52 protein-coding genes and 1 riboswitch (1 of these 53 only partly in view) are annotated in these 56,775 nt (G+C 73.2%); of the genes, 24 read left to right on the top strand and 28 right to left on the bottom strand.

Translation table 11 applies throughout. The features are described from left to right. From rpsO to AB4Z02_RS11330, 10 genes are all read right to left on the bottom strand, one after another. Positions 1-80: the 5' portion of a 30S ribosomal protein S15 gene (gene rpsO / locus AB4Z02_RS11375; RefSeq protein ID WP_056884706.1), read on the bottom strand. Its footprint begins 190 nt before the window's first position; 80 of the gene's 270 nt are visible here — the first part of the coding sequence; its start codon is at positions 78-80; its stop codon lies off the left edge, out of view. Positions 81-379: 299 nt separating this feature from the next. Further along, positions 380-1,282 carry a DUF559 domain-containing protein gene (locus AB4Z02_RS11370; protein ID WP_441971060.1) on the bottom strand — a complete coding sequence of 301 codons (903 nt, stop codon included), beginning with the start codon at positions 1,280-1,282 and terminating at the stop codon, positions 380-382. Between the two features lie 227 nt (positions 1,283-1,509). After that, positions 1,510-2,670 carry an acyltransferase family protein gene (locus AB4Z02_RS11365; protein WP_441971058.1) on the bottom strand — a complete coding sequence of 387 codons (1,161 nt, stop codon included), beginning with the start codon at positions 2,668-2,670 and terminating at the stop codon, positions 1,510-1,512. Continuing rightward, positions 2,646-3,206, bottom strand: coding sequence for a GNAT family N-acetyltransferase (locus AB4Z02_RS11360; protein ID WP_441971057.1), 561 nt, complete (start codon positions 3,204-3,206; stop codon positions 2,646-2,648). Before AB4Z02_RS11360 ends, AB4Z02_RS11365 begins: the two co-directional genes overlap by 25 nt. Before the next feature lie 23 nt (positions 3,207-3,229). Further along, positions 3,230-4,627: a dihydrolipoyl dehydrogenase gene (lpdA, locus tag AB4Z02_RS11355; RefSeq protein ID WP_056884709.1), complete on the bottom strand. Its 1,398-nt coding sequence runs from the start codon at positions 4,625-4,627 to the stop codon at positions 3,230-3,232. Positions 4,628-4,690: 63 nt separating this feature from the next. Next, positions 4,691-6,703 carry a penicillin-binding protein 2 gene (gene mrdA / locus AB4Z02_RS11350; protein WP_441971054.1) on the bottom strand — a complete coding sequence of 671 codons (2,013 nt, stop codon included), beginning with the start codon at positions 6,701-6,703 and terminating at the stop codon, positions 4,691-4,693. A gap of 74 nt (positions 6,704-6,777) precedes the next feature. Further along, the gene (locus tag AB4Z02_RS11345; protein WP_441971052.1) at positions 6,778-7,266 is read right to left on the bottom strand and encodes a rod shape-determining protein MreD; all 489 of its coding nucleotides are present in this window, start codon (positions 7,264-7,266) and stop codon (positions 6,778-6,780) included. Next, positions 7,263-8,147: a rod shape-determining protein MreC gene (gene mreC, locus AB4Z02_RS11340; RefSeq protein ID WP_441971051.1), complete on the bottom strand. Its 885-nt coding sequence runs from the start codon at positions 8,145-8,147 to the stop codon at positions 7,263-7,265. Before mreC ends, AB4Z02_RS11345 begins: the two co-directional genes overlap by 4 nt. A gap of 3 nt (positions 8,148-8,150) precedes the next feature. Next, entirely contained in the window at positions 8,151-9,194 is a 1,044-nt protein-coding gene (locus tag AB4Z02_RS11335) for a rod shape-determining protein (RefSeq protein WP_441971083.1), read from the bottom strand. Positions 9,195-9,276: 82 nt separating this feature from the next. Then, entirely contained in the window at positions 9,277-10,536 is a 1,260-nt protein-coding gene (locus AB4Z02_RS11330) for an MFS transporter (RefSeq protein ID WP_441971049.1), read from the bottom strand. Positions 10,537-10,604: 68 nt separating this feature from the next. Here AB4Z02_RS11330 and AB4Z02_RS11325 point away from each other — a divergent pair, with 68 nt between their 5' ends. Further along, positions 10,605-11,126, top strand: coding sequence for a MarR family winged helix-turn-helix transcriptional regulator (locus tag AB4Z02_RS11325; protein WP_345505174.1), 522 nt, complete (start codon positions 10,605-10,607; stop codon positions 11,124-11,126). Between the two features lie 32 nt (positions 11,127-11,158). On the opposite strand, the gene ndk is transcribed toward AB4Z02_RS11325, so the two are convergent. After that, positions 11,159-11,587, bottom strand: a complete 429-nt coding sequence (gene ndk / locus AB4Z02_RS11320; protein ID WP_056884715.1) for a nucleoside-diphosphate kinase — start codon at positions 11,585-11,587, stop codon at positions 11,159-11,161. Positions 11,588-11,630: 43 nt separating this feature from the next. Between ndk and AB4Z02_RS11315 the strand changes: the two genes are divergently transcribed. Further along, complete coding sequence (locus AB4Z02_RS11315) at positions 11,631-12,263, top strand: DUF998 domain-containing protein (protein WP_441971047.1); 633 nt, start codon at positions 11,631-11,633, stop codon at positions 12,261-12,263. Here the strand turns inward: AB4Z02_RS11315 and AB4Z02_RS11310 are convergent. Next, positions 12,260-12,658: a DUF4233 domain-containing protein gene (locus AB4Z02_RS11310; protein WP_056884717.1), complete on the bottom strand. Its 399-nt coding sequence runs from the start codon at positions 12,656-12,658 to the stop codon at positions 12,260-12,262. The two genes, AB4Z02_RS11315 and AB4Z02_RS11310, sit on opposite strands and share 4 nt — an antisense overlap. A gap of 175 nt (positions 12,659-12,833) precedes the next feature. On the opposite strand from AB4Z02_RS11310, the gene AB4Z02_RS11305 reads away from it, so the two are divergent. Continuing rightward, positions 12,834-12,968: a hypothetical protein gene (locus tag AB4Z02_RS11305; RefSeq protein WP_255353853.1), complete on the top strand. Its 135-nt coding sequence runs from the start codon at positions 12,834-12,836 to the stop codon at positions 12,966-12,968. Positions 12,969-13,050: 82 nt separating this feature from the next. Here AB4Z02_RS11305 and AB4Z02_RS11300 read toward each other — a convergent pair whose 3' ends face one another. After that, complete coding sequence (locus AB4Z02_RS11300) at positions 13,051-14,445, bottom strand: bifunctional folylpolyglutamate synthase/dihydrofolate synthase (protein ID WP_441971044.1); 1,395 nt, start codon at positions 14,443-14,445, stop codon at positions 13,051-13,053. A gap of 57 nt (positions 14,446-14,502) precedes the next feature. Here AB4Z02_RS11300 and AB4Z02_RS11295 point away from each other — a divergent pair, with 57 nt between their 5' ends. Continuing rightward, positions 14,503-14,832, top strand: a complete 330-nt coding sequence (locus AB4Z02_RS11295; RefSeq protein ID WP_441971043.1) for an ArsR/SmtB family transcription factor — start codon at positions 14,503-14,505, stop codon at positions 14,830-14,832. Beyond that, complete coding sequence (locus AB4Z02_RS11290) at positions 14,829-15,347, top strand: SRPBCC family protein (RefSeq protein WP_441971041.1); 519 nt, start codon at positions 14,829-14,831, stop codon at positions 15,345-15,347. Before AB4Z02_RS11295 ends, AB4Z02_RS11290 begins: the two co-directional genes overlap by 4 nt. Before the next feature lie 127 nt (positions 15,348-15,474). Here AB4Z02_RS11290 and ileS read toward each other — a convergent pair whose 3' ends face one another. Next, the gene (ileS, locus tag AB4Z02_RS11285) at positions 15,475-18,801 is read right to left on the bottom strand and encodes an isoleucine--tRNA ligase (RefSeq protein WP_441971082.1); all 3,327 of its coding nucleotides are present in this window, start codon (positions 18,799-18,801) and stop codon (positions 15,475-15,477) included. Positions 18,802-19,154: 353 nt separating this feature from the next. After that, positions 19,155-19,279, top strand: a riboswitch (cobalamin riboswitch). A gap of 112 nt (positions 19,280-19,391) precedes the next feature. Here ileS and AB4Z02_RS11280 point away from each other — a divergent pair. The 7 genes from AB4Z02_RS11280 to AB4Z02_RS11250 all read left to right on the top strand — a co-directional run bounded on the left by AB4Z02_RS11280 (position 19,392) and on the right by AB4Z02_RS11250 (position 27,642). Next, positions 19,392-21,086 (top strand): hypothetical protein, encoded by a 1,695-nt coding sequence (locus AB4Z02_RS11280; RefSeq protein ID WP_441971039.1) that lies wholly within the window; start codon positions 19,392-19,394, stop codon positions 21,084-21,086. After that, the gene (locus AB4Z02_RS11275) at positions 21,083-21,970 is read left to right on the top strand and encodes a hypothetical protein (protein WP_441971037.1); all 888 of its coding nucleotides are present in this window, start codon (positions 21,083-21,085) and stop codon (positions 21,968-21,970) included. The genes AB4Z02_RS11280 and AB4Z02_RS11275 overlap by 4 nt, the downstream gene beginning before the upstream one ends. Before the next feature lie 12 nt (positions 21,971-21,982). After that, positions 21,983-23,068, top strand: coding sequence for an energy-coupling factor transporter transmembrane component T (locus AB4Z02_RS11270; RefSeq protein ID WP_441971036.1), 1,086 nt, complete (start codon positions 21,983-21,985; stop codon positions 23,066-23,068). Beyond that, a complete protein-coding gene (locus AB4Z02_RS11265) occupies positions 23,065-24,816 on the top strand; it encodes an ABC transporter ATP-binding protein (protein WP_441971034.1) in 1,752 nt (583 codons plus the stop codon). The genes AB4Z02_RS11270 and AB4Z02_RS11265 overlap by 4 nt, the downstream gene beginning before the upstream one ends. Next, the gene (locus AB4Z02_RS11260) at positions 24,813-25,643 is read left to right on the top strand and encodes an ECF transporter S component (RefSeq protein WP_441971032.1); all 831 of its coding nucleotides are present in this window, start codon (positions 24,813-24,815) and stop codon (positions 25,641-25,643) included. The genes AB4Z02_RS11265 and AB4Z02_RS11260 overlap by 4 nt, the downstream gene beginning before the upstream one ends. Then, positions 25,640-26,995 carry an FAD-binding oxidoreductase gene (locus AB4Z02_RS11255; RefSeq protein WP_441971031.1) on the top strand — a complete coding sequence of 452 codons (1,356 nt, stop codon included), beginning with the start codon at positions 25,640-25,642 and terminating at the stop codon, positions 26,993-26,995. The genes AB4Z02_RS11260 and AB4Z02_RS11255 overlap by 4 nt, the downstream gene beginning before the upstream one ends. A gap of 107 nt (positions 26,996-27,102) precedes the next feature. Then, positions 27,103-27,642 (top strand): NUDIX hydrolase family protein, encoded by a 540-nt coding sequence (locus tag AB4Z02_RS11250; RefSeq protein ID WP_056884726.1) that lies wholly within the window; start codon positions 27,103-27,105, stop codon positions 27,640-27,642. A gap of 151 nt (positions 27,643-27,793) precedes the next feature. On the opposite strand, the gene AB4Z02_RS11245 is transcribed toward AB4Z02_RS11250, so the two are convergent. The 3 genes from AB4Z02_RS11245 to eccCa form a co-directional block, all read right to left on the bottom strand. After that, on the bottom strand, positions 27,794-28,243 hold the full coding sequence (locus tag AB4Z02_RS11245) for a hypothetical protein (RefSeq protein ID WP_441971029.1): 450 nt from the start codon (positions 28,241-28,243) through the stop codon (positions 27,794-27,796). Positions 28,244-28,314: 71 nt separating this feature from the next. Next, complete coding sequence (locus AB4Z02_RS11240) at positions 28,315-29,076, bottom strand: lysophospholipid acyltransferase family protein (RefSeq protein ID WP_441971027.1); 762 nt, start codon at positions 29,074-29,076, stop codon at positions 28,315-28,317. Positions 29,077-29,110: 34 nt separating this feature from the next. After that, the gene (eccCa, locus tag AB4Z02_RS11235) at positions 29,111-33,016 is read right to left on the bottom strand and encodes a type VII secretion protein EccCa (RefSeq protein ID WP_441971025.1); all 3,906 of its coding nucleotides are present in this window, start codon (positions 33,014-33,016) and stop codon (positions 29,111-29,113) included. Positions 33,017-33,283: 267 nt separating this feature from the next. Between eccCa and AB4Z02_RS11230 the strand changes: the two genes are divergently transcribed. Both AB4Z02_RS11230 and AB4Z02_RS11225 read left to right on the top strand, forming a co-directional pair. Continuing rightward, positions 33,284-34,819, top strand: a complete 1,536-nt coding sequence (locus AB4Z02_RS11230; protein WP_441971023.1) for a hypothetical protein — start codon at positions 33,284-33,286, stop codon at positions 34,817-34,819. A 7-nt stretch (positions 34,820-34,826) separates the two neighbouring features. Next, a complete protein-coding gene (locus tag AB4Z02_RS11225; protein ID WP_441971021.1) occupies positions 34,827-35,591 on the top strand; it encodes a hypothetical protein in 765 nt (254 codons plus the stop codon). Between the two features lie 34 nt (positions 35,592-35,625). Here AB4Z02_RS11225 and AB4Z02_RS11220 read toward each other — a convergent pair whose 3' ends face one another. The 8 genes from AB4Z02_RS11220 to AB4Z02_RS11185 form a co-directional block, all read right to left on the bottom strand. Continuing rightward, a complete protein-coding gene (locus AB4Z02_RS11220) occupies positions 35,626-36,084 on the bottom strand; it encodes a hypothetical protein (protein ID WP_441971019.1) in 459 nt (152 codons plus the stop codon). A gap of 4 nt (positions 36,085-36,088) precedes the next feature. Beyond that, positions 36,089-36,835: a hypothetical protein gene (locus AB4Z02_RS11215; protein ID WP_156400041.1), complete on the bottom strand. Its 747-nt coding sequence runs from the start codon at positions 36,833-36,835 to the stop codon at positions 36,089-36,091. Beyond that, positions 36,832-37,773 (bottom strand): hypothetical protein, encoded by a 942-nt coding sequence (locus AB4Z02_RS11210; RefSeq protein WP_441971017.1) that lies wholly within the window; start codon positions 37,771-37,773, stop codon positions 36,832-36,834. The genes AB4Z02_RS11215 and AB4Z02_RS11210 overlap by 4 nt, the downstream gene beginning before the upstream one ends. Positions 37,774-37,882: 109 nt before the next feature. Next, a complete protein-coding gene (locus tag AB4Z02_RS11205; RefSeq protein WP_441971015.1) occupies positions 37,883-39,352 on the bottom strand; it encodes a WXG100 family type VII secretion target in 1,470 nt (489 codons plus the stop codon). Then, positions 39,352-40,770, bottom strand: coding sequence for a S8 family peptidase (locus AB4Z02_RS11200; RefSeq protein WP_441971013.1), 1,419 nt, complete (start codon positions 40,768-40,770; stop codon positions 39,352-39,354). Before AB4Z02_RS11200 ends, AB4Z02_RS11205 begins: the two co-directional genes overlap by 1 nt. Positions 40,771-40,798: 28 nt before the next feature. Then, a complete protein-coding gene (locus AB4Z02_RS11195) occupies positions 40,799-41,425 on the bottom strand; it encodes a hypothetical protein (protein WP_441971012.1) in 627 nt (208 codons plus the stop codon). Positions 41,426-41,578: 153 nt separating this feature from the next. After that, complete coding sequence (locus AB4Z02_RS11190) at positions 41,579-41,857, bottom strand: WXG100 family type VII secretion target (protein ID WP_156400042.1); 279 nt, start codon at positions 41,855-41,857, stop codon at positions 41,579-41,581. Between the two features lie 3 nt (positions 41,858-41,860). Then, positions 41,861-42,160, bottom strand: a complete 300-nt coding sequence (locus tag AB4Z02_RS11185; RefSeq protein WP_156400043.1) for a WXG100 family type VII secretion target — start codon at positions 42,158-42,160, stop codon at positions 41,861-41,863. Between the two features lie 220 nt (positions 42,161-42,380). Between AB4Z02_RS11185 and eccD the strand changes: the two genes are divergently transcribed. The 5 genes from eccD (at position 42,381) to valS (ending at position 50,214) form a co-directional block, all read left to right on the top strand. After that, positions 42,381-43,727, top strand: coding sequence for a type VII secretion integral membrane protein EccD (gene eccD / locus AB4Z02_RS11180; protein ID WP_441971009.1), 1,347 nt, complete (start codon positions 42,381-42,383; stop codon positions 43,725-43,727). 141 nt (positions 43,728-43,868) lie between these two features. Then, entirely contained in the window at positions 43,869-44,795 is a 927-nt protein-coding gene (locus AB4Z02_RS11175) for a hypothetical protein (RefSeq protein WP_441971007.1), read from the top strand. A 125-nt stretch (positions 44,796-44,920) separates the two neighbouring features. Continuing rightward, positions 44,921-46,261 carry a type VII secretion protein EccB gene (eccB, locus tag AB4Z02_RS11170; RefSeq protein ID WP_056884740.1) on the top strand — a complete coding sequence of 447 codons (1,341 nt, stop codon included), beginning with the start codon at positions 44,921-44,923 and terminating at the stop codon, positions 46,259-46,261. Then, complete coding sequence (locus tag AB4Z02_RS11165; protein ID WP_441971005.1) at positions 46,258-47,499, top strand: S8 family serine peptidase; 1,242 nt, start codon at positions 46,258-46,260, stop codon at positions 47,497-47,499. Before eccB ends, AB4Z02_RS11165 begins: the two co-directional genes overlap by 4 nt. A gap of 63 nt (positions 47,500-47,562) precedes the next feature. Further along, on the top strand, positions 47,563-50,214 hold the full coding sequence (valS, locus tag AB4Z02_RS11160; RefSeq protein ID WP_441971003.1) for a valine--tRNA ligase: 2,652 nt from the start codon (positions 47,563-47,565) through the stop codon (positions 50,212-50,214). Here valS and AB4Z02_RS11155 read toward each other — a convergent pair. Genes AB4Z02_RS11155 through AB4Z02_RS11145 form a run of 3 tightly spaced genes read right to left on the bottom strand, consistent with a single transcriptional unit; the run spans position 50,145 to position 52,531 of the window. Further along, positions 50,145-50,846, bottom strand: a complete 702-nt coding sequence (locus AB4Z02_RS11155) for a hypothetical protein (RefSeq protein ID WP_441971001.1) — start codon at positions 50,844-50,846, stop codon at positions 50,145-50,147. The genes valS and AB4Z02_RS11155 overlap by 70 nt on opposite strands. A gap of 54 nt (positions 50,847-50,900) precedes the next feature. Continuing rightward, positions 50,901-51,500, bottom strand: coding sequence for a maleylpyruvate isomerase N-terminal domain-containing protein (locus AB4Z02_RS11150; protein WP_441971000.1), 600 nt, complete (start codon positions 51,498-51,500; stop codon positions 50,901-50,903). Further along, complete coding sequence (locus AB4Z02_RS11145) at positions 51,497-52,531, bottom strand: sigma-70 family RNA polymerase sigma factor (RefSeq protein ID WP_441970998.1); 1,035 nt, start codon at positions 52,529-52,531, stop codon at positions 51,497-51,499. The genes AB4Z02_RS11150 and AB4Z02_RS11145 overlap by 4 nt, the downstream gene beginning before the upstream one ends. Positions 52,532-52,742: 211 nt before the next feature. On the opposite strand from AB4Z02_RS11145, the gene AB4Z02_RS11140 reads away from it, so the two are divergent. The 5 genes from AB4Z02_RS11140 to AB4Z02_RS11120 all read left to right on the top strand — a co-directional run. Further along, positions 52,743-53,474 carry a DUF4129 domain-containing protein gene (locus tag AB4Z02_RS11140; protein WP_441970996.1) on the top strand — a complete coding sequence of 244 codons (732 nt, stop codon included), beginning with the start codon at positions 52,743-52,745 and terminating at the stop codon, positions 53,472-53,474. Continuing rightward, on the top strand, positions 53,471-53,971 hold the full coding sequence (locus AB4Z02_RS11135; protein WP_441970994.1) for a hypothetical protein: 501 nt from the start codon (positions 53,471-53,473) through the stop codon (positions 53,969-53,971). The genes AB4Z02_RS11140 and AB4Z02_RS11135 overlap by 4 nt, the downstream gene beginning before the upstream one ends. After that, complete coding sequence (locus tag AB4Z02_RS11130; protein WP_441970992.1) at positions 53,971-54,984, top strand: AAA family ATPase; 1,014 nt, start codon at positions 53,971-53,973, stop codon at positions 54,982-54,984. The genes AB4Z02_RS11135 and AB4Z02_RS11130 overlap by 1 nt, the downstream gene beginning before the upstream one ends. Next, entirely contained in the window at positions 54,981-56,393 is a 1,413-nt protein-coding gene (locus AB4Z02_RS11125) for a DUF58 domain-containing protein (RefSeq protein WP_441970990.1), read from the top strand. The genes AB4Z02_RS11130 and AB4Z02_RS11125 overlap by 4 nt, the downstream gene beginning before the upstream one ends. Beyond that, positions 56,390-56,775: hypothetical protein (locus AB4Z02_RS11120; RefSeq protein ID WP_441970988.1), on the top strand; the 386-nt coding region annotated here is incomplete at its 3' end. The genes AB4Z02_RS11125 and AB4Z02_RS11120, both read left to right, overlap by 4 nt.

Genomic DNA, 56,775 nt, shown 5'->3' with positions numbered 1-56,775 from the left:
ACCTCGGGAGAACCGGTGTCGCCCTCGTGCGTGGCGTAGTCGGACATGATCTTCTGCTTGACGTCGGTGCTCAACGGCATGGGTCGACACTGCTCCTTCATGGAATCGTTGCGCGGTGCCTCAGGGCTGGTTCACCTGGGCGCTCTGGATCCGCGGCCGGTCTACGGCGGTCCCAAGGCTACCAGCGGCCCGCTCCCCCGCCCTAATCGCGGTGCGTGGGCCTCCACCGCTGACGCTGTGACGCCTCACCACTTCTGCCGTGGCGCCACTCATGGCGACTTATCGGGCGGCGTCGCCACCACTTCTGCCGCGCTGCCACACCTTGTGGCGTATCGGGCGGCGCCGCCACCACTTCTGCCGCCTCGGCGCTCCCGGTGGGTCAGTACCCGGGGAAGTGCGCCCGCCACTCGTCGCTGGTGACCCGGGCTGTCGACCCCGCCGCGGCGAGCGCGGCCACCACCCGGTCCAGCGTCGTCGCGGGCTCGCGGTAGACACCCTTCGACAGGACCACGACCAACCGCCACCCGTCGCGGTCCAGGCCCTCGCGCCGCTCGACGTCACGCTCCCACTGCCGCTGCGACTCGGCGTGCTGACGCCCGTCGTACTCGACCGCGACCTTCAGCTCCGGGTAGGACAGGTCGAACCTGCGCAACCAGCGGCCGTCCTCGGCGTACTCGACATGGTTGACCACCGGTTCCGGCAGCCCGGCCAGCACCAGGAGCAGGCGGAGGCGGGTCTCCATCGGTGAGTCCACGCCCGTTCGCACGAGCGCTGCCGCCCGGCGCAGGACCGGCGTCTGGGCCCCGGTGGCGGACGCCGCGGCCGCGACCAGCGCAGCCGGGGTGGTCCGCGCGGCCTTGACCAGGCTGTCGCCCAGCACGACGAGGTCCACCAGACCGAGCTCGGGTCCGAGGTCGACGAACGTGTCCTCGGCGGTGGTCACGGGAACCCCGCGGATCCGGGCGTTGGAGAGTGGTCGCCCTACCCTGGCCTCGATGCCCGCAGCACGGACCCGGCTGCCCCTCGGCAGGACGAGGTGGACGTGGGGGCTCGACGGAACCACACCTCCGAGCAGCTCAGCGGCGGTGTGCCTCGCGACCAGGGCGCCGGCAGGCGCCGTGGTCAGGGCGGCCAGCGCACGGACCCGCGCGTCCAGCCCGACCTCCGGCGCGACGTACACATCGCGGTGCAGCCGCCGGAAGGCCCGAAGCCCCCACGCCGACACCCCCGCAGCCAGCGCATCGCTGCGGCGGAAGGGGACGGTGGGGTCGAACACGGCCATGAGCCCAGCGTGACCGACGCCGCGGGAGGGCGATCCGCGTCATCCACAGCCCCACTGGGTCTGCCGCCTCGACGGCTGTGGCGCCGGCTGTGGTGACTGTCGAGGACTACAGGCCACCACTGGAGGCTCGTTGCCAGTAGTGGTGGGGATCCGGGGCTTTCGGCCACCACTTCTGGCACCGCGACAGCTGTGGTGGCGCTGGCGCGGGCTGCCGTCGGGGGCGTGGGTCAGGCGCGCGCGTAGAGGCGGCGGCGGGCCGGGCGTTCGACGGCCACGTGCAGCAGCCACGCCGCGGCACCGAGGGCCGCCACGATGGCCGCGAGCGCCAGGGCCGCCGACCACCAGGCTCCGTCGCCCCACTCGCGCAGGCCGCGCACGAGCGGCTGGAGCAGGTAGTGCGTCATGTAGAGGCAGTAGGACGCCTCGCCGGCGGCGACCATCCACGAGGTGGAGAGCCACCGCGTCGCCCAGCCCGAGGATGCCGCGAGGGCCGCGACCGAGATACCGAGCACGGGAGCCATCCAGTAGTCGCCGGACGACGCCGCGGGCACCAGCGCGACCGCCACGAGGCCCAGCGGGAGGAGCGGCAGCAGCCGGCGCACCGAGAGCCCGCCCCGCACCCAGGCCAGGCAGAGGAAGGCGCCACCGAGGAACTCGCCCATGATCCGCACGAAGAACAGGTGCTCGAGGTTGCCGTTCGGCAGGGCGAACAGGGCGTAGGTGGTGAGCATCGCGGCATACGCCAGCGCGGCCAGCAGGACGAGCACCCGTGCGCGCCGGACCCGGCCGACGGCCAGGAACAGCAGCGGCGAGAGCAGGTAGGCGAACCACTCGGAGCTGATCGACCAGGCCGGGCCGTTGAAGCTGGGGCGGTCGTTCCACCAGTTGTGCACCATGAAGAGGTTCTGGACGTAGGCCTCGACCGTCCGTCGGTGTCCACCCTCCCCCACGCCGAGCGTGCCGGCGGCGACCGCCATCGCCAGGTCGACGTGCAGGGTGACGACGTGCACGGGCCAGACGCGGGCGAACCGGTTCTGCACGAAGGCACGGGTCGAGGGCCAGGAGAACGAGCGCAGCACGTCGGCGTAGTTGTAGGCCAGCACGAAGCCGCTGAGCGGGAAGAACAGGTCGACGCCGAGGTAGCCGGCGCCCAGCAGACGGTCGAACGGCGCGAGCCAAGGGGCCAGCGCCTCGAGGTCGGTGCGGTAGTGGAACAGCACGACCCACAGGGCAGCCAGGGCGCGCAGCCCGGTCAGCGCCGGGAGCGGAGGCCGTCTGCGGGGACGCGCCGCAGGGGTGGCGGCGCGGTCGGTCGCGGGAGCCCCACCGACAGTCTCGTCGACCGCCTCCGGGGTGGCCGGGCTCAGGACTGCCGTCCCGCGGGCCACTCCTCGGCCAGCAGCGCGTAGACCGCGAGGTCGGTCCACTCCCCCTTGAACCACGACGCCTTGACGAACATGGCCTCCCGCCGCATGCCGAGCCGCTCGCAGACCCGGGACGACGCGGTGTTCTCGGGCTCGAGCTCGGCCCAGACCCGGTGCACGCCGACCTCGCGAAAGGCGGCGTCGGTGATGGCGCGAGCAGCTTCGGTGGCGTAGCCCTGCCCGGCCACGTCTTGCGCGAACACCCACCCGATCTCGGCCTGCCGCCCGTCGGCACCGCCGAGGCCCTCGAGCAGGATCAGCACGTCGCCGATGACGCGGCCGTCGAGCTCGACCGCGAGGGTGAGGTTGGGTGACGTGGGGTCGATCCGGCCGTTGGTGGCCCGTTCGGCGACGAGGTCGGCCACCTGCTCGCGCGTCTTGGGGTCGCCCGGTATGTAGCGGACGACCGACTCCACCGACCGGTAGGCGAAGACGTCGTCCTCGTCGCCGGGGCGGAAGCTGCGCAGGGTCAGCCGCTCGGTCGTGATGGGCAGGCTCACGCGAGGCATGTGGACGGGCGTGCTCAGAGGTTGATCATGTGGCCGGCGATGCCCTCGATGGCCTCCTTGACGGCCTCGGACAGCGTCGGGTGGGCGAACACGTTGCGGGCGACCTCGTCGGCGGTGAGGTCCCACTGCTGCGCCAGCGTCAGCGCGGGAAGGAGCTCGGTGACCTCCGGGCCGATCAGGTGCGCGCCCAGGAGCTCGTTGTGCTTGGCGTCGGCGACGATCTTGACGAAGCCCACGCCCTCGGCCATGCCGCGTGCCTTGCCGTTGGCCGAGAAGGGGAACGACGCGGTCTTGACGTCGTAGCCGCGCTCCTTCGCCTGCTCCTCGGAGTACCCGAACGAGGCGATCTGCGGCTGGCAGAACGTCGCACGCGGGATCATGTCAAAGTTGATCTCCATGGTCTCGGCGCCGGCCATCGTCTCGGCTGCGACCACGCCCATGGCCTCGGCGGTGTGCGCCAGCATGAGCTTGCCGGTGACGTCGCCGATGGCGTAGACGTTCTCGACGTTCGTGCGGCCGCGCTCGTCGACGGCGATGGCGCCACGGTCGGTGGTCTTGACGCCCGTGCTCTCGAGTCCGTAGCCCTCGATCCTCGGGGCGAACCCGATGGCCTGCAGCACCTTGTCGGTCTCGAGGACGGTGGACTCTCCGCCGGCTGCCGGCGACACGGTCACCTTGACCTTCTCGCCGCTGTCGTCGATCGACTCGACCTTCGTCGAGAGCATGACCTTGACGCCGAGCTTCTTGTACTGCTTCAGCAGCTCCTTGGACACGTCGGCGTCCTCGGTCGGCACCATGCGGTCGAGGAACTCCACGATGGTCACGTCGACCCCGAAGTTCTTCATGACGTAGGCGAACTCGACGCCGATGGCGCCAGAGCCCGCGATGACGACCGACTCCGGGAGCTGGTCGGTGAGGATCTGCTCCTCGTAGGTGACCACGCGGTCGGACAGCGACGTCCCGGGGATGAGCCGGGTCGTGGCGCCGGTCGCGATGATGAGCCTGTCGAAGGTGACCGAGCGCTTCTCACCGGAGTTGAGCGCGACGTCCATCGACGTCGGGCCGGTGAGTGTGCCCCAGCCGTCGATCTCCTCGATCTTGTTCTTCTTCATGAGGAAGTGGACGCCCTTGGCGCTGGCCTCGGCGACCTTGCGGCTGCGCGAGTGGGTGACCCCGAAGTCCATCGTCGCGTCGCCGGAGATGCCAAAGGTGGCCTTCTCCTGCGTGATGATGTGGGCGATCTCGGCGTTGCGCAGCAGCGCCTTCGAGGGGATGCAGCCGACGTTGAGACACACACCGCCCCAGTACTTGGACTCGACCACCGCGGCCTTGAGACCGAGCTGCGAGGCGCGGATCGCCGCGACGTACCCACCAGGACCAGCACCGAGAACCACGAGATCGAAGTCAGCCATGGGTGGCAGCCTACTGAGTGCTGCGGCACGCTCCCACCTCGGCCGGGACGAGCAGCGCCCGTCCTACGGCGAGGACAGCGTCCGGAGCACGTCGTGGATCTCCCGTGCCGCGGGTGCTGCGGTCGTGGCGCCGGTCCCGCCCTGGGCGACGACGACCGCGACGGCGTAGCGGGGGTGGTCCGCCGGCGCGTAGGAGACGAACCACGAGGTGTCCTGCTTGCCGAACACCTCGCCCGTGCCGGTCTTGCCCGCCACCGGCCACTGCCGCAACGGGAACCCGCGGAAGGCCTCCTTGGCAGTGCCCTCCTCGACGACTCCCCGCAGGGCGTCGTGCAGGAACGTCATCGTGCCGGGAGGCAGCTGCACCTGGCTGCTGGACGGCGTGGGCAGGGGTTCGAGCGGTCCGCCCGGCGCCTCGAACCCGGCGGCGACCCGCGGCGTGACCAGCGTCCCGCCGTTGGCGATCGCGGCATACACGCGGGCCATCTGCAGCGGCGTGACGGTCGTGTCGCCCTGGCCGATGGCGAAGTTGGCGGCGTCGCCCGCCCGGAACTGGAACCCCGTCGCGCAGTTCTCCACCGCGAGCTGCTTCAGGTATGCCGCGCGGCTCGGGTCCTTCGACGCCACCTCCGGGTAGCCGGACCGGGCGCGGGCGCAGGTGTCCGCCCTCGTCGCCTCCCACGTCCGCAGCTTCCACGCCCGGTCGGGGATGCGGCCTGCCTGCTCGTCGGGCAGGTCCACCCCGGTGCGGGACCCGAGCCCGAAGGCGGTTGCCTCGCCGACGAACGGGTCGGCCGCGTCGGTCCTCGCCGACAGCCCGCCCTGGGCGAGCCACGAGCGGTAGGCGAAGTCGTAGAAGATCGTGTCGCAGGAGACCACGATCCCCTTGCGCAGGCTGATCCGGCCGTAGGCGCGGGACTCGAAGTTGGCGAACCGTCGCGTCCCGATCGTGTAGCTGGAGCTGCAGTCGTAGGTGCCGCGCAGCGGGTTCCCGGCAGCCACGGCCGCCGGCAGGCTGACGACCTTGAACGTCGACGCCGGCGGGTAGGCCCCCGCCGTGACGCGCGAGACCAGCGGCGTGCCCGCGGCGGGGTCGGTCAGCCCGGCCAGGTCGCGGCTGGAGATGCCGCCCGTCCAGACCCGGGGGTCGTATGCCGGGTAGCTGGCTGCCGCGACCACGGCGCCGGTGCGCACGTCGAGGACGACCGCGGCACCCGAGTCGGCGGCGAGGCCACGGCGGTGCGCGGCGTCCGCGGCGTCCCGCAGCGCCTTCTCCGCCCCCGCCTGGACCCGGGCGTCGAGGTTGGTCACGAGGTCCCGGCCGGGGACGGCGGGGGTGGCAGAGACGACCGAGGTCGCGACGCCGCGCGGGTCCACGGCCACGGTCTCGTGGCCGTGCACCCCGCGCAGCTGCGCGTCGTACTGCTCCTCCAGGCCTGCGCGGCCCACCAGGTCGAGGTCGCCCACCGCGCCGTGGGACCGGGCCACCTCCTCGGCGTCGGAGCGGCCGAGGTAACCCAGGAGGTGCGCTGCGTTGACCGTCGCCACGGCCGGGTAGTCACGCACCGGCTGCGCCGCGACCTCGATCCCCGGGAAGAGGTCGGGACGCTCGAGCAGCCCCAGCGCCAGCTTCGGGTCGGCTCCGGTGACGAGGGGCACGGGAACGTAGGCGGAGCCGCCCCAGCACACCGGAGCAGCCGGGGCGCCCGCGGTCCCACAGAGCTGGGTGCGCCCCCAGAGCTGCTCGACGGGCAGGTGCAGGGCGTCCGCCACGCGGGCCACCAGCGCGCGGCCGCCGTCGGGGGCGTCGGCGAGCACCTTGCGCGCCACCGTGACCACGGTCTCGGTCGCGTTGTCGACGAGTGGGGTGCCGTGGCGGTCGAGGATCCGGCCGCGGACCGCCGGCTCGCTCACGGTGCGGGTGTTCACGGTCGTGGCGGCACGCGCGTAGTCCTCGTGCTCGCCGACCTGGACCTGGCCGAGCCGCCCGAGGAGGGTGCCCATGAGGCTGAGGGCGACCAGCCCGAAGACCCACACCCGGCCGAGGTGCTGGTCCGGCCGGCGGACCGGTCCCACCCCTCCCACGCCGACGGGCCGGGGCCGGACCACGTGGGCACGCCGGTGCCAGGGTCTAGGGCGACCGGTGACCCTCACGCCGTCCGCCCGGAGGAGAGGCGCCGCTCGGCCCTGACGAGCAGCGGCACGACAAGGGCGCACAGGGTGGCGGTCAGCACGAACGAGCCGGCCACACCCGGCAGCGAGACCGGCGCCCCCGTGGCCACCGCGACCGCCACGCGGCACCCGGCGAGCAGGGCGGAGGCGGCTGCGCCGACGGCGGCCACCCACCCCCACGGCACCAGGCCCTCCCGGCGGCCGGCGCCGGCGAGCAGCCCGCACGCGGCATAGGCGAGGGCGCCGGCGCCGAGCACCGCCGCACCGGGCGGCACCAGGTCGACCACCCACCCGGCAGCAAGTCCCAGCAGCAGGCCACCGGTCGTGCCCGAGAGCAGCGCGCCGGCGACGACGACGGGGAGCACGAGGTCGGGCAGCAGGACCGAGGTCCGCGACCCGAGGGTGGCCAGGGCGAGGGCCGCCACGACGACGAGCAGCGCGCGCAGCACGACGGCCGGCGCGCTCATCCTGCGGTCCCCGCCCCGGCCCCGGCCCCTGCGACGCCGGTCGCGGTTCCGGTCGCGGGTGCACGCGGCGTGGTGCGGGCCGTCCCGACGAGGACCCCGACGACGTCGAGGGCGGCGAGGTCGGCTGCAGGGGTCACCGAGGCACCCGGGACGAGCTGGGCCGGGTCGGTGTCGACGTCGGCCACGGTGCCCACCCGCAACCCGGGCGGGAACGGTCCGCCGTCGAGGCCGCCCAGGGTGGTGACGGTGTCGCCACGGGTGAGGCGACCGCGCTGCACGGCGCTGAGGTCGAGCTGTCCGGCCGGGCGTCGGCGGCTGCCCTGCGCGCCGCTGCCAACGGACCCCAGGACGCCGGACGGTGCCACCCGGACGGCGACGGTCAGGTCGGCCGCGCCGAGGAGCAGCACGTCGGCGGTCCACGGCGACACCGACACCACGCGTCCCACGAGCCCGTCTGCGCTGACGACGGCCGTGTCTGCCCGGACGCCGTCGCGGGAGCCGGCGTCGATGGTGACCCGCTCGGGCCCTGCGGCGCCGACCCGTCCGACCGCGACGACCCGCGCGGCGACGAACTGCCGACCGCGGGTCTCGGGTGCTGCCACCAGCCGGGCGTACGCCGCGGCCCGGACACCCTGCGCGCGGTCCAGCTCTGCGTCGGTGGCTGCCTCGAGGGCCTCACCGGCCGCCGAGGGGGGCGCCGAGGCGCCGTGGGACAGCAGGCGTTCGAGCGGGCCGAGGACCGTACCCCCCACCGCTCGCACGGCGCCGGGCCCGGGCGCACCGGCCAGGTCGAGCGCACCGGCGAGCGCGGTCAGCAGCACCAGGGCGGTCGCGAGGCGACGGCGTGGACGGGGGTCGGGTCGCAGGGCGGGTCGGGGCATGGGTCAGAAGCGGCGCGAGTCGACCAGGACGCGCTCGAGGGTGGCGAACTCCTCCACGCAGCGCCCGGACCCGCGGACCACGGCCCGCAGGGGGTCGTCGGCGACGCGGACCGGCACGCCGAGCTCGTGGCGCAGTCGCACGTCGAGGCCGGGCAGCAGCGCCCCCCCACCGGTGAGCGTGACGCCACGGTCCAGGACGTCGCCGGCGAGCTCCGGCGGGCACACGTCGAGGGTGGCCCTGACCAGCTCGACGACCTGCAGCAGCGGACCCTCGATGGCCCGGCGCACCTCGCTGCTCGTGATGGTCACGGTCTTGGGGAGCCCGGTGACCAGGTCGCGGCCGCGGACCCGGGTGCTCGTCTCCTCGCGCAGCGGGAACGCCGACCCGGCATGCACCTTGATGTCCTCGGCGCTGCGCTCGCCCAGCAGCAGGGAGTACTCGCTCTTGACGTGGGCGATGATCGCCTCGTCGATCTCGTCACCGCCGACGCGCAGCGACCGCGAGGTGACGATGCCGCCGAGGCTGATGACCGCGACGTCGGTGGTGCCGCCGCCGATGTCGACGACCATGGAGGCGGCGGTGTCGTTGACCGGCAGGTCGGCGCCGATCGCGGCGGCCATGGGCTCCTCGATGACGTAGACCCGGCGGGCCCCCGCGCGCACTGCGGCGTCCTCGAGGGCGCGCCGCTCCACGCCGGTGACCTCGCTGGGTACGCACACGACCATGCGCGGCCGGAACAGCCGCGAGGGCCGCACCTGGTCGACGAAGTAGCGCAGCATCCGCTCGGTGACGTCGGCGTCGCTGATGACGCCGTCCTGCAGGGGCCGGACGGCCCGGACGTGGCCGGGGGTGCGCCCGAGCATCTCCTTCGCACGGGTGCCGGCCGCGAGCAGCGACGACGTCCCGGCCTCCAGGGCGACGACCGACGGCTCGTCGAGGACGACACCGCGGCCGCGCTCGTAGATCAGGGTGTTGGCGGTGCCGAGGTCGATCGCCAGGTCCCTGCCCAGCGACGTCCAGCTCCTCGTCGTGCCCACGGCCGCGATGCTACGCGGGGCGCGGCGCCCCACCCCGCAGCCGCGCCGGTGCGGGTACGGCGTGCCGGTGCGGGTACGGCGCGCAGCCGCGTCAGGCGACGAGCTGCGCGGTCTCGACCGGGCGAGGGGCCGCAGCGGGGGTCTTGAGCACCGCGCGCAGCCGCCAGGCCGCGAACACCGCGAGCAGGCTGATGGCCACGTGCACGCCGATGAACAGGCTGCCCAGGCCCGCGCCCAGGATCACGCCGGCGACCAGCGGTCCCACGGCGGAGAACCCGGTCTGCAGCGCGGTGAACATGCCCAGCGTCGTGCCGACGAGGCCGGACGGGGCCAGGCTGGCGGTGAGCGGGTTGAGCACCGGCGCATACATCGTCTCGCCCACGGCGAAGATGCCGAAGGTCGTCACGAACAGCACGGCGGCCAGCTCGGGAGCCATCGAGGCCGCTGCCAGCACCAGCCACGACAGGGTCCAGATGGCGCCGACGCCCATGAGCAGCGCGGCGCCGCTGCGGCGGGCGGTGAGGCGCACGACGAGCATCTGCAGGGCGATGATCACGACGCAGTTGACGGCCGCAGCCAGTCCGATCGTGGTCTCCTCGACGTGCAGCACGGTCAGGGCGTAGGCCGGCAGCCCGGACTCGAACTGGGCGTAGAAACCCAGCGCGAGGGTCACGGTGACCAGCGCCGTCCAGCGCAGGGCCGGGATCGACCAGACCGCACGCAGGGCAGCGCGCGGGCCGACGGAGCCGGTGCCGTCCGGCACCAGCGTGGGGTCGTCGTGCGTGCCCGGCTGACGGCCCCAGCGCGGCAATCCCGCCAGCACGAGCAGGGCGCCGGACAGCAGGAACCCACCCGCGGCGGTGACGAAGGCCGGCCACATGCCGTCGTGGCTGTCGAGGTCGACGACGTACCCGGCGGCGAAGGCGCCCACGGCCATGCCCAGGGCCTGGCCCGTGAACTGCCAGGCGAACACGCGGCGGCGGTCCTTGCCGCCGACCCAGCGCAGGACGAGCACCGACTGGGCCGGACCGGCAGCGGTGATGCCGAGCCCGAAGACGAACATGCCCGTGAGGAACGCGGTCGGGCCGTCCGCCCAGACCAGCGAGACCGCACCGGCGGCGGCCACGACCTTGGAGGCGACGGCGACGAGCACCGGCGAGAGGCGGTCGGCGAGGCGCCCGCCGATGGGGGCGGCCACCAGGGCGCCCACCGAGAACAGGCTCGACGCCGCGGCGGCGACGAGGGAGCCCCAGCCGCGCGTGCTCGCGGCATACGCGTACTGGTAGGGCAGGACGGTGCCCCAGCCGAGCATGGCCACGGCGGAGGCGAGGATCAACAGACGGGTGCGCATTGCTTCTTCAACAGTTCTTCGAGTTCGAATATTTCGATTTCGAAATATTAGCATGCGAGGATGCCGCCATGGCAGCGAGGAAGCGGCAGGCCCGCACGGTCCGGGAGCAGTACCAGGACGCGGTGGCCAGCTATGTGGCCGCAGGCGGCGACGAGTCGGTGCAGCGCGTCATCACGGCGGTCAACTCACTGAGCCACAAGCTCGACCAGTGGTACACGCGCCAGCTGGCCGACCTCGACCTCTCCCACGGCGAGTGGTCGGTCATCGCCTTCCTCGCGACGTCCGAGGGCGCCCCGGTCACCCCGACGCAGCTCGCGGACGCCGGCAACGTGGCGGCCTCGTCGATGACGCACCGGCTGGACAAGATGACCGAGCGCGGGCTGGTCCGACGCTCCCCCGACCCGGCCAACCGCACCCGGGTCCTGGTCGAGCTGACGAGGCAGGGCTGGGAGCTGTTCGAGGCTGCGGTGCGCGAGGCCAACGTCGTCGAGTCGGACGTGCTCGCCGGCCTCAAGCGCGAGGAGCGCGACCAGCTGGCCGCGCTCCTCGAGGTGGTGATCAGCGGCCTCGACGACGTCGAGACCGGGTAGGGCTTGTCGAGGGGGTCAGCCCCTCGAGGGGGTCAGAGGTTCGGGAACCAGATCGCGATCTCGCGGGCGGCCGACTCCGGGGAGTCCGAGCCGTGCACGATGTTCTCCTGCACCTTCTTGCCCCAGTCGCGGCCGAGGTCGCCGCGGATGGTGCCGGGCAGCGCGGCCGTCGGGTCGGTGGCCCCGGCCAGGGCGCGGAAGCCCTCGATGCAGCGGTGGCCCTCGATGACGACTGCCGTCACCTGGCCGCTGGACATGAAGTCGACGAGGGGCTCGTAGAACGGCTTGCCCTCGTGCTCGGCGTAGTGCTCGGCCAGCTGCTCGCGGGTGGGGGTGGTCACCGCGAGCGCGGCCAGCGTGTAGCCCTTGGCCTCGATGCGCCGGAGGACCTCACCGGAGAGGCCGCGGGCGAAACCGTCGGGCTTGACCAGGACCAGGGAACGTTCGATCTGCGTCGTCACGCGCGTCAGCCTACCCAGCCTCCGCAGGCACTACCGTCGCGGTGTGCGAGGCCGGAGCAGGGGGCGCGAGGACGGGGTGCCGTATGCCGCCTGGCTGGGCCAGCCGGGCTACCTCGCCGCCGAGGTGCTGCTCGCCCTGCTCGCCGGTGTCCACTACTCCCTGGCCGACGACACGATCAGCGCCCTGGGCACCGGTTGCGACTCCCCCACATCGACCGGTTGCTCGTCCGCCCCGTGGGCCATGAACCTCGTGTTCGTCGTCTTCGGCGCACTCCAGGCCGTCGGCGCCGTACCGCTGCTGCGCCAGGACGCCGCAAGGGCGAGGGTGGTCGGCTGGCTCTGGGTGGTCGCAGGCACCTTCTCGGTCGGCGTCGGGCTGGCGCCGGTCGACGCTCACCCGACCCTGCACTCGCTCGTGGCCCTGCCGGTGTTCGTGGCCCAGCCCCTCGCCGTACTGCTGCACGCGCGCTGGCTGACCACCGGGCGAGTCCGGGTCAGCGGTACGGCGCTCGGGGTGGCCGCCGTCGTCGGCGCCGTGGCGTTCGCGGTGCTGCTCGGCGCAGACAGCTGGTCGGGGACCGCCGAACGACTGGCCATCTGGCCGGCGAAGCTGTGGCTTCCCCTTGCCGCGCTCACCCAGCTCCGCAGCCGGCGCCGAACCTTCGGGCTCCCCTAACCCTCGGCCGCAGCGGCCTCACGCTGACGTCGCGCCTGCTCCTGCTCGACCCGGTGGCACACGACCAGCGAACCCACCCACAGCACGAGGAAGACGAACCCGACGACGACCATCGCGGGCACGACGAACCCGGCGGCGAAGGTCGCCACCTGGATGAGCCAGCCCAGCGTCACGCCCCACGGCCGCCGCATGAGCCCGGCGGCGACGAAGCACAGCACGGCGAGGCCGATGCCCACCCACAACCAGGCGGACCCGGTGGCGTCGCCCTGCGCATCCGCGATGCCACGCGCGACCAGGGCGCCGAGGAACACCACGATCCCCTGGCCCGCGAGCACCGTGGCGAGCATGCGCCAGGTGAACTTCCCGAGGCTGCCGTAGAGGACGACTCCCCTCACCGGCGGTTCCGTCCGTTGTCCCGGAACTTCGTCAGCAGCCAGAACGCCAGGGCGACCAGGGCCACCAGCAGGACCAGCTTGGCAAGAGGGGTCATGGGACGAGGGTATTCGGTGCCGGCGGGCGTAGTGTCGGTGCACGGAGCCACTCAGGCTTCCTAGCGCTGGGAGCACAGCCATGGCCGACAAGTCACCCCGACAACACCTGGCCAAGAAGGCGAGCAAGTCCATCAAGGAGAAGCGCGCCGAGAAGCACGCCAAGGCCGACGCCAAGACCCACCAGGGCGAAGTAGGGCAGATCGGCAAGAGGTAGCCGACCGGGGGGCGGGCTCCCCTCGGCGCCTGCCCCGGCCGGCATTGCCTCGGCCGGCAGGCCTCCCCGGTTTCGCTGCGCCTCAGGCGTCGGTGCTGCCGAGCAGCATCCGGACCTCCGCGGCCGTGGTCACCGACCCAGTGGCGACCACGCCGCCGCTCATGCCGCCCTCGTCGGCCAGACCGGCGGCGACGTCGAGCGCGTCGGGGAGGTCCTGGACGACGGTGACCCGGTCGTCGCCGAAGATGTCGCGAGCCAGCTCGCCGAGGTCGTCCGGACGCATAGCCCGCGGTGAGGTGGTGCGGGAGACGACGACGTGGTCGAAGACCGGCTCGAACGCCTCGAGCATCTGCGTGGCGTCCTTGTCCTTGAGGATGGCCACGACGCCGACGACCTTGGCGAAGGTGAACGAGTCCTCCAGCGCCTGGCGCAGGGCCAGGGCACCCGCCGGGTTGTGGGCCGAGTCCACGATGACCGTCGGCGAGCGGCGCACGATCTCCAGCCGCCCCGGGGACGCCGCGCGCGCCAGGCCGGCCCGCACGATGTCGGGGTCGAGCCGCTGCTCCCCGCCGCCGAGGAACGCCTCGACCGCAGTGAGGGCCAGCGTGGCGTTGTGGGCCTGGTGGGCGCCGTGCAGCGGGAGGAACAGGTCCTCGTAGTCGCCGCTGAGACCGCGCACCGAGATCTGCTGGCCGCCCACGGCGACCTCACGGCTGAGCAGCCCGAAGTCGTTGCCCTCGAACGTCATCCGCGCGCCGACCTCCTCGCCGCGCTCGAGCAGCACCTGGGCGACGTCCGGCTCCTGGGTGCCGATGACGGCGACCGCCTCGGACTTGATGATCCCCGACTTCTCGGTGGCGATGGCCACGACGTCGTTGCCGAGGAAGTGCTGGTGGTCGAGCGAGATCGGCGTCACCACGGCGACCGAGCCGTCCGCGACGTTGGTCGCGTCCCAGCTCCCACCGAGGCCCACCTCGACGACGGCGACGTCGACGGGGGCGTCGGCGAACGCGGCATACGCGACGGCCACGAGCACCTCGAAGTAGGTCATGCGCGGGCCGCCCTCGGCGACCGAGCGGGCGTCGACCATCTCGATGAACGGCAGCACCTCCTCGTAGGCGGCGATGAACCTCTCGGCGCTGATCGGCTCCCCCGCCAGGGCGATCCGCTCCCGGACGCTGTGCAGGTGCGGCGAGGTGAAGCGCCCGGTCCGCAGGCCCATCTCGGTGAGCAGGGTGTCGATGATGCGGGTCGTCGAGGTCTTGCCGTTGGTCCCCGTGAGGTGGATGACGGGGTAGGTGCGCTGGGGGTCCCCGAGCAGCTCCATCACGGCGGCGATCCGGTCGAGGCTCGGCTGCAGGTCGTGCTCGGGGGCGCGGGCGAGGATCGCCTCCTCGACCTCGCGCATGCCCTTGACGAGCTCGAGCTTGCGGGCGGCCTCGCGCTGGGCGGCATCAGGGGCAGGCATGTCCCCCATCATCCCCGCGTCGACCACCCGTTGACATGTGACCAAATAGTCACCTAATCTCGGCCCATGCAGGACGACCTGGTGTTCAAGGCCCTGGCCGACCCCACCCGGCGCCTGCTGCTCGACACCCTCCGCGAACGGGGCGGGCGCACCCTCGGTGAGCTCGAGGAGGTCGTGGTCGAGCACACGCCGATGACGCGGTTCGGCGTGAGCAAGCACCTGCGCCTCCTCGAGGAGGCCAACCTCGTCGTCACCCTGCGCCGCGGCAGGGAGAAGCTCCACCACCTCAACCCCGTCCCCATCCAGCAGGTCCACGACCGCTGGATCGACAAGTACACCGAGCGCCGGCTCACGGCGCTGACCACCCTGAAGAGCCAGCTCGAGGAGAAGCCATGACCGACCAGAGCACCACCACCACCGCCACCGCGACACCGGCCGCTACACCTGGGGCCGAGGGCACCACGCAGGTGTTTCGCATCTACATCCACGCCAAGCCGGAGCGCGTCTGGGAGGCGATCACGTCACCGGAGTTCTCCCGGCAGTACGGGTACGGCGGCGACGTGGAGTTCGACCTCACCCCGGGCGGCACGTTCCGCCACACCGCCTCCGACGACATGAAGCGCGTGGGCATGCCCGACGTCGTGGTCACCGGGCGCGTCCTCGAGTGCGACCCGCCGCGCAGGTTGGTCCAGACCTGGAACCCGGTCTGGAACGACGAGCCCGAGACGACCCTCACCTACGAGATCGAGCCGGCGTTCGACGGCACCACCCGGCTCACGCTGGTGCACGAGCTCACGGGCGCACCGTCGACCGCGCTCGAGGTCTCCGGCAACAGCGCTGCCGACCAGCACGGGGCAGGCGGCTGGCCGTGGGTCCTGTCCGGCCTCAAGTCCGCCCTCGAGCGCGCCTGAGCCGGCCGCCCAGCCCGCGACCTCCGGCCGGTCGTCGGTCTTTGAGCGGTTGACCCGGTGGGGGCTGGGCCAACCGCTCAAAGACTCACGGCGAACCCGGTCTCGCGCCGGGCCGTACCGCGTGGCTTCAGGCGAGCTTCATCACCTTGATCCGCACGGGCTCGCCGTCGCCGACCGTCGCCTGCGCGACGTCGGCCCGCTCGGGCAGCGCCTCCAGCTGCGGGGCGCTGCCGAACTGCGTGGCCAGCGTCTCCTCCACGATGAGCGCCTGGTGGGCGACCGTGGCCTCCCACACCGCCTGGCTACCGGTGACGGTGAGCGAGATGCGGTCGGTGACCTCGAACCCGGCGTCGCGCCGGGCCTGCTGGACGGCGCGGACGACATCACGGGCCAGGCCCTCCTGGGCCAGCTCGGGCGTCACCTCGGTGTCGAGCACGACGAACCCGCCGCCGGGCAGCATCGCCGTGGCCTGCGAGCCACCCCGGGCACCCGAGTCCACCACGGTCTCGAGGGTGTACTCGCCCTCGACCAGGTCGAGGCCGCCGGCCGTGACCGTGCCGTCCTCGGCCACCGACCAGTCGCCGGACTTGCTGCCCTTGATGGCCTGCTGCACGTCACGACCCAGGCGCGGGCCCGCCGCACGGGCGTTGACCGTGAGCCGCTGCGTGATGCCGAAGTCGGACTGGCTCGCCTCGCTGATGTCGCGCAGGGTCACCGTGCGCACGTTGACCTCGTCGGCCACGATCGCGCCGAAGTCCTTGAGGGACAACGCATCCGGGACGACCACCGTGAGGTCGGCGAGGGGCAGGCGCGTCCGCAGGCCACCGGCCTTGCGCAGCGACGACGCGACGGAGCAGACCTCGCGGGCCCGGTCCATGCCGGCGACGAGCGCCTCGTCGTGCGGCAGGTCCGAGGCGTCCGGCCAGTCGGTGAGGTGCACCGAGCGTCCACCGGTGAGGCCGCGCCAGATCTCCTCGGTGGTCAGCGGCAGCAGCGGCGCGGCGACGCGGCACACGACCTCCAGCGCGGTGTAGAGGGTGTCGAACGCCTGCTCGGCGCCCGCTCCCCCGCCGGTCCCCGTCTGCGCGCCGGCACCGGTGTCCCAGAACCGCTCGCGCGACCGCCGGACGTACCAGTTGGTGACGACGTCGAGGAAGCCGCGCGTGGTCTCGCAGGCGTTGGCGACCTCGTAGCCGTCGAGCTGGCCCTGCATCGTCTGCACGTACTGGCCGAGCTTGGCCAGCAGGTAGCGGTCGAGCGGGTCCGTCGAGGCGGTGGACCACTTCGCCTCATAGCCCTGCCTGCCGTCCGGGCCACGGAAGGCGTTGGCGTACAACGAGAAGAAGTACCAGGTGTTCCACAGCGGGATGAGCACCTGGCGCACCCCGTCGCGGATCCCCTGCTCGGTGACGACGAGGTTGCCGCCGCGCAGGATGGGGCTGCTCATGAGGAACCAGCGCATCGCGTCGGCCCCGTCGCGGTCGAAGACCTCGCGCACGTCGGGGTAGTTGCGCAGCGACTTGCTCATCTTCTGGCCGTCCGAGCCCAGGACGATGCCGTGGCTCACGCAGGACGAGAACGCCGGCCGGTCGAACAGCGCGGTCGCGAGGATGTGCAGCGTGTAGAACCAGCCACGGGTCTGGCCGATGTACTCGACGATGAAGTCGCCCGGGAAGTGGTGCTCGAACCAGTCGGCGTTCTCGAACGGGTAGTGCACCTGCGCGAACGACATCGAGCCGGAGTCGAACCACACGTCCAGGACGTCCTCGACACGGCGCATCGTCGACTGCCCGGTGGGGTCGTCAGGGTTGGGCCGGGTCAGCTCGTCGATGAAGGGGCGGTGCAGGTCCTTCACCTCGACCCCGAAGTCGCGCTCGAGCTCCTCGAACGACCCGTACACGTCGACGCGCGGGTACTCCGGGTTGTCGGACTTCCAGACCGGGATCGGGCTGCCCCAGAAGCGGTTTCGCGAGATCGACCAGTCGCGGGCGTTCTCCAGCCACTTGCCGAACTGGCCGTGCTTGACGTGCTCCGGCACCCAGGTGATCTGCTCGTTGAGCTCGAGCATGCGCGCCTTGATCTTGGTGACCTCGACGAACCAGCTCGAGACCGCCATGTAGATCAGCGGCTGCCGGCAGCGCCAGCAGTGCGGGTAGGAGTGGTCGTAGGTCTCGCGGCGCAGCAGCACCGTGCCCTCGGTGACCGCGCCCGTCTCGCCCTCGCCGCGGGTGCGGTTCTTGAGGTGCTCGATGACCATCGGGTTGGCGTCGAAGACCTGCACGCCCTCGTAGTCGGTGACGGGGTAGGTGAAGCAGCCGTCGGGGCCCACCGGGATGACGGGCTCGATACCGGCCGCGTCGGTGACGATCTTGTCCTCCTCACCGAAGGCGCCGGCGGTGTGGACCAGGCCGGTGCCGTCCTCGGTGGTGACGAACTCGGCCGGGAACACCCGGTGCGCCTTGGCGTGCCCGAGGTAGTAGTCGAACGGCGGCGTGAACGAGCGCCCGACGAGGTCGCTCCCCTTGAGCCGCTCGACGACCCGCGACTCCGGGTCCTTCTCGTCGGGGCCGAACAGGTCCTTGGCGTACGCCGCGAGCCTGGCCTCGCCGATGACGTAGCGCTGCGTCGTGCCGGTGACGTCGGACTCCACGACCACGTAGTCGATGTCGGGGCCGACCATGATCCCGAGGTTGGCCGGCAGGGTCCACGGCGTGGTCGTCCACACCAGCGCCAGCTCGCCGGTCTCCAGGCGCAGGCCGACGGTGACCGCCGGGTCCTGGCGGTTCTGGTAGACGTCGTCGTCCATGCGCAGCTCGTGGTTGGACAGCGGCGTCTGGTCGTTCCAGCAGTAGGGCAGCACGCGGAAGCCCTCGTAGACCAGGCCCTTGTCGTGCAGCTGCTTGAACGCCCAGATGACCGACTCCATGTAGTCGGGCTCGAGCGTCTTGTAGTCGTGGTCGAAGTCGACCCAGCGCGCCTGGCGGGTGACGTAGTCGCGCCAGTCGTCGGTGTACTTGAGCACCGAGCTGCGGCAGGCGGCGTTGAACTTCTCGATGCCCAGCTCGAGGATCTCGTCCTTGGTCTTGATGCCGAGCTGGCTCATCGCCTCGAGCTCGGCGGGCAGGCCGTGGGTGTCCCACCCGAACCGGCGCTCGACACGGCGCCCGCGCATGGTCTGGTAGCGCGGGATGAGGTCCTTGACGTAGCCGGTCAGCAGGTGGCCGTAGTGCGGCAGGCCGTTGGCGAACGGCGGCCCGTCGTAGAAGACGAACTCGTTGTCACCGTCCTCGCCGGCCGGGCGGTTCTCCACCGACGCGATGAAGGTGCCGTCCTCGTCCCAGTACCTGAGGATGCGCTCCTCGATCTCGGGGAACCTCGGGGAGGCGGCGACACCCTGGGCAGGGGTCGCGGCATCGGTGCCTGCGGTGGCGCTGGAGACCTTGGGGTAGGCCATGGTGTCGGCGGTCCTCACGTCGTGTCGTGCTGCTTCGCACGAGGACGACGGCGCCGGGCTCTCCCGGCGACACCGCGGTGCCACCTCGCTTGCCGCCGTCCGCGTGCCGGGGCACACGGCGTACGACCGCTCTTGCCGAAGGCGATGACGGGCCCACCCGTCCGGGTCTAGTGAGGACCGCCGCGAGGCGGTGGTCCCGTTCTTCCGGAGGCTCACCGGTGATGACCGGGTCGATGCCTGTCGCCACAGTCTAGCGGGCTGTGACGGACGACTCGTCCGGGTTTCCGGGCGGCCTGCGCCGCAGGTGTACAGTCGGCAGCGTCGCCCTCGGGTGACACCACGACGTGCCCCAGGGGAAGCCGGTCCGAATCCGGCGCTGACCCGCAACCGTGAGCCACCTTCGAGGTGGGAGCCGGAATGCCTGGGACGCGGAGCGGCTCCATTTCCGTCGAGGTACGCGGGGCGGAGCCCGGACACCGATGGGTCCGAGGCCGCCCCCTGTTGTCGCGCGAGCGACAGCGGGGGTTTTGTCTTTCCCCACCGGGTGCCGGTGCCACCGTCGCGACACCGCTCGCTCACCAAGAGGCACCATGCACCCGTCAGCCCGCAGCGCCCGTCCGGCCGCTGTCCTCGCCCTGGCCCTGGCAGCGGCCCTCGTCGCGCCAGGCGCGGCGACCGCCGCCACGACCGAACCCACCCCCGCAACCACCACCGGACCGGCCACGACCACGTCGCCGAGCTCGACCACCACCGCCGACCCGACGAGCACGACGTCGACCGGCGGCACCACCACCACCACCGGCGCGCCGACGACCACGGCTCCGACCGGCCCTGCGCCGACGACCACCGGCACCGCGAGCGGCTCGACCACCGGCTCGTCCAGCACGAGCACGTCGGCCAGCACCACCACCAGCACGGCGACGTCCCCGGCCGCGAGCACCGCCACGTCGGCGGCGGCCCGGGCGGCCTCCACCGCCACCGTCCCCTTCGACACCAGCAACGCCGCGAGCCAGGCTCGCCTGTCCGGCAGCACTGCCGAGCAGGCCGGGTATGCCGCCGGCTTCATGGTGCGCACGCTCGCCGCCCGCGGCGACCACTACAACTACCCCGGCGGCACCTACTTCGACGGTGGCAACACCGTCGACGCCGTCCTCGGCCTGGACGGTGCCAAGGTCGGGAAGGCCGAGGCCGACGCGGCCTTCGCCTACCTCGAGCAGAACGTCGGCGGCTACATCGGCACCGACTACTCCTCCCTGTACGCGGGTCCGACCGGCAAGGTGCTCCTCGCCGTCGTGGCCCACGGCGGCGACCCGCGCGACGTCGGGCCCAAGCACGTCGACCTCCTCGCCCAGCTCCAGTCCTCGCTCGGCGCGGCCGAGCCCGGCCGCTACTCCGACCTCCCGGCGACCGGCTGCGGGTACGACGTCTGCGACTACTCCAACACCACGGGCCAGGCGCTCGACATCATCGGCGTCGGCCGGGCCACCGGGTCCGCGCCGAAGGAGGCGGTCGACTACCTGCTGGCCCAGCAGTGCGCCGACGGTGGCTTCCGCGGCGACCTCGGGGCTGCCGGCGGCTCGTGCACCAGCGACGTCGACGCCACGGCCTTCGCGGTCCAGGCCGCCATCGGCCTGCGCGGGACCGTCGACCCGGCGGTCACCCGCGCCCTGACGTTCCTCGCCGGCAAGCAGGCTGCCAACGGCGGCTTCCTCAACGGTGACGGCCAGTACAACGCCAACACCGCGGGGGTGGCGGCGCAGGCCTTCGCCGCCGGTGGCCGCAACGCCGAGCTCGCGCGCGCCCAGGGGTTCCTGGCCTCCCTTCAGCTGGACTGCACGTTCGCCAGCGACCTGCGCGGCGGCATCGCCTTCACCGCCGCCGACCGCTCGACGCTCGCCTCAAAGCCCGGCGACACCGCGGCCCTCGACCGCGCGCTGCGGGCGACGCCGCAGGCCACCCTGGGGCTCGCCGGCGGCACCCTGCTGTCGGCCGGCTCGGACGGCGCGACCACCGTGGTCCCGGCACCGACCTGCCCGACCTCAGCGACGTCGACGACCTCGACCGCCACGGCGACGACGGGTGCGACGACGGGTGCGCCGACGGGCTCGGCCGCCGGCACGAACGCACCCGCAGCACCCGCCGGGGCGCCTGCCGCCTCGGCGACCCCGGGGGCCCTTGCCTTCACGGGGGCCGACGTGGCGATGACCGCCCTGGCCGGCCTGCTCCTTCTCCTCGTCGGTGCTGCAGCGCTGGTCCTGGCACGGCGCAAGGGCGTGCACGCGTGATCCGCACCCTGGGGCGCCTCGCTGCAGCCGCCGGGCTCGTCCTCGCCGGCGGCCTCACCCTCCCGGGTGGGGCGGCGGACGCGGCCGCCTGCTCGGGGTCAACCGGTGTCACCGTGGTCATCGACTACGGCTCGTCCTCCTCGACCCTCTGCGCCCCCGACTCCTCCAGCGCCATCAGGGCGCTGACCGGGGTCGCGAACGTCACCTACCCGCCGCAGTACCAGGGCACGGTGGTCTGCCAGATCAACTCGGTGCCCGCGCAGACCTGCAACCGCATGCCCCCGTCGAGCGCCTACTGGGCCTTCTTCCACGCCTCGCGCGGCGGCTCGTGGACCTACAGCAGCAGCGGCGTGGCGGAGTACGACCCGCCGTCGGGGTCCGTCGTCGGGTTCGCGTTCGGCTCCGGTGGGGCGCCGAGCACGGCCCCTCCTGCGGCAACGCCCGTCCCGAAGCCGAGCCCGAGGCCGAGCCCCAGCTCCACGCCGAAGCCGTCGTCGAGCACGCCGAGCACCCCGCGGGCCACGTCCCCGCGCGCCACGGGCACCGGCGGGGGTGGGACCGGGGGGTCGCACACCGGCACCGGCGCCCCGACACCCCGCAGCACCTCGGGGGCCACGACCCCGGGCGCCCCCGCCTCCACCGGCAAGGCCGCCACCACCGCCACGAAGGCGAAGCCGGGCGCGTCCACAACGACCACCACGGCGTCCACGGAGACCCCGGGGGGTGGCCAGGCCTCCCCTTCGTCCGACGAGCAGACCGCCCAGGCTGCCCAGGCGGCCGAGGACTCCGGCTCGCCCACGTCCTTGTTCGCGGGGCTCGGCCTCGTCGGCGTCGTCGGTGCCGGCGCGGCATACCTCACCCTCCGCCGCCGCGCCCACGGCTGACGCCGTCCGTCCATGGCCTCCCTCCTGCCCCGCGCCCTGCCACGCCACCTCCACCCGGTGGCGTGGTGGGTGTGGGCAGTGGGGCTGGCGGTGGCCTGCTCGGGCACGACCAACCCGCTGCTGCTGCTCCTCGCGGTGAGCGTGGCGGCACTGGTCGTCGCGGCCCGGCGCGGCTCCTCGCCGTGGGCACGAGCCTTCCGGCTCTACCTCTTCCTCGGGGCCTGGATCGTCGTGCTGCGGGTCGTGCTGCACGTGCTGGTCGGCTACAAGGTCGGCCAGACGCGCCTCTACTCGCTGCCCAGCATCGACCTGCCGGGCATCACCCTGCTCGGCCCGCTCTACCTCGAGGGCCTGCTCGCCGCGGCGGTCGAGGGCCTGCGCCTCGCCTCGCTCATCGCCTGCATCGGGGCGGCCAACGCGCTGGCCAACCCCAAGCGCCTGCTGCGCGCCCTGCCCGGAGCGCTGCACGAGATCGGCACCGCGGTCGTCATCTCGGTCGCTGTGGCGCCGCAGCTGGCCGACAGCGTGCAACGGGTCCGCCGGGCCCGCGTCCTGCGCGGTGAGGGCGGCAAGGGCCTGCGCTCCGTGGGCCGAGTGGCGCTGCCCGTCCTGCAGGACACCCTCGACCGGTCGCTCCTGCTGGCCTCGGCCATGGACTCGCGCGGGTACGGCCGCCGCCCCGAGCAGGCCGCGTCGGCACGGCGCCTCACCGGGGCACTGACCCTGACCGGGCTGCTCGGGGCCGCGGTCGGCACCTACGGGCTGCTCGACGCGACCACACCGCCGCTGGTCGGCCTGCCCGTGCTGGCTGTCGGCCTCCTGCTCTGCGGCGGTGGGCTCACGGTCGGCGGCCGGGCCGTCCGGCGCACCTCCTACCGCCCCGACCCGTGGGCCGGGCCCGAGTGGGTCGTCGCCGGCTCCGGCGTCCTCGCCGCGGCCGCCATGCTGGTCGTCGCGCACCGTGAGCCGTCCGCCGTCGTGCTGCCGCTGGGCCCCCTCGCCCCTCCCGCGCTGCCGCTGCTCGCCGTCGTGGGCCTGCTCGTCGCCGCGCTCCCGGCGTTCGCCGCGCCCACTCCCCCCGTCCGGGGGCAGCGGTGAGCCCGCACGCGGCCGTGGTCTTCGACGGGGTGACCATCCGGTACGCCGACAGCCCGGCTCCCGCCCTGCGCGCGGCGTCGTTCGTGGTCGAGGAGGGCGAGCTCGCCGTGGTCGCCGGGCGCACCGGGGCGGGGAAGTCCACGCTGCTGGGCGCCGTCAACGGCACCGTCCCCCACTTCACGGGGGGCCACCTCTCGGGCCGGGTCACCGTCGCCGGCCTGGACACCCGCACCCACCGTCCCCGTGACCTCGCGGACGTCGTGGGCGTGGTCCGGCAGGACCCGCTGGCCGGCTTCGTCACCGACACCGTCGAGGAGGAGCTGGCCTACACCCTGGAGCAGCTCGCGGTGGACCCGCCGGCGATGCGGCGCCGGGTCGAGGAGGTGCTCGACGTGCTGGGGATCGCCGACCTGCGCGACGCCCCGCTGTCCGACCTCTCCGGGGGCCAGCAGCAGCGCGTGGCCATCGGTTCGGTGCTCACCGCCGGCCCCCGCGTCCTGGTCCTCGACGAGCCCACCTCCGCCCTGGACCCCGCCGGCGCGGAAGAGGTGCTCGCCACGCTCTCGCGCCTGGTTCACGACCTCGGCCTCACCGTCGTGGTGTCCGAGCACCGGCTCGAACGCATCGTCGGCCTCGCCGACCACGTGCTGCTCGTGCACGACGACGGCACGGTGACCAACGGCGACCCCGCGTCGGTGCTGGCCGCCTCGCCCCTCGCGCCTCCGGTCGTCCACCTCGGCCGCCGGGTCGGCTGGGACCCCCTGCCCCTCACCGTCCGTGACGCGCGGCGTGCCGCCCACGACCTGCGCACCACCTTGGAGACCGTGCCCGTGCCGGACGGGGCGCACGCCCGAGCCCCCGCGCAGGACGTCCTGCTCGAAGGCTCGGGCGTCACCGTGCGCCACGGCGACGTGACCGCCGTCGACGGGGTCGACCTCGCGCTGACCGACGGCGAGGTGGTCGCCCTCATGGGACGCAACGGCTCCGGCAAGTCCTCGCTCCTGTGGGCCCTGCACGGCACCGGGACCCGCAGCGGCGGGTCCGTCGAGGTCCGGTCGGGCCGCGCAGGGTCTGGAAGCGCGGGGCCACACCCTGTCACCGTCGCCCCTGTCACCGTCGCCCCTGTCACCGTCGTCCCTGTCACCGTCGACCCGGCCCGGGAGTCCCCGGCCCAGCGCCGCCGCCACGTCGGGCTGGTGCCCCAGAGCGCCGGCGACCTGCTCTACCTGCCCACCGTCGAGGCGGAGTGCCGCCAGGCCGACCAGGAGGCCGGCGCGGCCGAGGGCACGGCACGCAGCCACCTCGACCGCCTGGCCCCGGGCGTGCCCGGCGACCGCCACCCCCGGGACCTGTCCGAGGGCCAGCGCCTCGCGCTCGTGGTCGCCGTCCAGCTCACCGCCGCCCCGGGGGTCCTCCTGCTGGACGAGCCCACCCGTGGCCTGGACTACCCCGCCAAGGACGCCCTGGCGCGCCTGCTGCGCCAGCTCGTCGAGGACGGGTCTGCGGTGCTGGTGGCGACCCACGACGTCGAGTTCGCCGCGGGGGTCGCCGACCGGGTCGTCGTCATGGCCGGCGGCCGGGTGGTCGCCGACGGCGCCGCCCGTGACGTGCTGTGCGACTCCCCCGCCTTCGCCCCCCAGGTGGCCAAGGTGCTCGCACCCCTGCGCCTGCTCACCGTCGCCGAGGTGGACCACGCCCTCGCCGCTGCCCGGCCCGAGCCGTCCGTGACCGCCGGCGGCGGCCGATGAGCTCCTCACGCCTGGGTGCCGTCGCCCTGCGCCCGCGGTCGACCATCGCCCTCCTGCTCGTCTCGGTGGCCGGGGTGATGGCGTTCCTGTGGCCCTTGTTCGCCGGCGCCGACTCCCGCCTGGGCCACAGCGCCGATGCTCCCCTCCTCTTCGCGCTCCTGCTGCCCCTCCTGCTCGCGGTCGTGCTCTTCGAGATCAGCGAGAGCGGCCTCGATGTCAAGGCCGTGGCGATGCTGGGGGTCCTGTCGGCCGTCGGCGCGGCCCTGCGGCCCCTCGGCGCCGGAACGGCCGGACTCGAGACCGTGTTCTTCCTGCTCGTGCTCGGCGGCCGCGTCTTCGGCCCCGGCTTCGGCTTCGTCCTCGGCTCGACGACCCTGTTCGCCTCCGCCCTCGTCACAGGGGGTGTCGGACCATGGCTGCCCTACCAGATGCTCGGCGCCTCCTGGGTGGGCCTCGGAGCCGGGCTGCTTCCGCGGGTGCGTGACCGGTGGGAGGTGCCGCTCCTCGCCGTGTACGGCGCCCTGGCCGGCCTGCTGTACGGCGTGGCCCTCAACTTCTCGTTCTGGCCGTTCTCGACCGGGCTCGGCAGCCACCTGTCGTTCGTGGCGGGCGCCGCCCCGTGGGACAACCTGCGCCGCTTCGCCCTGTTCTCCCTCGCCACGTCGGCCTGGTGGGACCTCGGGCGGGCCGTCACCAACGTCGTGCTCATCGCCGTCACGGGCCGCGCCGTGCTCGCGACCCTGCGCCGGGCGTCACGCAGGGCCGCGTTCGACGCGGAGGTGACCTTCGAGCCCGAGCCGGCACCGCGGCATACGCTGTCGGCGTGACCCTGCCACCCTCCCTGCTGGACCGAACCGTCACCGACCCCGACGTCAAGGCGACCTACGCCGTCGACGAGTCGGTGGGCGCGACGGCGCCGGACACCTTCGAGGTGGTCCGTGCCCGCGACCTCGCCGACGTGGTCGAGGTCCTCACCCACGCCCAGGCCACCGGCACACCGGTCGTGCCGCAGGGCGCGCGCAGCGGCCTCGCCGGCGGATCGGTCGCCCTGAGCGGCGGCATCGTGCTCAGCCTGGCCGGCCTCACCGCGGTGACCGACCTCGACCCCGTTGAGGGCACCGCCGTGGTCCAGCCAGGGGTGCTCAACGCCGACCTCAAGGCGGCGGCCGCTGCCGAGGGGCTGTTCTACCCGCCGGACCCCGCCTCGTCGGCGTTCTGCACCATCGGCGGCAACGTCGCCACCAACGCCGGTGGCCTGTGCTGTGTCAAGTACGGCGTCACCGCCGACTACGTGCGCGGCCTCGAGGTCGTCCTCGCCGGCGGTGAGGTGATCCGTACCGGGCGCCGGACCGCCAAGGGCGTGGCGGGCCTGGACCTCACCGGGCTGTTCGTGGGCTCGGAGGGCACGCTGGGCGTGGTCACCGAGGTCGTGGTGAAGCTCGTGCCCGCCCCGGACCCGGCCCTCACGGCACTCGCGACGTTCGGCACCCTGTCCTCGGCCAGCGACGCGATCGTCGCCCTGCGACGCGAGCGGCACCGGCCGAGCCTCCTCGAGCTCCTCGACGACGTGTCCATCGCGGCCGTGCAGTCGGTGTCCGACTTCGGCTTCCCGGGCGACTGCGCGGCCGTCCTCATCGTCCAGGCAGACCGGCCCGGGCACACCACCGAGGACATCGCCCGCTACGCCACGCTGCTCGAGGCGGCGGGCGCCACCGAGGTCGCCGTCGCCGACGACGCGCAGGAGAGCGACGCCCTCCTCGCAGGACGGCGCGCCCTGCACCACGGGCTCGTCGCCAAGGGCACCCACTTCATCGAGGACGTCTGCGTCCCGGTGCGCCGGCTCACCGAGCTCATCGCCGCGGGCCACGAGATCTCAGCGCGCACCGGCGTCGAGATCTCGATGTCGGGGCACGGCGGCGACGGCAACCTGCACCCGTCCTTCTTCTACGACCCCGCCGACGAGGCCAGCCGCCACCGCGCGGAGGAGGCCTTCGGGGAGCTCGTCGCGGTCACGCTCTCGATGGGCGGCACCATCACCGGCGAGCACGGGGTGGGTTCGCTCAAGTCCCGCTGGCTTCCCGACGAGGTGGGCGCCGCCTCCCTCGAGCGGCAGCGCGCGGTGAAGGCGCTCTTCGACCCCCGCGGCATCCTCAACCCCGGACGCGTGTACTGGTCCTGACGCGCCATCCGCGCCGGCGTCCCGTCAGGCGGGTCGACGGGGCGGGGCGTCTCGACAGGGCGGGGCGGCGACCCGCCGCACCCCACCGGACTGGTAGAAACGAGGACATGAGCCCCCTCGAACTCGACCGCAGTGAGTCCTGGCTGTCCCACGAGGAGCTCGACGCCGCCCGGCAGCGCGTGCCGATCCTCTACGTCGACGCCGTGCCGGTGCGCGTCGACGACCGGGGCGTCCTCACCGCGGTCGGCCTGCTGTTGCGCGCCTCCGAGGACGGCCAGATGAACCGCGAGCTCGTCTCGGGCCGGGTGCTGTACCACGAGCGGGTGCGGGACGCCCTGGTGCGGCACCTGGAGAAGGACCTCGGCCCGATGGCGCTGCCCCAGCTCCCCGCCAGCCCCCAGCCGTTCACCGTCGCCGAGTACTTCCCCACCCCGGGGGTCACGCCGTTCCACGACCCGCGCCAGCACGCGGTGTCCCTGGCGTTCGTCGTGCCCGTGCAGGGTGACTGCCGCCCGCAGCAGGACGCCCTCGACCTGGCCTGGCTCACGCCCCAGGAGGCCATGGCCCCCGGCCTGCTGGCCGAGATGGACAACGGGCACGGCGTCCTGCTGCGCCAGGCGCTGGCGCACCTCGGCCACCCCGTCTGACCGGGACGGCCGTCGGCGCACGGGCTCGTCCTCGGCCACCAGAGCTGGCGTCCCGCCAGTAGTGGTGGCGCAGAGGACCGGATCGCCACCACGCGTGGCGTCGTGCCAGTAGTGGTGGCGCCGAGTCGCGCCGCGGCGGTGACCGGGCGGGTCAGCTCTTCTTGATGCTGAGGCTGAGGTCCTGGTCGAGGACGAGCAGCTTGACGTCCGTGCCGTTGCCGGACGCGGTGATGGTGCCCGAACCCAGGCTGTCGCTCCACGACTTGGCACTGATCGTCCAGCCCGCACCCGGCAGGCCGGTGACGAGGCCGTCGTAGGCCTTCTTGCCGTCCGGCACGGTGTAGTCGGCGAGCGTGAGCGTGTCGCTGGTGGTGGCGGCACCCTGCTGCTGCGCGCCGTCCGGCAGCGGGAACCCGTCGGGCAGCTTCGCGGCCTCGCCCGCCGCGCTGCTGGAGCTCGAGCTTGACGGGCTCGCAGCGCCGCTCGACGCGGGCCGGCTGGCCTGTACCGTCGCGTCCGACGAGCCGGTGGAGCCTCCTGCGCAGGCCGCGAGTGCCGCGACGATGGTCACCCCGGCGGCAGCGGTCGTCAGTCGGTTCATGGTGTTTTCCCCCTTGGTGTCGGTATTGCCCGACTCACCCTAGGGGGTGCGCAGCGAGGCCGCGCGGGGGCTCATCGCGCCGGGCGACGCTGGCTGCGGACGCGCTTGGCGCGGTCGATGCGGTCGAGCTCGTCGGCCTCCTCGATGGTCGGGGCGGTGCCGCCGAGCCGCGCCGGCAGGAGGTGCTTCTCGGCCTCGGGCCACGCCGGGTACGCAGCCTGGTCGGCGTCCAGCTGCGCCTGCATGGCCGCCTTCATCCGCTCCGTCGCCGCGGCGGGGTCCTCGTCCGCGCCCACGGTGATGGGGGCGCCGACCGTGATGAACAGGGGGAACCCGTGCCGCCCCATGCGCTTGGGCTGGCCCTTGGTCCACACCCGCTGCGAGCCCCAGATCGTCGTCGGCAGCAACGGCACCACGGCCTCCTGGGCCATCCGCGCAGCCCCTGACTTGAACGCCTTGAGCTCGAAGGACCGCGAGATGGTCGCCTCGGGGAACACGCCCACGAGCTCGCCGCGACGCAGGGCCGACAGCGCCGTGGCGAAGGACTCGGTGCCGGCCTCACGGTCGACGGGGATGTGCTTCATGCCCGTCATCAGGGGTCCGGCCACCGGGTTGGACCAGATCGACTTCTTGGCCATGAACCGCACGAGGCGTCCGACCTCGACCCCCACCAGCCCGGCGTAGGTGAAGTCGAAGTAGCCGGTGTGGTTGATCGCCATGACGCCGCCACCGTGCCGCGGGACGTTCTCGAGGCCGTTGATCCGGATCTTGAGCCCCTGCGCGGCGAAGAGCCCGCGGGCGGCGCCGATCACGGTGCGGTAGACGGGTTCCATGCGCCCAGCCTAGGGGGCGGGCGCAGGGAACCCGTCACCCGTGGCGCGACGGCGTCCAGGCCAGCTGGACGACGTTGTTGCCGGTCTCGCGCGACACGAGGCGGCCGCGGCCGGGGACCGCCGGGACGGCCTTGATGTTGCCGATGAGCGGGCCCTCGTCGGGGCTGCCCGAGAGGAGGATGCCGGGGGTCGCGAGGTCACGCAGGGTCTGCATGACCTGCTCGTACGACGCCCGCGACGCACCACCGGAACGCCGGGTGAGAACGAGGTGCAGCCCCACGTCGCCGGCCTGCGCGAGCAGCGGGACGAGGGCCGCGAGCGGGCTGCCCGCCGACGTGACCACGAGGTCGTAGTCGTCGACGAGGACGAACACCTCGGCGCCGGTCCACCACGACCGGTTGCGCAGCTGCTCGGGCGTCACGTCCGGCCCCGGCAGACGGCTGCGCAGGTAGGTCGCGAGCTCGGCGATGTTCTGGGTCGCCTGCTCCTCGGTGGTGAAGTAGTCCCGCAGGTACTCGTCCGGGATCTCCCCGAGCAGGGACCGCCGGTAGTCGACGGCGAAGATCTGGGCCTGCTCCGGCGTGTAGAGGCGCATGACCTCGTGGGCGACCGTGCGCAGCATGCTGGTCTTGCCCGAGTCGCTGTCACCGAAGAGGTAGAGGTGCGGCTCCTCCACGACGTCGAGGCCGATGGGCGCGAGGTTGCTCTCGTCGATGCCGAGCAGGATCCGGCGGTCGCCCGGACCTGCCATCTCCCGGACCCGGTCGATGCGGATCTCGTCGGGCAGCAGCCGCAGCTTGGGACCGGACGGGCCCTGCCAGGCGGCGTTGACCCGGTCGACCATGTCGTCGACACCGGAGCCGAGGCTGCCGACGTCGCCGCTGCCGTCGATGCGCGGGATGGCGGACAGGAAGTGGTGCCGGGTCGCCTCGATGCCTCGGCCGGGGCGTCCCTTGGGCACGTTGGCGGCGACCTTGCGGTCGATCTCGGAGTCGCTCGGGTCGCCGAGGCGCAGCTCCAGCCGGGTGCCGAAGACGTCCTTGACGGCACTGCGGAAGTCCATCCAGCGGTTGGTGGTGGCCACGAGGTGCAGGCCGAACGTCAGGCCGCGGCCGGCGAGCTCCTGGATCTGCATCTCCAGCTCGTCGAACTCGGCGCGGATGGTCGGCCAGCCGTCGACGACGAGGAACACGTCGCCGTACCCGTCGTCGGCACGCCCCTCGGCGCGGCGGCGCCGGTAGGTCTCGATCGAGTCGATCCCCTCCGCACGGAAGTAGGCCTCGCGCTTGTCGACGATCCCGCGCAGCTCGGCGAGCGTGCGGCGCACGACGTCGGGCTCGTTGCGGCTGGCGACACCCGCGACGTGCGCGAGCTTGACCATCGGCGAGAACGTGCCACCACCGAAGTCCAGGACGTAGAACTGGGTCTCGAGCGGGGTGGTCGTGAGGGCGAGCGAGGTGACCAGGGTGCGGGCCAGCGTGCTCTTGCCGCTGCGCGGGCCGCCGACGATCGCGACGTGCCCGGCCGCTCCGCCGAGGCCGACGCTGAGGGTGTCGCGGCGCTGCTCCAGCGGCCGGTCGACGATGCCGATCGGCACGACGAGCGAGCCGGCGTCCCGCCAGCGGCGCGACACGAGGCCGAGCTCGGGGTCCGGCGCGAGGTCGCCCATGAGCGTGTCGAGCGCGTCCGGCACGTCGAGCGGGGGCAGCCAGACCTGATGGGCCGGGCGACCCTTGCCGCGCATCTTGGACACGGCGATGTCGAACGTCGCCCGCTCCTCGCGCGGCCCGGCGTCCACGACCTGGGGCTCGGGGGTGTCGTTGAGGCGCAGGACCGGGGCCGCGGAGAAGGGCACGATGTCGTTGGTCGCGCTGGTGCGGTCGCTGGCGATGCGGCGACGAGCCGGCGGCGGTCCGGAGACGTAGGCGGCCTTGAACTTGATGAGCGTGGTCTGGTCGGGCTTGAGGTAGCCGAGGCCGGGGACGGCCGGCAGCTCGTAGGCGTCCGGCACCCCGATGACGGTGCGGGACTCGGCGGCCGAGAAGGTGCGCAGGCCGAGGCGGTAGGACAGGTGCGACTCCAGGCCGCGCAGGCGCCCCTCCTCCAGCCGCTGCGAGGCGAGCAGCAGGTGCATCGACAGCGACCGGCCGAGCCGGCCGATGGCCACGAACAGCTCGACGAACTCGGGCCGTGCGTTGAGCAGCTCGCTGAACTCGTCGGCGACGATGACCAGCGCGGGCAGTGGCTCGAGGTCGGCGCCGGCGAGGCGCGCCTTCTCGTAGTCGGTGACGTTGGCGAAGTTGCCGGCCGAGCGCAGCAGCTCCTGGCGGCGCACCATCTCACCGTGCAGGGCGTCCTGCATGCGGTCGACGAGGCTGAGCTCCTGGCCGAGGTTGGTGATGACCGCCGACACGTGCGGCATGTCGGCCATGCCCGCGAAGGTCGCACCACCCTTGAAGTCGACGAGGACGAAGTTGAGCGCCTCGGACGAGTGGGTCATCGCGAGCGCGAGCACGAGGGTGCGCAGCACCTCGGACTTGCCGGAGCCGGTGGCGCCGATCACCAGCCCGTGCGGACCCATGCCCTGCTGGGCGGACTCCTTGATGTCGAGCGAGACGACCTGCCCCTGAGCGCCGAGACCGATGGGCACGCGCAGGCGGTCGCGCTGCAGGCGCGGGCGCCATGCCGCCTCCGGGTCGTAGTCGCGGACGTCGCCGAGCCCGAGGAGGTCGACGAGCTCGGTCGAGCTCGTCATGGCGTCGCGGCGCTCCGGCTCCGCGCCGGCATACAGGGGGGCGAGCCGTCGCGCGGCCGCCTGCGCCTGCACGATCGAGAGGGTGTCGGCGAAGCCCTGGGCCGGCTCGGTGGTCAGGGTGATGATCTGCATCGGGACGCGGCCCTCGTAGGGACCGGAACGTTGCGGCTGGCCGAGGGCCAGGCGCATGCGCCCCTCGTGGCTGAGCTCGTCCCACCGCTCGGGGAGGTGGAGGACGGTGATGCCCATGACGCCCTCGTCGGTGACGATGGCGTTGCCCGGGGGGACCTCGCCGCCGTCGACGACGAGGAGCACGTGGGGCAGGGTCCGCTGGTCGGCGCGTCCGAAGCGCGGGCGCTCGACGAGGTCGGCGGGAAGCATCGGCTCGAGGTCGGCCAGGGAGGTGGCGACCATGCGCGCGGGGCCGACGCCGTCGCGCTCGCGCTGGCTGTGGGCGTGGGGCAGCCACTTGACCCACTCCCACTCCGGCAGCGAGTCGCTCGCCGAGACCACGGCCACCTGGAGCTGGTCGGGGGCGTGCTGGGCCGCCGCGGCGGTCACGATGGCGCGTGCCAGGGACCGCGCGGGCTCGGCGTCGCCGGTCACCTCGAGGCGGGAGAAGTAGGACAGGGAGACCGAGGCCGGCAGGTCCGGCTGCACCCGGTGGGTGGACATGAGGCGGTGCAGCGCCGAGGCGGCCACGGGGTCGAGCTGCGCCATGGGCGGGGTGTCGGGGGCCTCGAGGGTGATGCACAGCGGCTGGTTGGTGCGGCCGAACCGGACCCGCAGGAAGTCGTCGTCGCTCGCCGAGCGCTCCCAGACGCGGGTGCGCTCCTCGCAGAGGGCCGCCAGGGCGTCCGGCGAGGGGTTGTTCCACAGCGCGGCGGCGCGCTGGCGGGTGGCCGCCCCGCGGACGGTCTGGCGCACCTCGCCGAGGTAGGCCAGGTACTCCCGCCGCGCCTCGCTGATCCCTGCGGCGTGCTGCTGGCGCTGCCGGTAGCCGTTGACGCCCACGAACCCGAGGGACGCGATGAGGAACATGCCGCCGGCGATGTAGCCCTTGACGCCGGGCTGGGAGAGCGCGACGAAGGCGATCGAGCCGACGCTGCCGAGCATGGGCACGGCATTGAGCAGCAGGCCACCGGCGCCCTCGCTCGGGGTGATCTCCGGCGGAGGCTGGAGCACGATGCGGCCGGAAGGTACTTCGGGCGCCTCTTCGCGAGGTCCCCTCCGCAAGGTCACTGACATGGTGGTGTGCGCCCTCCTCGGCGTTCGAGCCCGTCGCGCCGCGTCGCCGGCCTCCCCCGAAGTCGGCCGGTTCCCGTCCACAGCGGGCCCCAACGTACCGTGTCCGACCGGGACGAAGGGCGCAGGCGCGTACTCACGGGACAATCAGGCACTATTGTTCGCGGGGAGTCCGCTGGGGAGCGTCGTCAGAAGGGGAGGACCGAGGTGAACGACGAGTCGTCGCACCGCATCTCACTGCTCGCCGACGACCGACGCTACGACCTCGTCGCCCCGGCGAACGCGCAGGTCGGAGACCTGCTGGCAGCCCTTGGCATCGCACCCCGCAACAGCCCGTATGCCGTGGCCACGCCGGCAGGTCGGGTCATCGCCCTCGGCGAGGTGCTCGGCGACGCGGTGCCCGAGGGCACGCTGCTCACGGTCATCCGGGCGACGACGCACGAGGTGACGCGCGACGTGCTCAACCTCGACCGCTCGGCCGTGGCCGGTGGCGCCCGCTCCCCCGAGGGCCAGGGCGGCCGCTACACCCCGCCGTCCGAGGCGACCATCGCCCGCCGTGAGCTCAGCGAGGTCACCCGCCGCCGCGACGAGCTGGCACTGCCGGTCGAGCCGGGCGGCACGGTCGTGGTGGTCCCCACGACGGCCCCGACCACGGCCGCGGTCTCCACCGACACCCTCCTGCGCTGGTCCGGCGCCGGGCTCGCCGCTGTCGCGGTCGTCGTCCTCGGCACCGGCGCCTTCCGCGACCACACCACGCCCGACGTCGCGCTGGCCGCGGTCACCGCCGGCGCGCTCTTCCTCGCCGGCCTCGCCCTGGCGACTGACGCGGCCGAGTCGTCCGCGGCGCGCCTGTCCCGGCTGGTTGCCCCCGTGTTCGGCTTCGGGGCCGGGCTCGCCCTCCCGGTGGCCCAGTCCCCCAGCTCCGGTCGCATCGCCGTCATCGCGGCCTGCACCCTCGCCACCACGCTCGCGGGCGTCGCCCGCATCATCGGCGGCCCCGTGGACCGGGCGTCCCGCGCTGCCCTGACCACCCTCGCGGGGCTCGGGGCGCTCGGCGTGGCCGGGATCGTCCTGGGCTGGCCGGCGTTCGCCGTCGCCGCCGTCGCGGCCGGACTCGTCCCGGCGGCGACCCGGCTGCTGCCGTCCATGGGTTTCGAGGTGCCCGACGAGCAGCTCGTCGACGTGGAGCGCCTGTCCACCACCATCTGGACCGCCCGCGAGCAGCGACGCCGCCGGTTCCGCCGCCTGCGCCCCACCGAGATCGACGGCGTCTTCCTCGCCGCCCGCGAGGCGGTCGCCGCCGGCACCGTGTGGGCGTGCCTGGTGGCCCCCGTCGCCCTGGCCGTGCTCGTGGCCACGCCCGGCCGCTCCGCCTGGTCGGCGTGGGGCACGGTCGGCCTGTGCGCCACCGTGACGACGGCCCTGGGGTTCCAGTCGCGGACCGTTCGTGACCGCCTCCCCCGCTTCGCCCTGCTCACCGCAGCAGCCCTCTCCGCCCTGCTCGGCACGTATGCAGCGGGCCAGCGGCTGGGCGCCGGCCCCGGCTTCGGCGTGGTCGGCGTCGCCGTGGTCCTCGGGGTGGTGGCCATCGTCTCGGCCATCGTCCTGGCCCGGGGCTGGCACTCGACGCGCCTCTCGCGGCTGGCGGACATGCTCCAGGGGCTCGCGGTCGTGCTCAGCCTTCCGGCCGCCGCCCTGGCCGCCGACGGGTTCGAGGCCATGCGCCGGATGACCTCGGGGTGACGGCTCGATGAGCAGCCGGGAGCCCACCCGCGCCACCCCGGACACCAGCTCGGGTGCCGCCCCCGCCGTCGACCCGGCCGTCGACCCGGCCGAGAAGTCCTACCGGGGGATGCGGCTCCGGGGCCGGGTGCTGCTGGTCCTCGCTGCGCACGCGACACTCTTCGCCGCCATCTGGTGGTCGCTGCACCCCCGGGTGGGCGATGGCAACACCGTGCCGGGACGGGTCAACTTCCTGCTCACGGCCGCTGCGACCCTCGTGTTCTGGGCCGTGGTGATGCAGGTGAGCGCCAGGGTGCCGTTCAAGGCCCTGTGCGCCGTGTTCGTGCTCGTGCCGTTTGCGACCTTCCTCGTCCAGTACGCCGGGTTCCGGCTGTGGACCACGGAGGTGGTCCACGCCCGTGGGGAGGTCGTCGTCACCCAGTCGGACCGGCTCTTCAACGGCTCCAGCCGGGTCCGGGTGCGCGACGACCACGGTGTCGAGACGACAGCGTGGTCGACGCTCGGCCGGCGCAACGTGAACGACTACTCGTTCGCGACGATCGCGGTCGGCGACCGATACCTGCTGACCACCGACCCCACCGGGCTGCAGGTGCCGATGATCCAGCCGCTCGGCTACGACCCGGCCGACCACCGCGACGACGCCTGGCGCTGGTCCGCCCTCGCGGCACTGCCGGTGCTGGTCACCGAGGCCGCCTGCGTCTCGGCCCTGACGCGGCGCCGCAGCCAGCTCGAGGCCATGGACGACAAGCCGACCCGGCGCCGTCGCGCCTGAGCCGGCCGCCGGACCTGTCGCTGCGGGCGGCCGGTCAGTCGAGGGTCGGGAGTGGGCGGGCCTGGATCCGGGCCACCTGCTCGCGGATCTCCCGCAGGTGGGCCTGCGCGGCGCCGTACGCGACCTGCAGGTCCTGCGCCGAGTCGTCGGTGCTGTCGAGCTGCTCGCGCTGGTAGGCGGCGATGGCGTCCGTGTGCTCCGCCGCGGTGCGGCGCAGGTTCTGCGCGGCGGTCGAGTCGTCGGCGCCGAGGGCGACCGCGCCCGGCGAGGTCTCCCCGAGGTCGATGCGACGCTGGATCTTCTGCCAGTCCGGACCCAGCTCCCCTGCCCGGGCCTTCTTGGCCCGCTCCTCGTCGCTGTCCTCCGCCTTGCTGAGGTAGTCCTGGTGCTCCTTGATCGCCTCGCGGGTCTCCTTCTGGATGTCGTCGGAGATGCTCTGGATCTCACCGAGCATGGCCCTGACCTCGGCGATCATGCGGTCTGCTTCGCTCATCTGCTCACACCCCGAACTGGTTCCTGGCCGCGCCGTCCATGTGCGTGGCGTTGATGGCGGCGGCGCTGCCCGCGATGGTGGCGAGCGCGACCTTGATGGCGTGCATGATGTTGATGACGGCGTAGATCGCGTCGACGGCCTTCTCGATGGCGTCGAGCACCTTGCGCAGCAGCGTGATCGCGCGGTCGAACTTCGACCAGAAGCTGCGGATGTGGATGGCGATGTCGGCAGCCCCGACGAGCCAGCCCACGACCGGCACGGAGGCCTCCACCACGAGTCGTTCCAGGATGTCGCTGAGGAACGAGATGAGCGTCGCGATGCCGAGGGCCGCCGACTTGGCCACCTCGATGAGGCTGCCGGTGAGCTCGCCGATGAGGTCGCAGCCCTCGGAGTAGGTCGAGTAGTTCTTGCCCAGCGAGACCATCTGGGTCCTGAACGCGTCGGCCGCCTCGCCCTCCCAGACGTCGAGGGTGTTGGTGCTGAGCGCGGTGAAGTTCTCGCCGACGCCGGTGCACATCTTGCCGGCGATGCCCCACCCGGTCTGGGCCTTGCCCATCAGGCCCCAGTCACCGCACAGCGGCTTGACCAGCTCGTAGACCGGGTCGACGTCGAACGCGGACCGGCAGAACCCGAGCAGGTGCCCGATCAGGAAGCCGCAGCTGGACTCGAACTCCTCGACGAAGTCGTCACCCGTCGGCACGGTCGGCGTGCACATCAACGACGACGGGTCGACCTTCTCGACGACGCTCACCACGTGCCTCCCTTGTCCTTGGTGGCCCACTTGATGGCGCCGTCGTTCTTGGGTCCGGCCTCTGCCTGGCGCACGGCCGTCTGCTGGTCCTCGATGTCGTGGAGCCGGTCCCAGGTGTCGTGCAGGCCCTCACCCTCACCGACCACCGCCCCCGGCAGCTGCAGCACCTTCGTCGCGGTGTTGAACCGGCCGGCGTCCTTGTCGGTCATGGCTCCGCCGGCGGGACTGCGCGAGCCGCGGTCGTCCTCGCGCCCCGGGACGTGGTCGCGGGACCAGTCCTGGCCGTTCTCGTAGGCCTCGCGCTGGCGGCGCCGCAGCTCGTTGCCCCGCTCCGTCGGCGTCATGCCGTCCATCCCGTGGCTCCAGTCGTTGAAACGCTGCGTGATCTTGCGCTGGATCCAGTACTTGGGGTCGGTCATGTCGGACAGGTCGTGGTCGCGGTCCTTGACCTTCCAGAGGTTCTTGACGTTGCTGTGCAACGGCTGGGTCACCTTGTCGCCGAGACCCACCCAGTCCTTGAACTGCTTCATGAAGTCGAACGGGCCACTGCTCTTGCCACCCGCCCCCGGGCCGCCGATCGGCGCCCCGGGCTGCACGGTGCCCCCGCGAGGGGCCTCGTACGGCGCGTTGATGCCCTGCTTCGCGGCGATGCGCTCGTAGGCGGCCTGGTCCCGGGCCACGAACGTGCTGCGCGTGGCCGCCGTCTTCTCCGAGCAGACCCCGGCGATGGTCGCGCCGTTGGACATGCCCTGCGTGCCGGCGTCGTACGCCCCCCGGTAGTGGCCCTCGAGCAGCCCGAGCACGCCGGTGAAGGCGCCCTGCGCCCCGCAGTTGGCGCGGACGAACTGCCCGACCCCCTGCATGTGGGTCTGCTGCCTGTCGAAGACCTGCCCGATGAGGTCCATCTGGGCGATCTCGACCTTGATCCTCGGTGCCATGCCTCTCCCCCTGTCGTGACGGCGCTGTCTCCAGCCCGGGTCCAGCGTGTTGTCCAGGCCGGTGTCCAGGCCGGTGTCCAGCCCGGTGTCCAGCCCGGTGCTGCGAGCCCTACTCCCAGACGGAGTCGCTAGCCTCGGCCTCGTCGTACCAGTTCTCCTGGTCCTCGTGGGTGAGGAACTCGCGGTCCTGCTTCTCCTCCTCCGAGGAGCCGCCACGGCCCGCCGACCCACCTGAGCCGACGGCGCCGCCCCGGCCGCCGCGCCCGGAGGCACCGGCGCCCGAGCCACGGCCACCCGCGCCGGAGCCCTGGCCCCCGCCGACGACCGAGGAGCCTGCGCGGCCGCCCTGCGCGCCGTCGAGCTTGGGCACGCCGTACTTGCCCGATCCCGAGGCACCCGTCAGGGACGAGGAGCCACGGCCACCGGCACCGGAGGCGCCACCACCACCGGCGGGGACCATGCCACCGCCACGGCCACCGGCTCCGCCGCCGGCGACACCAGCCCCGCCGCCCGAACCGCCGGGCACGGCCGAGGTGCCACCGAGGCCGCCGAGCGCGCCGCGTGCGGCACCGCCCGCAGCCCGCGTGGCCGAGGACAGTCCGCCCACACCACCGCGCAGGGCGCCGCCCACGCCGGCACCGCCGGCGACCATGCCGAGGCCGCCCACCGTGCCCGCGAGGCCGGAGCTGCCGCCGACGCCGCCCTGGCCGCCGAGGCCGCTGGCCGAGGTGGTGCCGTTGACGCCACCGGACGGGACAGAGCCCGTCACCGTGCCGTCGACGCTCGTGGAGAAGTCGTAGTCGACGGTGCCGTTGCTCCCCGTCGTGCCGTCGTCGGGGATGATCTGCGGCAGCGTCGGGTCCTGCGCAACGGGCTGGTAGCCGGTGCAGGTGACGGTCGGCGAGAAGCCCGTGGTGCCGATGGTCGGGACGGGACCGCTGTTGCTGCCGGAGTACCCGGTGCCGGACGTGCCACCGCCCGAGGGGATGCCGCCACCCCCACCACCAGTGCCCCCGCCGCCCCCGCTCGGGGGCAGGGCCGTCTGGTCGCGGTTGTAGTCGTCCTTGGCGTCGACGGGCAGCGCCTGCGTGGCGACGGCCATGTCCACCTTGAGCTTCTGGAGGGCCTTCTCGGCGGCCGCCTCGCGAGCAGCCTCCTGGCCGGCGACCGCGGCGTCGTAGGCGTCCTGGTCGAAGGTCTTGCCGATGGGCCCGGAACCGTCGAGCCCCTCCTGCCGCACGAAGGCCTGGCGGTCCGGGGAGGTGTCGACCGACTCCACCTGGGTGGCCAGGGCGGTCTGCGCCGTCTGGACCGCGGTGTTGGCCGACGTCAGGGCGGTGTTGACCTCCCGCAGGGCCTTGGCGTGGTCCTTGAGGTTGGTCACCAGGGTGTCCATGGCCGCGTAGGCAGCCGAAGCCCCCTCGCCCTCCCAGTCCACCGAGAGGTCGTTCTTCGTCGTCTTGATGCTGTCGACCAGGCGGTCGATGTCGTCGGCTGCCAGGTCCCACTCCTTCGCCTGGGCCTCGATGTTGCCTGCCGCCTGGTTGATCTTCCTGAGCTCGGACTCCTTGGCGCCCATCAGCTTCCCTCCCCTGTTGTGGTCGCCGGACTCGTCCCGGCACCCCTGCGACTGACTGCTAGTGCGCCACCTGCGGCGGCGATGACGACCACGGCGACCAGGGCCCACACCCATGCGGGAAGCCCTGAACCCTGCCCGGAACCCTGCCCGGAACCCTGCGGTGCCGACTGCCCCGGTGCTGCGGCGACGGTGCTCGGCGTCGCCGTGCTGGTGGCGGAGGGCGAGCTCGTCGTCGTGGCCGTGCCCTTGTCGACGCCCAGTGCACCCGCGGCGACCTCCGCGGCGGTCGGGCCGATCGGGTGGTCGGCGCGCAGCAGCGGGTTGGTGTCCGGGTAGGTGGTCGGGTCGACGCCCACGAGGTCCGCCGGGTCGAAGATGCCCCACCCGAAGCCGGTCTTCGAGGCGTCCTGGATGGTCGGGAACCCCGAGCCGACCCGGCGGTAGGCATAGATCCAGCCCTTGGTCCCGTTGGTGCTCGTCCCCTGGCGCATCCCCGGGTGGCGCAGCGCCGCCTGGAGGACCTGGTTCGCGGTCGCGCGGGGGTACTTGGACCAGTACGCGGCCAGGCCGCCGGCGACGAGCGGCGCGGCGTACGAGGTGCCGTCCACGAGCGCTCCCTGACCGACCCAGGTGCCACCCCGGTGGAGACCGACGACGAGCCCCATGCCGGGGGCGCAGAACGCGATGCCGTACGCGTGGTCGTTGGCGCCGCGGGGATCGAGCTGACCGCGCCGGTCGCAGCCGTTGACGGCGACCACGCCGTTGTAGCCGGCCGGGTAGCTGAGGGACCCGTCACCGGTGGCGGCGACGACGATGGCGCCGGCGTGCTGCGCCATCAGCACCGCCTGCTTGGTGTCGTCGTCGGTGCCGCTGCCGCCGAAGCTCAGGTTGACGACCTTCGCGCCGTCCTCGAGCGCCTGCTTCATCGCCGGGAGGATCGCCTCCGTGGCGTCCTCGTCGACGGAGAGCTGGCACCGGTTGGGGTCCCCGACCCCCAGGCTGTAGTGGCGCAGGGTGGCCTTCGGCGCGATACCCCGCACACCGGCGGTGCCGCCCGAGGAGGCACCGGTCCCGACGATCACCTGGGCGATCTGGGTGGCGTGGTCGGCGTCCGCGCTCGCACCGGTGGCCTTCTGCTTGCAGGGGGTGTCGATGGAGGCGACCCGCCCCCTGATGTCTGCGGCGTTCGGGTCGATCGTGCCGTCGAGCACCGCGACGGTGACGCCCTGCCCGGTGGCGCCGGCCTTCGACAGGTCGTCGAACCCCATCGCGGCGGGCCACCACGGGGTCGGGTTGGCCGCCTGCGCGGTGGGAGGCGCCGCCACCGACCCCGGCGGCGCCACCAGCGGCGCGACGAGCAGGCCGAGGCCCAGGGTCGCCGCCAGGGCGGGCCGCACGATCCGGCGGGTGGGTGTCACGGGTGGTGCCTCCTGGTCGTGGCGTCGGTCAGCGTGAGGCCTGGAAGGACTTGTCGCCCTCAGGAGCAGGCGGCGGTCCACCGGGGTTGACGAGGTTGTCGCCGCTGGTGTCGGTGCTGGCCGGCGGGACGCTGTTGTCGGTGCCGTCGGCACCCGCGCCGCTGGGCGTGGTGGGGGCCTGGTTGGCCTTCTTCGTCGCCTGGGCCTGCAGCCGCTCGGCGTCCCGCGCCTCCTGGCTCTCGTTGGCCTTGGTGTTGCGGTCGGTGCTGTGCAGGGCGGGCTCGGCGTTCGGCTGGGCGAGGGCGGCGAAGACCTCACCGGCCTGGTTGTCCTTGTCCTCGAGGTGCTTGGCCACCTGCAGGAGCTTGGCCTGGTAGTCCTTCACGTCCTGCTCGATGCCCTTGAGCGTCTCCTCGTAGATCTTCTTCGCCGCGGCGTAGACGGAGCCGAACTCCTTGCAGGACGGGATGTCCGAGAACGACGAGGCGTCCAGGGTCGTCCCCACGACCTTGCTGCGGCTGGTGGTCGCCTTGTCGGTCCACACGGCCCCACGGTTGTGCGCCAGCGTGCGGATGATCTCGAAGTCGGCCTTGAGCTTGCCGTTCGTGAAGCGGTACCCCTGCACCTGCTGCCGGTCCTCGTCAGGCAGTGCCATGTCGTCTCTCCCCCTGCTCGTGTCCTGCGGGCCCCCTGTGGCCCGCGGGCAAGTCTCGTGGTGCGTGCCGTCGGTGTCGCGTCGGGCCAGTGGCCGCGGCACGTGCCGGAGCCCGCGTGCATGCGGGCTCCGGCACGACCGTGGCGACTGGACCTACTGGAAGAGGCCGGCGGACTTCTTGTCGCCGTCCCGGTAGTCCTCGTTGCTCGTCTCGACGGCCTGGCCGATCTCCGCCAGCACGAGCTTCATGTCCGTGATGGCCTGGGTCCACTTCTGCTTGGCCTGGGTGTAGGCCTCCTTCGCAGAACCGTCCCACTCGCTCTTCAGCGGCGAGAGCGCCTGGTCCATGTCGTTGAGCTTGTTCTCGATCTTGCTCGCGCCCTGGGCGATGTCGCCGGCAGCGGCGCTGAGCCCTCCGTGGTCAACCAGCATGGCTCACATACCCCCGTACTTGTTCTTCATGGCCGACGCGGCGTTCTCGTCGCGCTCGGTGAAGGTGCTCTGCGTCTGGCGCAGGTTCTCCTCGAACGTGGACAGCGCAGCGATGATCTTGTGCGAGTCCTCCTTCCAGCGGGTGAAGGTCGCCTGGAACGACGAGGCGCCCTGGCCCTTCCACTGGTTCTGCAGACCCTGCAGACGCCCTTCGAGGGACTTCAGCTCACCATCGAGCTGACCCCTGTAGTCGCTGACGATTCCGGCGCCTTTATTGAGTACGCCATCTCCAGCAGCAAGCATGGTGCCTCCCAACTTCCACTTGTGGCCCCCCGTCGGGGCACGCTTTTCCCACTCGTGACCTCATGGGATCGGACCTGGAAAGAACGTCCCCCCGAGGTCCGATTTGAGAGACTAGCAACGTTTGGGATGGCGCAACATGGGGAGAACTCCCCCCCTATGCTGCGTGTCGGCCCCCACCGGGGCCTTCGAGACATTTCGTCACCGGGAGGGGCCTGTGACCGTGAGCACTGGCAGCACTGGCAGCAGCACCGCTTCGCTCATCCGCCTGTCGGTCACGGCGGGGACGCGACGCGCCGACCTCGGCCTGCCCGGCGGCATACCCGTCGCCGAGCTCGTGCCCGAGCTGGCCCGTGAGCTGGGCCAGCTCGACCCCGCCACCGCGAGCCGCGGCTTCCGGCTGGTGCGCCACGACGGCATACCCGTGGAGCCGGACCGCAGCCTCGCGGCCCAGGGCATCGAGGACGGCTTCGTCCTCGCCCTCGAGCCGGCCGGCGACCCGGTCGAGCTCAAGGTCTACGACGACGTCGTGGAGGCCGTGGCCGACCTGGTCGAGTCCTCCTTCGCCCCGTGGACGCCGGAGAACAGCGCCCGTACCGCGCTCGGTGCCTCCGTCGCGCTGTTCGCGGCGGGGGCCGTGGCGCTGTTCACCGCTCGGACGACCGGCCTGCTCGTCGTCGGCGTCGCCGGCGCGGTCGCCGTGCTCCTCGTCGTGGCCGCGGCGGTCCTCTCGCACGCCCGCCGCCAGCCGATGTCCGGCGCCGCGCTGGCCATCACCGCCTGCGTGTACGCCGCGGTGGCCGGTTTCGCCGTCCCCGCCGACGGCACCGTGTGGGCCAGGCCGCTGCTGTTCGCGGGGGCGACGACGACCCTGGTCGGCGCCCTGGGGCTCGCGGTGGTGCGCGAGCACCGGCCGGCCGTCGCCGTCGGCCCCATCACCGGTCTGGTGATGGCCGTGTCGGGGGCCCTCGTCGCCTTCGCGGACCTGCCCGTCGGCGGCGTCGCGGCGTTCGTCTTCGCAGTAGCCGTGATCGCCGGCAACCTCTTCCCGTGGTTCTCGGTGTCCTCGAGCCGGCTCACGACCAACCCGCCCCGGACCGAGTCCGAGATCTTCGCCGACGCCCCGGCGGTCGACAGCCGCTCGGTGCGACGCCAGGTGGTGGCCGGCCACGACCTGCTGCTCGGCCTCTCGGTGTCAGCCGGGCTGGTCGCCCTGCTGGCTGCACCGTTCGTCGCCGCGACGGGGTGGGTCGGCACGGTCCTCGGGGCGGTGGGCTTCAGCGCGGTTCTGCTGCGCACGCGGCACAGCCGGACCCGGGCCACGGTCCTCATCGCCATGGTGGTCGGGATCCTCGGCCTCGCCGTCGTCGGCGTGAGCGCGGCCCTGACCCACCCCGACTGGCGTCCGCTCATGGGCGTGGCCCTGGCCGCGGCAGCAGCCGTGGTGGTGGGACTCGCCCTCATCGCTCCGCGCGCCAGGGTGCGCCTCGGCCGGGTGGCCGACGCCGTCGACGGGGTGTGCCTCGTGGCCGTCCTGCCGCTGGCGGCGATGGCCGCGCAGGTGTTCTGAGACAGGCGGTCACCGGCACCGAAACCCGACTCTTGGGGTTTATGTGCCACTCCATGGCAATTCCCCTAGAATCGCTCGCGGCTCGCCAGGGGGCGGCCAGGGGTAGGCCAGTCCACGCACGACATGTCCAGGGGGACCCACGTGAACACCACTCGGCGCACGCTTGCGCTCGTTGCTTCTGTCCTTGCCGGTTCCGGCCTCGTGCTCGTCGGCCAGCAGTCGGCCCAGGCTGACGTCACCGCCAGGCCGTGCGTGACGACGACCATCGCTCCGGCCGCTGCGCTCGCCACGGCGACGGCAGCGCCGTCCGCGGCGGCCGACGCCGCCTCGCTCGAGGGAGCTGCGGCCGTCGCAGCCGCCGGGGCCACGACCGAGGGCAGCGCCGACGCCGCGGCCACGCCCGCTGCCTGCTCGTCGCCGGCCGCCACGGCAGAGGCGACCACCGAGGACGGTCCCGGCGACAACCCGCTGTGCAACCTGCTCGGCCACCGCGCCTGCGTCGACCTGCCCACGGAGATCCCGGACCCGCCGTCGGAGACGGAGTCCCCGACGTCCACCGCCAGCGTCCCCACCGATGACCCGAGCACCGACCCCACGGAACCACCTGCACCCCCCACCAGCAGCGTGCCGACCGTCACCGACCCAGGTCAGGGCGGCGGCAACGGCGGGGGTAATGGCAACGGTGGTGGCAACTCCGGCGGCAACAACGGTGGCAACGGCAACGGCAACCACGGCGGTGGCACCGGCAACTCCGGTGGCGGCACCACCGGCAGCGCTCCCACCGGCACCCTCGGCACCGGCCCGGTCGCCGTCGAGGGCAACATCGGCAGCCGCGACAACTGCGGTGCGCTCGAGTGCGCCAACCAGGACTACTCCGACCTCGTGGCCGCCCGTACGCAGCAGAACGCTGCGGTCCCGTCGGCTGCGGCCGTGGCCCGCCCGGCCCTCGCGCGGACCGGCTCCCCCGTCTCGACCCTGACGACGTACGCGGGCGGCCTGCTGGTCGCCGGGGCCCTCCTGCTCGGCGCCCGCCGGCGGGTGGCACCGGGGTACACGCGCCGCCACTGAGCGGCTCCCGCGCCCACCGACCCATCGGTGCCCGCCGCCTCGGCGGGTCGCCTCGACCCCGCGCCCGCAGACACCCCTAGGGTGGCCCGGGTCGGACCAACCAGTGCGAAAGGCAGGAACCGGGCGTGGCCACGAAGAAGGATCTGGTCGAGGCCCAGGCCTTCAGCCGGCGAAGGCTGACCACCGCCTTCGTCGCCGGCGCCCCGGGCGGGCGTGAGGTCGAGCCGCAACGGCCGCTGCGGGCCATCGTCGGCGGCATCGCGGTGACCGTCCTGGTCGCGGTCGCCGGACTGGTGACCGGGGCACTCAAGCCAGCGCTGCCCAACGGCTGGGACGACAACCACCTCGTCATCGCGAAGAAGAGCGGCGCACGGTACGTCGCCATCAAGAAGACGCTGTACCCCGTCATCAACACCACCAGCGCCCGCCTGCTCATCGCGGCCGGCTCGTTCGAGGTCGTCACCGTGGACGACGACAAGATCGCCACGACCCCCCGGGGTGCGGCCATCGGCATCCTCGGGGCCCCGGACTCGCTCACGCCCCCGACCCGGCTGACGCGCAGCGGGTGGGTGTCGTGCCTGGCGCAGGACGGGGCGACCCGGACCGTCGTCGACCCGGGCGCGAAGAGCACGCCGGCCACCGACTCCGCGACCGTGGTCACCACGGCGGGCGGTGTCTTCGTGGTCACCGGCCGGTCCCGGCTCCCGGTCGCGGCGGGCTCGACGGCCTCGGTGCTCCGTCAGCTGCGCCTCGACGCCTCGACCCCCATCCCGGCCCCGGCCAGCTGGACGAGCCTGTTCCCGCAGGGCCCCACACTCGGACCGCTGACGATCCCCGACGCGGGCAAGGCCCTCCCCGGCCTCCCGCCCGGAGCCGTCGTCGGCTCCGTGCTCGCGGTCAAGGGCAGCGGTGACACTCCGCGCCGCTACGTCGTGCTCCAGTCGGGCGAGCTGGCACTGCTCTCGCCGTTCGCCTACGCGCTCTACCAGATCGGCTCCGGGCAGAAGCTCGGCGCGGACCTGCAGGTCACCCCCGCCGAGATCGCCGCGCTGAAGACCACCGACCGCTCCATCGTCCCGTCGCAGTGGCCCGAGCAGCTGCCGCAGGCCCTCGACGCCGCCCCCTGCGCCACGCTGACCTCGGGGCCCAACACGCTCCCGCAGACGGCGCTCAGCACCGCGCCGAAGGTCGAGCCCGGAGACGGACGCGTCACCGAGGTGGCAGCCGGGTCCGGTGCGCTGGTCCGTGCCATCGGCGACAACATCATCAACCGCGGGCCGGTGCTGGTCGTCGACCAGACCGCCACCGCCTACACCGTCGAGGGCGGCGACGACGTCCTCGGCCGGCTCGGCTACTCCGCCAAGGACGTCGTGCCCGTGCCGCAGCCGTGGGTCGACCTCTTCCGGTCCGGTCCCACCCTCAGCGTGTCCGCGGCCCAGGGCGCCATCTCCACCGGCACCCAATGACGCGCGCGACCCCTCGCCCACGGCTCGCACGGGCAGTCGCGAGCGGCCTCGCCTCCGCGCTGCTGGCCGCGGCCGGGCTGGCCGTGGCCACCGCCAGCCCGGCCGCCGCCGCGGAGTGCACCGACGAGAAGGCCGTCTACGTCAAGGAGGAGCCGCCGGCCCTGCAGCGCCTCAACGCGCGGTACGCCTGGACGCTCGCGACCGGCAAGGGCGTGACGGTCGCCGTCGTCGACTCGGGTGTGGACGCCCGCAACGCCCACTTCAAGGGGGCGCTCGTGCCCGGCAAGTCCCTCGTCCCCGGCCTCAAGCCCACCACCGACGCGGTCGGCCACGGCACGGCCATCGCGGGCCAGATCGCCGCCCGGCTCGTCAAGGGCTCGGGCGTGATCGGCCTGGCACCGGAGTCGAAGGTCATGCCCGTCCAGGTCTTCTACGCCGACGACGAGCGGAGCCGCCAGCAGGGTGTGGGTCCGCGTCCCGACCGCATCGCGGCAGGCATCCGCTACGCCGCGGACCACGGCGCCAAGGTCATCAACGTCTCGATGAGCACCCCCACGAGCAACGACGCCCTGCGCTCGAGCGTCGAGTACGCCACGCGCAAGGGCTCTCTGGTCGTCGCCTCGGCCGGCAACCGCAACGTGTCCGAGAACAAGAGCGACGGGCCGCGCTACCCCGCTGCATACCCTCAGGCAGTGGCGGTCGCCGCGGTGGACCGCGGCGACTTCGTGGGGCAGGGGTCGATCCACGGGCCCCACGTCGACGTCGCGGCCCCGGGGACGAGCATCCTGACCACCTTCAAGGGCGCCGGTGACTGCGTCCTGGAGGAAGAGGAGGAGTCGACCAGCTTCGCGACCGCGTACGCCAGCGCCGCGGCGGCCCTGCTGGCCCAGCGCTTCCCCACCGAGGGCCCGGCGGGCTGGAAGCACCGCCTCGAGGCGACCGCGTCGCGCGACCAGCGCGACCGCCGCGACGACTCGGCCGGCTGGGGACTCATCCAGCCGTACGAGGCCCTGACCGCCCTCACCGACGGCACCGTGAGCGGACCCGTGGCCCCCGGGGTGACCCGCCCGCCCGTGGTCGCCACCCCGAAGCCGGCCATCGACCTGCGCGCCGTCCCCGACCCGCACGCCCCCGAGCGCACCGCCGCCCTGTGGTGGTCTCTGCTCGGGGTGAGCGCCCTGATCGCGCTGGCGCTCGGGGGCGCCCTGCGGCCCGGCCGCCGGCGCCGCACCGCCTGACACGACCGTCGCCCCCTGACCACCGGTTGGTCAGCGCACGAACCGGGATGGGAAGATCACGCCATGACCGACGCACCCACCACGCCTCGCGCTGCCACCATCCCCGACAAGCCCTCCATCGACGGGCTCGAGGACACGTGGTCGCAGGTATGGCGCGAGCAGGGCACCTACGAGTTCGACCGGGCGTCCGCCCACGAGCGCGGGCGCGGAGCGGTCTTCTCTGTCGACACCCCTCCCCCGACCGCGTCCGGTTCGCTGCACATGGGGCACGTGTTCTCCTACACGCACACTGACTGCATGGCCCGCTACAAGCGGATGGCCGGCTTCGAGGTCTTCTACCCGATCGGCTGGGACGACAACGGCCTGCCCACCGAGAAGCGCGTGCAGAACTACTACGGCGTCCGCGGCGACGCGACCCTCCCCTACGTCGAGGGTTTCGAGCCCCCGCACCGCGGTGACGCCAAGAGCCTCAAGGCGGCCGACGCCCAGCCCATCTCGCGGCAGAACTTCATCGAGCTGTGCGACGAGCTGACGGTCAAGGACGAGGAGGCGTTCGAGAGCCTGTTCCGCCGTATGGGCTTCAGCCTCGACTGGGACATCTCCTACCGCACCATCGACGACCACTCGCGGGCCACGGCCCAGCAGGCCTTCCTGCGCAACCTCGCCCGCGGCGAGGCCTACCAGTCCGAGGCACCGGGGCTGTGGGACGTCACCTTCCAGACGGCCGTGGCCCAGGCCGAGCTCGAGGCCCGCGACTACCCGGGCGCCTACCACCGCGTCGCGTTCCACGGCGCCGACGGCCCCATCCACATCGAGACCACGCGCCCCGAGCTCATCCCGTCCGTGGTGGCGCTCATCGCCCACCCCGACGACGAGCGGTACGCCGCCCTGTTCGGGACCACGGTCACCTCGCCCCTGTTCGGGGTGGAGGTCCCGGTGGTCGCGCACCACGCGGCCGAGCCCGACAAGGGCGCCGGCATCGCGATGTGCTGCACCTTCGGCGACCTCACCGACGTCATGTGGTGGCGCGAGCTGCAGCTGCCGACACGCTCGATCATCACCCGGTCAGGACGCATTCAGGCCGACGTCCCGGAGTGGGTCGCCGCAGGCCCGGGCGCGGCGCTGTTCGCCGAGCAGGTCGCGGGCAGGACGACGTTCGGCGCCCGTGAGGCCATCGTCGCCGCCCTGCGCGAGTCCGGCGACCTCGACGGCGAGCCGAAGGCGACCCAGCGCAAGGCGAACTTCTACGAGCGCGGTGAGAAGCCCTTGGAGATCGTGACGTCGCGCCAGTGGTACATCCGCAACGGCGGCCGCGACCGCGAGCTCAACGCCGAGCTCATCGAGCGGGGGCGGGAGGTCGACTTCCACCCGGCCTTCATGCGCGCCCGCTACGAGAACTGGGTCAGCGGCCTCAACGGTGACTGGCTCGTCTCGCGGCAGCGCTTCTTCGGCGTCCCGATCCCCGTGTGGTTCCCGCTCGACGACGCCGGCGACCCCCTGTACGACAAGCCCCTCGTGCCCTCGGAGGACGAGCTGCCGGTCGACCCCGCCGCGCAGGCGCCCTCGGGCTATGACGAGTCACAGCGCGGCGAGCCCGGCGGGTTCGTCGGCGACCCCGACATCATGGACACCTGGGCCACCTCCTCCCTGACGCCCCAGATCGCGGGCCGCTGGCGCGACGACCCCGAGCTGTTCGCCGACGTCTTCCCGATGGACGTCCGGCCGCAGGCGCACGACATCATCCGCACCTGGCTGTTCTCCACGGTGGTTCGCTCGCACCTCGAGTTCGGGTCGGTGCCGTGGCGGCACGCGGCTCTCTCCGGCTGGATCCTCGACCCCGACCGCAAGAAGATGAGCAAGTCCAAGGGCAACGTCGTCACGCCCGAGGACGTGGTCAAGGAGCACAGCGCCGACGCGGTGCGCTACTGGGCGGCGAGCGGCCGCCTCGGCGCCGACGCGGCCTACGACACCGGGCAGATGAAGGTCGGCCGCCGCCTGGCCATCAAGGTCCTCAACGCGAGCAAGTTCGCGCTCAGCTTTGGCGAAGCCGAACCCGCCGTCACGGACGGCGGTGAGGTCGAGGGCAACCTGTCGGCCGCGGTGACCAACCCCCTGGACGTCGCCATGCTCGCCGAGCTGCGTGACGTCGTGGCCAAGGCGACCGCGGGGTTCGAGGCGTGGGACCACACCCGCGCGCTCGAGACCACCGAGACGTTCTTCTGGACCTTCTGCGACGACTACCTCGAGCTGGTCAAGGACCGTGCCTACGGCGGCCAGGGCGAGGAGGCCGCCGCGTCCGCGCGGGCGGCGCTGCGCATCGCCCTCGACGTGGTGCTGCGGCTGCTCGCTCCGTTCCTGCCCTACGTCACCGAGGAGGTCTGGTCCTGGTGGCACGAGGGCTCCGTGCACCGCAGCGCCTGGCCGACGGTCGAGGAGCTCACCGCGGGTGAGGGCGGCGACGCCGCCGTCCTCGGCGCGGTCGGCGAGGCCCTCGCCGGGGTCCGCAAGGCCAAGTCGGAGGCCAAGGTCGGCATGCGCGCCGAGGTCGCCTCGCTCGTGCTCGCCGGTCCCGGGCAGTGGGTCGCGCGCGTGAAGCAGGCGGAGGCCGACCTGCGCGCCGCGGGTCGCATCACTGCGACCCCGACCTATGCCGAGGCCGAGACCCCCGAGGTCCGCGACGCCGAGCTGATCCCGGTGGAGAAGCCGAAGGCCTGAACGCGGCGCAGCCCGTCCGGCTGCACCGTGATCCATGGGACGTCCCAGCCCGCGATGCCCAGCTCGTGGCCGGCGAACCGCCCCTCGTCGAGCAGGGTGACCTGGCCACTGGCGGGGTCGTAGACGTCGAGCACGCGGTCGCCGTCACCGGGCAGGACGAGGGTGACGTGGCGCGGCAGCGTGGCGCTGCCGATGTAGAGCAGGGCGGGCTCGCCGTCGGCGACCACGTCGACCAGGGTGCGGTGCGCCGCCCTCAGGGCTGCGGCACGCATCGGTCGGACCACGCGCAGCTCGTAGGTCGTGCCCCTGCGGGCGGCGCCGTACTCGAGCTCGGTCCTCGCACCCCACGGTGGCGTGCCGAGGGCACGCGGCCAGGGCAGGTTGAGCCGGCCGCCCGCCCCCCGCAGCCCGTTGGTCCGCGCCATCACCACCCGTTCGTAGGCAGCGAAGCGCGCCTGCTCGGTGGCGCCGGCCGGGGCGTCGCCCCGCGGCCCCTCCCCCGTGGTGATCCACCGCGCGAAGGCGGGGTTGACCAGCATCCGGGCCACCGTGAGGCAGGCGGAGCCACAGGTGACCGGGCTCTGCTGGACGGGCCCGGTGTCACCGACGCGCAACCGGAAACCCGAGGCCATGGCCCCATCCTCGCCGGTCGCGGCACACGGCGTCCAGCATCAGGGCGTCCAGCATCAGGGCGTCGCGACCGCCGCCTCCCGCCGGCCCGCCCGCGCGAGCAGGTGGGCCGGCGGCGAGGCCGACCAGGACACCGCCGGGGGCTCCCCGAACCTGGCCGGGCGGTCGGCGTCGGTGATGTGGTCGCGCGCCCAGGGCCACAGGTCGAGCGCCAGCACCGCGGGGATCGGCAGGTCCGCGCCCACGGACCGGCCCACGTCCCAGCCGTGCAGGGTGATCTCCAGGGCGCCGACGCCGCCGAGGACCTCCCGCGCGAGCCATGCCTGCCCGAGCGCGACCGGACCGTCCTGCGCGGGCACCCACTGCGCGACGAGGCTGCACGCCCGCTGGCGCACCCTGCCGAGGAGCTCCGCAGCCTCGCCGTCGCCGGCCACCGGCACCAGGCTCAACCGGGTGGCACCGGCCGCCTCGCCCAGGGCGGCGAGCGAGTCGTCCATGTGCACCAGCAGGTCGCGCAGGGACCACTGCGCGCACGGGGTGGGGCGGTCGAGGTCGGCCTCGCCCACGCGGGCCAGGCAGATCCGGGCGTAACCCACCGCCCGGTCGAGCAGCTCGATGGTCCGCGGGACCGTGGCCGGGGCCCCGGGCAGGGTCACGGCGCCCCGGCGCCGACGACGTGGTCCGCAGGGAGCGAGGCCGGGAGGCCGAAGGTGGCGAACAGCTCTGCGTCGAAGAACGCCGCCACGTGCTCCACCTTGCCGCCCCGCAGCGTGAGCACCTGGAGGTGGAACGGCGCGAACGTGCCGTCGGGCTGGCGCATGTAGAGCCCGTAGGCGGGCTGCCCGTTGGCGGTCGTGGCGACCATGGGCATGTCGTGCACGCCGCCGGGGCACTGGGTGTCGATGAGCCGGCCGATGTCCTGCGCACCGGAGTACCACCCGGTGTACGGCGGCATCTCCCAGACGGCGTCGGCGGTCAGCATGCCGACGATGGCCTGGATGTCCTTCTCCCAGAACGCCTTCACGTACCGCTCGAGCATCGCCTCCTTGTCCGGGTCCAAGGTCGTCTCGAGCGTGTCCTGGCTGACGTCGGCCTTCGCGAGCTGGGCGTGGGCCCGCTGCAGGGCGCTGTTGACCGCGACCTCGGTCGTGTCGAGTGCCTGCGCCACCTCCGAGGCCCTCCACCGCAGCACGTCGCGCAGGATGAGCACGGCCCGCTGGCGCGCCGGCAGGTGCTGTAGGGCCGCCACGAACGCCAGGCGGATGCTCTCGCGCTCGGCGACGATGGTCGCCGGGTCACTGGACTCGCCGACCACCAGCGGGTCGGGCACCGGCTCGAGCCACGTGACCTCGCTCGACTGGGCGAGCTGGTCGCCGGGGCTGCTCGCGGGGGCACCCAGCCCGGTGGGCAGCGGCCTCCGGTCCTTGCCCTCCAGCGCCGTGAGGCAGACGTTCGTCGCGATGCGGTAGAGCCAGGTGCGCACCGACGACCGCCCCTCGAACCCCTCGAACGAGCGCCAGGCGCGCAGGTAGGTCTCCTGCACCAGGTCCTCGGCGTCGTGGATCGAGCCGGTCATCCGGTAGCAGTGCGCGGTGAGCTCGCGCCGGTAGCCGTCGGTCAGCTCGGGGAACGCAGCCTGGGCCGGGCGCTCCTTCGTGACGACGTCGGTGTCGCAGCGCTGGGTCATCGCATCCTCCTGGTCGGTCCCCCCTGCGCGAGCCGCAGCGCCGGGCTGGTGCTGCGGTCCCACCCTAGGCACAGGAGGACCACACGAGGACAGACTCCGACCTGCGCGGAAACTCATCGGCGGCTCGCTGACCAGCCGGAAGATAACGAAATGTCACCCATTCGCTGACCTCCCTGCAGGTGCGGCCGGAGGTTGCCTAGGGTCGGTGACCATGACGCGACGGGACGGGCTGCTCCTGGCCGGCGGCGGGGCGACCCTGCTGCTGGCTGCCTGGGTCTCCGCCTCCGGGCCGGTCGCGATCTTCGCCCGCCGGGACCTGTCCGGCTACGAGGCGCCGGCGCCCGGCGAGGACTACGGCACCACGCAGGCGGCGCGAGGCGAGGCCGAGAAGCTGTCCTCGGGCATGCCCGGGCAGGACCAGCCGCTGTTCGTCACGCTCATGACGTGGGCCTTCAAGGTCGCGCTCGCCCTGGTGGTCCTGGCCGTTCTCGTGGCGGCGGCGCGCGCCGTGCGTGAGTGGTGGCAGACCCGGGAGGAGCCTGACGACGGCGTGCCGCCCGGCAGCATCCTCCCCGAGGCGGTCCTGCGCGGCGCCGAGGAGGGCGAGGAGCTGCTGGCCACCGGCACCCCGGCCAACGCCGTGGTCGCCGCCTGGGTGGCCCTGGAGTCGGCCGTCCGCTCGGTCGGCATCCGCGACGACGCCTCCCTGACCTCCGCCGAGCTGGTCACCACGGTGCTGCGCTCCTACTCCGTGGAGCGGGCTCCCCTCGACACCCTTGCTGCCCTGTACCGCGAGGCGCGCTTCTCCACCCACCCGGTGGGCGAGGACATGCGTGAGCGGGCCCGGGAGGCACTGCAGCAGGTGCAGTCCGACCTGCGGCGGGTCCACCGCAGCGGCACCAGCGCTCCCGTCACCACGGGCCACCCCGGTCGGCGCGGATGAGGAGGAACCTCGCCGGTCTCGGCGCCGTACGGGTGCTCCTGCTCGCCCTCGCCGCAGTCCTGCTCGTCGGGGCGGTCACGGTCAGCGTCCCCGTGCTCTCCAGCGCCGGGCTCCTCGTGGCCTGCGTGGCCCTGGTCGCCGCACTCGGCGTCCTCGTCCAGGGGCTGTGGCAGTCGCGGGGCCACACCGACTGGTCTCACACCTTCGCCGCCCCCGCCCAGCCGCGAGGGGTCGACACCCGCATCACGCGGCTGGCGGGCGACGTGCGAGCGGCCGCGGCAGGCGACGCCGACGCGGGCCGCCGCCTGCACGCCGCGGTCTCGATGCTGGCCGTCGACCACCTCCGGCTGCGCCGCGGGCTGTCCCTGGCCGACGAGCCGGAGGCGGCAGGCGCCGCGCTCGGACCCGACCTCACCGCATACCTCACCCAGCCCCCGCCGAGCCGGTTGCCCGGCGACCGGCTCGCGGCGTTCACCACCACCCTGGAGGAGCTCTAGTGACGCAGTCCCCGACCCCGACCACCACGTTGACGCTTGAGCAGGTCTCGGCCCGCGCGGCCGACATCCTGGCCGAGGTCGAGCGCGCCGTCGTCGGCAAGCGGCGCAGCCTCGAGATCGTCCTGGCCGGTGTGCTGGCGGGCGGCCACGTGCTCATGGAGGACTTCCCGGGGCTGGGCAAGACGCTCGCGGCACGCTCCTTCGCCCAGGCCCTCGGGCTGGACTTCGCCCGGGCGCAGTTCACCCCCGACCTGCTGCCGAGCGACCTGACGGGCTCGTTCCTCTACGACCAGCGCACCCACGAGTTCACCTTCCGCCACGGCCCGCTGTTCACCGGGCTGCTGCTCGCCGACGAGATCAACCGCACGCCCCCCAAGACGCAGTCCGCCCTCCTCGAGGCGATGCAGGAGGGCCAGGTCACGGTCGAGGGCGAGACGTTCCGGCTGCCCCGCCCCTTCCACGTCCTCGCCACGGCCAACCCCGTCGAGTACGAGGGCACCTACCCCCTCCCCGAGGCCCAGCTCGACCGCTTCCTGATGCGCGTCAGCTTCGGCTACCCCACCGCCCGCGAGGAGTGGGACGTCCTGTCGCGCCGCATGGAGCGCCGCCAGGAGGCCCAGGAGGTCTCGCGCGTCACCGATGCCGCGGGGCTCATGGAGATGCAGCAGGCCGTCGAGACCGTGACCGTCGACGAGGGTGTCGGCCAGTACTGCGTGAAGCTGGCCGCGGCGACCCGCACGCACCAGAACCTGCTCATGGGCGCCTCGCCGCGCGGCTCGCTGGCGCTGCTGCTCACGTCGCGGGCGTATGCCGTGCTGCGCGGCCGCGACTACGTCACCCCCGAGGACGTCAAGGCCGTGGCGCACGCCTGCCTCGACCACCGCGTGACCGTCCGCCCCGAGCTGTGGATGAACGACGTGTCGGCGGCCAGCGTGGTCGACAGCGTGCTGTCGTCGGTGCCGACGCCCGCACCCGTCGGCGCCTCGGCCCGGACCGGCTTCGAGCGCCCGTGAGCGGAGCCCCCGCCGTGGGCGCCGCGGGCGGCGCGGAGGCCGCGGGCCTGCGGGTGTCCGGGCGGTGGCGGGCGACCCCCGCCCACGTCCGGGCCCTCGGCCTGGGCGTCCTGCTCGTCGCCCTCGGCGTCGTACTGCGGCGCCCCGACGCCTTGGTGCTCGGCGCACCCCTGCTCGTGGTCGCCCTGTGGTCCAGCGTCCACCGACCCACGGCCGACCCCGAGCTGCGCGTCCGCACCACCGCGCCGCTGCTGCGTGAGGGACAGGCCACCGCCTGGCGGGCGACCCTCGAGCCCACCGCCCAGGTCGAGGAGGCAGGACTGACACTCCTGCCGACACCGCACACCGCGTACGACCCCGGCTCCCGCTCCGTGGCCGCCGCGGTCGACCCGCACGGCACCGAACCCACCGTCCTGTCGGTCACCTGTCGCAGCACCCGGTGGGGACACCGCACGCTCGGGCCGGCCACCCTGGCCCTGAGCAGCGCCCTCGGCGGCTTCCGCTGGGAGCCCGAACCGATCTCCCTCCCGGCCGTCCCGACCGTGCCGCTCCCCGACACGTTCACGGCCCGGGTGGCCGTGCCGCACCCCGACGGCCTCGTCGGCCAGAACCGCTCCCACCACCCCGGTGACGGAGGGGAGCTCGACCAGATCCGGCCGTTCCGGTTCGGTGACCGGCTGCGCCGCGTCCACTGGCCCGTCTCCGCCCGCACCGGGCAGCTGCACGTCACCGCGACGCACGCCGACCAGGACAGCGAGATCCTCCTGCTCGTCGACGCCATGCACGACATCGGGCGCAGCGAGGGCGTGGACGGCTCCGGCAGCAGCCTCGACAACGCGGTGCGCGCTGCCGGCGCCGTGGCCGAGCACTACCTGCGGGCCGGCGACCGGGTCGGCCTCATCGTCCTCGGCGCCCGTGACCTGCCTCCCGTGACCGCCGCCGCCGGGCCCAACCACCTGCGCCGGCTGCTGGACGCCCTGGCCCGCACCAGGGTCGCCGACGGCACGGTCAGCGACGAGAAGCGCCTGCGGGCGCAGCTGCGGCACCACGTCTCGGCCGGCACCCTGGCGGTCATCCTCACGCCCGCCGTGTCCCCCGACGTGCTGGCCCACGCGGTGGGGCTGTCCCGGCGGGGCATCTCGGTGGTCACCGTCGACACCCTCCCCGCCGAGCTCGCCTCGCCCGACCTTCCCGCAGAGCGCCTCGCCGACATCGCCGCGACAGCCGCAGAGCACCCGGACGAGACCCGGCTGGCGTGGCGGATCCGGCTGCTCGAGCGCTCACGCGAGATGGCCCGGGCCCGGGAGGCCGGCGTCCCCATCGTGCCGTGGGCCGGTCCGGGCACCCTCGACCTGGTGCTGCGTGACCTCGGTCGCCGCTCCCGCGCTCCCCGGGTGGTGAGCCGGTGAACGCCGCCACCGCACCACGCCGTCCCTCGACCAACCGCCTCGCCTCGGCCCTGTCGCTGTCTCGGTCGCAGGCCGCCGTCCGCGCACTGCTCGTCGTGGCGTCCTTCGCCCTCGTCGTCCTGACCCTGGTCGCCGCGCCGCACGCGCTCATCGTGGCCGCCGTGGCGCTCGTACCGCTCACCCTGTGGGCCGCGTGGCGCCCGGAGTCGCCGTGGGCGACCGTGCTCGTCGTGGGCCACGTCCTGCACTGGGTGGCCACCGTGCCCGTGCCGGCCGGCGCCGGTGCCTGGTTGCGGCTGCTCGGCGCGGCGTGGCTGCTGCTTGTCGTCCACCTGGCCGCCGCGCTGACGGCGAGCCTGCCGCCCGGCGCACCGCTCCCCCG

The organism is Pedococcus sp. 2YAF34 (genome assembly GCF_052114585.1).
GTDB lineage: Bacteria > Actinomycetota > Actinomycetes > Actinomycetales > Dermatophilaceae > Pedococcus.
This window is presented reverse-complemented; position numbering and strand designations above follow the sequence as displayed.

Excerpts from the sequence above, each read along its gene's own strand:
- AB4Z02_RS11370 (WP_441971060.1), bottom strand. The coding sequence starts at position 1,282 with ATGGCCGTGTTCGACCCCACCGTCCCCTTCCGCCGCAGCGATGCGCTG.
- lpdA (WP_056884709.1), bottom strand. The coding sequence starts at position 4,627 with ATGGCTGACTTCGATCTCGTGGTTCTCGGTGCTGGTCCTGGTGGGTAC.
- AB4Z02_RS11345 (WP_441971052.1), bottom strand. The coding sequence starts at position 7,266 with ATGAGCGCGCCGGCCGTCGTGCTGCGCGCGCTGCTCGTCGTCGTGGCG.
- mreC (WP_441971051.1), bottom strand. The coding sequence starts at position 8,147 with ATGCCCCGACCCGCCCTGCGACCCGACCCCCGTCCACGCCGTCGCCTC.
- AB4Z02_RS11330 (WP_441971049.1), bottom strand. The coding sequence starts at position 10,536 with ATGCGCACCCGTCTGTTGATCCTCGCCTCCGCCGTGGCCATGCTCGGC.
- AB4Z02_RS11325 (WP_345505174.1), top strand. The coding sequence starts at position 10,605 with ATGGCAGCGAGGAAGCGGCAGGCCCGCACGGTCCGGGAGCAGTACCAG.
- AB4Z02_RS11305 (WP_255353853.1), top strand. The coding sequence starts at position 12,834 with ATGGCCGACAAGTCACCCCGACAACACCTGGCCAAGAAGGCGAGCAAG.
- AB4Z02_RS11300 (WP_441971044.1), bottom strand. The coding sequence starts at position 14,445 with ATGGGGGACATGCCTGCCCCTGATGCCGCCCAGCGCGAGGCCGCCCGC.
- AB4Z02_RS11295 (WP_441971043.1), top strand. The coding sequence starts at position 14,503 with ATGCAGGACGACCTGGTGTTCAAGGCCCTGGCCGACCCCACCCGGCGC.
- AB4Z02_RS11290 (WP_441971041.1), top strand. The coding sequence starts at position 14,829 with ATGACCGACCAGAGCACCACCACCACCGCCACCGCGACACCGGCCGCT.
- ileS (WP_441971082.1), bottom strand. The coding sequence starts at position 18,801 with ATGGCCTACCCCAAGGTCTCCAGCGCCACCGCAGGCACCGATGCCGCG.
- AB4Z02_RS11280 (WP_441971039.1), top strand. The coding sequence starts at position 19,392 with ATGCACCCGTCAGCCCGCAGCGCCCGTCCGGCCGCTGTCCTCGCCCTG.
- AB4Z02_RS11270 (WP_441971036.1), top strand. The coding sequence starts at position 21,983 with ATGGCCTCCCTCCTGCCCCGCGCCCTGCCACGCCACCTCCACCCGGTG.
- AB4Z02_RS11260 (WP_441971032.1), top strand. The coding sequence starts at position 24,813 with ATGAGCTCCTCACGCCTGGGTGCCGTCGCCCTGCGCCCGCGGTCGACC.
- AB4Z02_RS11250 (WP_056884726.1), top strand. The coding sequence starts at position 27,103 with ATGAGCCCCCTCGAACTCGACCGCAGTGAGTCCTGGCTGTCCCACGAG.
- AB4Z02_RS11245 (WP_441971029.1), bottom strand. The coding sequence starts at position 28,243 with ATGAACCGACTGACGACCGCTGCCGCCGGGGTGACCATCGTCGCGGCA.
- AB4Z02_RS11240 (WP_441971027.1), bottom strand. The coding sequence starts at position 29,076 with ATGGAACCCGTCTACCGCACCGTGATCGGCGCCGCCCGCGGGCTCTTC.
- AB4Z02_RS11225 (WP_441971021.1), top strand. The coding sequence starts at position 34,827 with ATGAGCAGCCGGGAGCCCACCCGCGCCACCCCGGACACCAGCTCGGGT.
- AB4Z02_RS11220 (WP_441971019.1), bottom strand. The coding sequence starts at position 36,084 with ATGAGCGAAGCAGACCGCATGATCGCCGAGGTCAGGGCCATGCTCGGT.
- AB4Z02_RS11210 (WP_441971017.1), bottom strand. The coding sequence starts at position 37,773 with ATGGCACCGAGGATCAAGGTCGAGATCGCCCAGATGGACCTCATCGGG.
- AB4Z02_RS11205 (WP_441971015.1), bottom strand. The coding sequence starts at position 39,352 with ATGGGCGCCAAGGAGTCCGAGCTCAGGAAGATCAACCAGGCGGCAGGC.
- AB4Z02_RS11195 (WP_441971012.1), bottom strand. The coding sequence starts at position 41,425 with ATGGCACTGCCTGACGAGGACCGGCAGCAGGTGCAGGGGTACCGCTTC.
- AB4Z02_RS11190 (WP_156400042.1), bottom strand. The coding sequence starts at position 41,857 with ATGCTGGTTGACCACGGAGGGCTCAGCGCCGCTGCCGGCGACATCGCC.
- AB4Z02_RS11185 (WP_156400043.1), bottom strand. The coding sequence starts at position 42,160 with ATGCTTGCTGCTGGAGATGGCGTACTCAATAAAGGCGCCGGAATCGTC.
- AB4Z02_RS11165 (WP_441971005.1), top strand. The coding sequence starts at position 46,258 with ATGACGCGCGCGACCCCTCGCCCACGGCTCGCACGGGCAGTCGCGAGC.
- valS (WP_441971003.1), top strand. The coding sequence starts at position 47,563 with ATGACCGACGCACCCACCACGCCTCGCGCTGCCACCATCCCCGACAAG.
- AB4Z02_RS11155 (WP_441971001.1), bottom strand. The coding sequence starts at position 50,846 with ATGGCCTCGGGTTTCCGGTTGCGCGTCGGTGACACCGGGCCCGTCCAG.
- AB4Z02_RS11145 (WP_441970998.1), bottom strand. The coding sequence starts at position 52,531 with ATGACCCAGCGCTGCGACACCGACGTCGTCACGAAGGAGCGCCCGGCC.
- AB4Z02_RS11140 (WP_441970996.1), top strand. The coding sequence starts at position 52,743 with ATGACGCGACGGGACGGGCTGCTCCTGGCCGGCGGCGGGGCGACCCTG.
- AB4Z02_RS11135 (WP_441970994.1), top strand. The coding sequence starts at position 53,471 with ATGAGGAGGAACCTCGCCGGTCTCGGCGCCGTACGGGTGCTCCTGCTC.